Below are 57,671 nucleotides of genomic sequence, written 5' to 3'. Positions count from 1 at the left end.
CGACACCACCAGCACCGGCAGCCCAGCGCTGTGCGCGCAGGCCATCACTCCGCCGCAGGCAAGCACTTCATCGTCCGGATGGGGCGACACCACCACCACGCGGGCAATGCCGGCGAACAGCGTCTGCGGCGTCTGTTCCGGCAGCGATTGCAGCCATGCGCAGGACTGCCACTGCGCCTCGCTGATGCCGTTGCCATCGATCTGGCGGTCTACAAGCTCCATGGCCGCCCCGCGCGATGACAGTCCATGCCCAACTGCTGCCAGTCGCGGTCGGCGTGGCTCTGACGGATGAACACGGTCAGATCGCTCCAACGCCGCGCATGGTCCTGGTCCAAGCACATGGGGCCCGGGCCCAGCCCGCGCGCGACCAGGTCCAAGGTGTGCACGCAGGCCCGCTCGACCACGCTTCGCGCACGCAGCACCTCGGTCATGTGCGGGTGCTCGGGCTGGGCGTCCAGCAGTGCCGCCAATTCGCGCAGCAGCGACGCGCACGGGGAAAGCGCCATATCCACTTCGCCCAGCAGCACCGCAGCGGTGCCGGCTTCAGCGGTCTTTGGCGAGCGGCGGAGCGGTTCGGCCAGTGCCGCCGCCGCGCCGAACCAGCATGCGGCGATACCCGCACCGCCGTGCCAGAAGCCCGGACGCTCCAGATACGCATTGGCCTGCCCGACCTCGACCGCCGGTACCTGCCGGAAGTGCGCGGTACTGCTGGGCACGCGCCCCATGCCGGTGGCCTGCCAGTCCTGTGCCTGGCAGCCGAGGCGGGCATTGCGCAGATCAGCGCGGAACAACCGCGATTGCGTGCCGTCACGCACCGTCACCAGGGCGAAGTCGACCCACTCCGCACCTGAGCACCACGGCTTGTCGCCGCTCAACGTGCCCTGCTGCGCATCGAACGCCAGCGTCGCGGCCGGCCCTTCGGCGGCCCATACCGCACCGAGTTGTCCGCGCTCGGGCGGACCTGCGCCCAGTTCCTGCAGGATCGCCTGCGCGTCGTAGTGCGCCTCCAATACCTTGGCAAGGCACAAATCCTGCGCGGCGATCTGTGCCAGCGACTGCCAGCGCAGCAGCGTATCGCCACCGCCCGGGGGTGGCAGTGCAGGTTGCCGGGCCAGCCAGTCACGCGCCTGGCGCACCAGCAACGGCGTTGCGAGGCGGGAAGCGGCGATGTCCACGACGGTGGCCATGTCAGGGCGTCAGGATCACCTTGCGGCAATCCTCCTGCTTGCGGTCGAAGATCTCATACCCCTTGGCCGCATCTTCCAGCGCCATGCGATGGGTGACGATCACGCCCGGATCGAGGTTGCCCTCGGCGATATGGTCGAGCAGCTCCGGCATCAGCCGCTGCACGTGGGTCTGGCCCATCTTGAAGGTGAGCCCCTTGTCGAACGCGTCGCCGAGCAGGAAACCATGCACGAAACCAGCGTATACGCCGGGAATGCTGACCGTGCCGCCACGGCGCGTGGCGGCGATGCACTGCCGGATCGCCACGCCGCTGCTGCCCTCGACCTTGAGCGTGGTCAACGCCGACTCCAGCGCACTGCCCTCGGCTTCAAAGCCCACGGCCTCGATGGTGGCATCCACGCCACGACCGTTGGTCTGGGTCACGATGTACTCGGCCGGATCCCCCACTTGGGTGAAGTCGATCGGCGTAACGCCGTAGGTCTGCTGGGCGAAGGCCAGCCGGTAGGGCAGATGATCGACCATGAAGATCGTCTCCGCGCCCAGCAGGCGGCAGCACGCCGCGCTCATCAGACCGACCGGACCGGCGCCGAAGATCGCCACGGTGGAGCCTGGCTTGACCCCGGCATTGAGCGCGGCCTGGTAGCCGGTCGGCAGGATATCGGACAAGAACAGCACCTGTTCGTCGGACAGGCCGTCGGGGATGCGCAGCGGTCCGACGTTGGCCTTGGGCACACGCACGAATTCGGCCTGCCCTCCGGATACACCGCCGTACAGATGGCTGTAGCCGAACAGCGCCGCCGGTGGGCGGATGCCTTTCTGATTGACCGCCGCGCCCTTGCCGCTGTTGGTGGTCTCGCATGCCGCGAATTCGGTAAGCCGGCAGTGGAAGCACTCGCCGCAGGCGATCACGAAGGGAATCACCACCCGGTCGCCCGGTCGCAGGTCGCTCACCCCTGCCCCGACTTCTTCGACGATGCCCATGAACTCATGGCCCAGCACGTCGCCGGTGTGCAGGTCGGGAATCTTGCCGCGATACAGATGCAGGTCCGAGCCGCAAATGGCGGTGGCGGTCACGCGCAGGATCAGGTCGTCCGGCGCGGCCAGCACCGGATCGGGGACAGTGTCGACCCGAACGTCTTTGCTGCCGTGGTAGGTCAAGGCGCGCATACAGTGCTCCAGCAGATAGGTACCGCCTTGTTAACGCGTGCGGCGTACCGGGGCCGTGACTTCGACGTGTGGGGCGTGTCCATGCGTGGCGACAGAACGTTCACCCGTACAGGCGGAGCGTCTGCCCACACCACCTGTTGGAGCGCAGCGATGAACACCGACAAGCCGGTATCCGGCAATCCTGAAGATGATCAGCAGAAGGCGTTTACGCCGGACAAGACGCGCAACGATTCAGCGCGCTGGAAGGACAAGGACATGCCCGACCAGGGCAGCGGCAAAGGCGAAGTGAGTCCGGACGACTACGAAAAGCCACCCACCCCGCGCTGAAGCGTTCAGCCGCCGGGCTGAGGCGCGTGGCCCGGTGCCGGCGGTTCTTCCACCGGCGCGTCGGCTGGCGGCGGGTCGCGCTCGGGCGGTACTTCACGGGGTGGATCCTGCGCCGGCGGGTCCGGGGTCACCGGTGCTTCCACCGGCGTTGGCGCCGGAAGTGGCTCCTGCGGTGCGCCGGGCATGGTTTGGCCAGTGGGCTCATTGGGCAGTCCGAGGGCGTTGCTGTGCATGGATGAATCTCCTTGGGCTGGCACCCAGCATCGCCGTACCGATGTAAACGCGTGGCGAGAGTTGCGCGGCACGTGCTGACACGCAATTGACGCGCATCAGCACACCTCCCGGCTCAGCCCTCGTCCGACCAGAACTGCATCAGCAGCGCCAGACCGTCGTTATCGCTACGGTCGGTTGATATCTGCGGCAACATCCTCGACTCCCAGCGGCTGCGCTCGATGCGCTGCAGGATCGAGGCCTCGGTATGGCGGCAGGCCATCGACCACTTCGAAAAATACCGTTGTGCCACCTCACCGCGCATCAACACGCGGATACCCGAATGCCGACGTGAGCGCTGCACGCGGAGAAAAGCCGCCGACACCGCCGCCTCGCTGCCTTCCATGTACTGCAGAAAGCGCTCGCCATCGAAAAGCAGCACGCCGGTAACTTTGGCGACCTGGTTGAGGGCCATGGCGTCGACCATGATGCTGTCAAGGTAGCCGTTGTCGAGCTTACCGGCAGCATGGCTGACGTACACGAGGGCATGGAGGGGTGGGCTGCTCATAGGCCGCATTCTAGACGGGCCCGAATCAAGGGCGCGAGAATGGCGCGACGGCGCGCCGTACCCGAGGGTATGCTGTGCGCCTCTCGACGACAAGGACGGTTTGATGCGCACGTGGATCAGGAAGTCATGCCTTGGGTTGGCCGTTGCCATCGGCCTGGCAATGAGCATGCCCGCAGCGGCGGTGGACCGCGCGGTGGATGAAGGCGTGCGCCAGGTTCCCAGCTTTGCCCTGCCCCTTTCTCCTTATCTCAGCCCGGAGGCGCGGGCCAGCGTGCGCAGCGCCGTCATCCATGGCGACCCCACCGCAAAACTGGACAACGCGGCCGTACTCGCGCAGCTCGACCACATCCGCAAGGGCGCCGATCAGTGGGCGTACGGCGAGATCGCCGCGCTGCGCAAGCGCTACCCGGTGGAGCTGCACAACGAAACCTGGAACGGCGTCCCGGTGGTTCGCGTGCAGCCCCGCAGTGCGCCAACCGATCCGGCCGCGCAACGCCTGCTGATCGAACTCCACGGCGGTGCGTTTGTGTTCGGGCGCGCCGACAGTCTTGGCCTGCTCGAAGCGATCCCGGTGGCCGCGATGACAGGCGCGACGGTCATCGCGGTGGAGTATCGACAGGGCCCGGAGCACAAATTCCCTGCGGCCAGCGAAGATGTCGCCGCTGTCTACCGCGCCGCACTCGAGCGCATGCCGGCCAACCATATAGGCATTTTCGGCTGCTCCGCCGGCGGCGTCCTCACCGGCGAATCGCTGGCGTGGTTCGACAAGGAGAAGCTCCCGATGCCGGGCGCGGCCGGCCTGTTCTGCGCTGGCGGCGATGCACGCTATGGCGGTGATTCCCGCTATGTGATGGCCGCGATCAACGATGCCCTGCTACCGCATTCCGATGGGTCGCTGCCGATCATGGAAGACCTGTACTACGGCGATGTGGATTTCCGCGATCCGCTGGTGTCGCCGGTGTTCTCCGAGGAACTGTTGGCCCGGTTCCCACCTACGCTGTTCATCACCGCCACCCGCGCCGCCGAACTGAGCAACGTCTCCTACATGCACGGACGGTTGGTCGACCTGGGGCGCGAATCCGATCTGCACGTGTGGGACGGGCTGGGGCATGCCTTCCACCTGGATGCCAAACTCCCGGAAAGCCAGCAGGCGTATCGAGTGATGGCCCGGTTCTTCACCCGGCACCTGGACGCGTCGCTGCCGGTTCCGTGACAGGGCGCATGCCGATACCGCCGACGGCAGGGGCGACCCAGCCATTACGGCGCGTATCGCGCGCCTGCACGCGGCTGGAGCCGGGGATGGCCCACAACCCGGCGGCGTTGCGATCGACATTCCAATCCGCCCCTTCCAGAGTGGCGGCTACGGCGTGCGGCCGACGCGCGATGGATGGCGTCAGCCACCGCCTCCATCTCGCCATGGAACCAACGGTAGCCGTTGACACAGATTTCCCGTGGCTGGTCACCCGGGGCGGGAAACCCGGGAAGAAGCTCGCGCAACGCCGCACTTGCATCGTCCAGCGTCTGGGTGCGAAAACCGGGTTCGTCGGCCCAACGCTCTATTCGGGACAGCCATGACGTCTGCATACGAGTACTCCTGGTGAAAATCCACCATGGCCCTCCGCAGGTTACCGGCACGAGAATTCGCACGACGTCAGATGAACGGCTGTGTCGTTGCACATGGACCTCACCGTACGTGCACGCACATACCTTCCGGATACATAAGGCGCGGCGGGCGACGGTAAACAGCGGCAACCCGATGCGTTGCGGGTGTGACCACAGCGACGGATGTCCAGGCCGGCCTCACACGAACCCGCGCTCAAGTAACGAACGCGGGCCTAGGGTGGTGCATCCATCCAGACGAGGCACGCCCCATGGTATTCCACGCCGCTGCAGCGCCGCCGGCCCGCATCCCTGTCCGCCTCAGGTTCCTGCCGCCTCGGCCGCTACTTACTGGTGCCACTGGCACCCACGGATCTCGCGCCCCATGACATGCACCGGCATCTTCGAGTTGATTGAAGTCCACGGGCCAGGGATGGCACCTGCCGCTGGCGGAGCGGCCATTACCGCCGTGGCCGCGGCCTGTGTTGCATGTAAACGTCACTTCACCGCCATCGCCCGCCAGGGCCTGCAGATCATCCCGGGGGGCGTCGCCATTACCTGCCCCGGCTGCAAAGCACGCCAGGCGATCAGCAACGCACGCTTCGACGGACTTCTGCTTCCCATGGCCTAGGGAGCGCCTGCTGCGCCTCACATGCAGTGTGCTAACAAGCGCAGGTCTAGGATCCAACGCACGTGGAAAGACCTTTCGTGTGCGCTGCCGCCGGGCGCGTTTTCGGTCGCGGCAAGGCATGACTTCCGCGCCATTTCGTTGGGGGGGAAGGATCGTGCCGGATACAGGTCTGTTCTACCTGCTGGCTGTCGTCGGCGTGCCGGCCGGCTCCACGCAGACAACGGTCAACGCCATCCTCAGCGTGCGTGCGGAGTGCCTGACCTGTCATCACACGATGGAGGTAACCGCGCCTTGGCTGGTGAACATCGCCGGCGGCGGTGCCGTGCTGGACTGCCCGGCGTGTCGCACCCGGCAGGCGATATCAGGCGCGCGCTTTGCCGCATTCATCGAGCGGTTTCCCGGCGGCGTGACGTCACCGCGTATCCACCCACCCGACCACGCGCCTCAAGCGCGCTGACCCGCACGCGCCAGCTGGCGCGCCCTAAGCCGCTTCAGACAGGCCCCGTTCAGCGCCACCCCCTTTAACATACCGCCCGGTCGGTATCGTGAAGATTGTTTGGCATGACCCCTCTCATCACGGCATATCTGTTCCTGACCGGCGCCATCGTCTCCGAGGTCACCGGCACCCTGCTGCTGCAGAAGACAGCGCAGTTCACCCGGCTGGCCCCTACGGTTGCGATGGCGCTCTGTTACGGGCTGTCGTTCTACCTGCTGAGCCATGCCCTGAAGACCTTGCCGCTCGGCATCGCCTATGCCATCTGGGGCGGGCTAGGCATCGTCCTCACCCTGATCATCAGCGTCACGGTGTTCAAGCAGACCCTGGACTGGCAAGCGATCGTGGGCGTAGCGATGATCGTGGGCGGGGTGGTCGTGATCAACGCGTTCTCCAAAGCGGCGGCGCACTGATGGAAGCACTCAAACGGCGCAAGCAGCCCGCGCGGGTTCGCGCGGCCCTGCTCGACGCAGTGGCGCAGGAAGCGGCGCAGCGTGGCCTGGGCGGGGTGACCGTGCTCGGTGTGGCCGAGCGTGCCGGGGTCAGCAAAGGCGCCCTCTTCCATCACTTCGCCAATCGCCAGCAGTTGCTGGAAGCGGCTTACGCCGACGGTCTGCTGCGCTTCGGCGACGAACTCGATGCGATCCTCGCGCGCGACACGCTGGCCCACGGCAGGTTCACACGCGCCTATGTCACCGCAACGTTCGATGCGATGCAGACGGAAGATCGCAGTTGGGTGAAGTTCTCACTCACCGCGCTGGTGGAACCGGCGTTCGCCGACCTCTGGCGAAACTGGCTTGCGGCGCGCCTGGAGGAATTTCCCGCCGAACGCGCCGATCCCCATCTCCGCGCCGCGCGCCTGGCGGCGGACGGGTTCTGGCTGCAGATGCTGGGCTGTTGGCAGGACGACAACGATGCGGCGAAACGGCACGCGCTGCTGCAGTGCATCCTGGGGCTCACGAGAGGCGAAAGCCCGGCGCGGTAATGCTGGTGACCCCGGCCCGATTCGGACGGGCGACCGTTCCATTAGGAGAGCGAGCCGCCCATATGCGGCAAGGCATTCGGCCCCATCTGTGCCAACGGCGTGCCAAAAGCGCCATTTCCGGAGCCCCACAATTGCGCACGCCAGCAGCGCACGTCCTTTGCTATCAGCAAAGTGGGTGAACTCATGGACAAAAGTGTCCACCTTCAAGGATTCCTAGATGTGATCGGCCGGGGATCCAGAATTTCAGCTACAAGAGCCATTCCAATTGTCTTGTTGGTGACTGGCACAACAATCGTACGAGCAGGGGGATACGCACTTTTCCACTTGCCCACTTGCTGCTGCGGCGACCCTGCGGCCCCACTGGTCTTCTCGCCACTGCGATAGGAGATCGGGGCTCGCAAGCCAACTTTGTAGCTCAACCCCGGCGACAGGCGATAACTCTTCGCAAGCTCAATATCCACGCTAAAAGTGCTTCCCGCAGGAATGGACAAGAAGCTAGGCGCCTCGGGCAGCGCATCCCTCGTTATCCCGAAGAATTCAACTTCGCGCCCATCCTGTTGCTTCACGATGAGAGGATCGTCCAACAGCATTCCCCGACCATTTGCGGTAGGCAGAGAGGACTTGTCGACCACGGCACCTTGGTCTCCGAAATTCACAAGTTTGAGTGCGATTGACGTTTCGCTGAGCCCACCCTTGGCTGGGACAATCTCGGCCTGTAGAGAAGCATCGGCCATCGCGACACTGCTGCTACAAAGCGAGATGGCGATGATTGCCACTTTGATCGGCAAGTTCATTTCGGCACGTGTCTTCCGTGAGCCCAAGTGCCTGAATAACACGAACGACAGTGGTTTCCAACAGGCTTCCAGCCGCTGAGTTACCCGAATTGAAGGGTGGACTTGCCGGAGTGCGAAACCTTGCCGTCAAAGAAGCCCACCGGCCGAACGCAGTTCATCTTGATGGGCTCGGCCGCGGCGATGGCGACGGAAGGCTGGGTGTGTTTGAGCTTAAGTACGTTACCCATAAAGTTTCATTGTTGCTTGCCGATAGGCCTGAAGAAGAAGGGGTTGGCCCCTCATTGTTCAGCGTACGAGCGCAGTAGGGAACGGCATGACGTTGATACAAAGAGTGCGCATAAGCACCGTGCAGAAATCTGCTCACACGCTTCTCGCGATCTTGCTTTGGCTTGCCCTTTACTTCGCGTTTCTCGCGATCGTTTTCGCCTGGGAAGCACTGTCACTGCGAGAAACGCACGCAATCTCCGGGTACTTCATCGGCTTCGCGTTTGGCGCTTTTGCGCATGAAGCAGCCGCCCTGGTGACCGGCCAGACCTCCGAGATTCGGCGATACGCCGTCGATATACGCAGGCTCTATCAGCTCACAGGAGTCAGAGGGGAACCAGTGGCGCGCAAGCGCGCGTTGGTGATGTCTGCCCTGCTATTTTCTATTCTTGTGCTTGTGATCGTTGGCCTCTACCAGACGATAAAATTCCAGTTGCTGGCGACCTATACCCTCCCCCTGACCGTGGCAACACTAATCGGGGCGACCGCCGCCGGTGAGATTGCTATGCAGTACCTGTCGATGTTCCAAGCACGCCGAGAACTAGGAAGAATCGCGACGCTCAAGCAGCAGAACACCGAACGAAATACCTGAAATGCGTACCACCGCTATTGGGGTCGGGTTGTAGGACTCGCTGCCTGCGCGCGGTTCGATCTCTTCTCGAATGGCCATCGCGCCCACGTTGGGCTGGCTTGGGCTCTGGCCCAAATGGTCCGCCAACGCGCAAGCGGCCCGCAGGTGGCACTTCAGACAGGAGCGCTACCGGTGAGCCTCCGAGCACGTCCCACGTTGCGTAGGACATACGCCAGCCGAAGTTCATTCCTCGACGGAGCACAACGGTGCGGCCCGGCCGCCCTCCCACGTACTGCTGCACTGCTACGGCAATGCCCGCCCCGAGTTACAGAGCCCCGCTCAGCACTGCATGCCCAAATCGGCGCCGAGATACGGCAGTCAGCCCGAACCGAACAAGACCTAAACCATTGATTCTGGTGACCCCGGCCCGATTCGAACGGGCGACCTTCCCCTTAGGAGGGGGACGCTCTATCCAGCTGAGCTACGGGGCCATATGCCGCACCCGCGACGCAGGTACAGCCGTGAAGGATACCCACATTCAGCGACGGGACCAAGGCCGCCGCCGCAGCGCGTGGGTGGGCCGGATCAGCGGATATCCAGTTCCGGGAAGCCCTTGACCAGTTCGTCCAGCGCCTTCATCTGCACCAGGAACGGTTCCAGTGCGGCCAGCGGCAGTGCGCTGGGGCCGTCGCAACGGGCGTGGTCCGGGTCGCGGTGGGCTTCCAGGAACAGGCCGGCCAGGCCGAGCGCCATGCCCGAGCGCGCCAATTCGGCCACCTGGCGACGGCGGCCACCGGAGGCGTCGCTGCCGGCGTCACGACGCTGCAGGCTGTGAGTGACATCGAAGATCACCGGCAGGCCGCCGGTGGATTCGGTCATCTCGCGGAAGCCCAGCATGTCCACGACCAGGTTGTCGTAACCGAACTGCGCACCGCGCTCGCACAGGATGATGTTCTCGTTGCCCGCTTCGCGGATCTTGGCCGCGATGTGCTTCATCTGCGTGGGGCTGAGGAACTGCGGCTTCTTGACGTTGACCGTGCGCCCGGTGCGCGCGATCGCCTCGACCAGGTCGGTCTGGCGGGCCAGGAACGCCGGAAGCTGCAGCACGTCGACCACCTCGGCCACCGGGGCGGCCTGCGCCACTTCGTGCACGTCGGTGATCACCGGCACGCCGAAACGACGCTTCACTTCTTCGAAGATGCGCAGGCCTTCGTCCAGGCCGACGCCGCGATAGGAGGCGATCGAGGAACGGTTGGCCTTGTCGAACGAGGCCTTGAACACATACGGGATGCCGAGCTTGGCGGTCACCGTGCTGAAGTGTTCGGCCGCGTGCAGGGTCGAATCGAGGTCTTCGAGCACGTTGAGGCCGCCAAACAGCACGAACGGCAGACGATTGCCGACAACCACACCTTCCGCAACGGTAACGTTCATTCAGATTCCTGGGGGCGAACAATGGTGGACATTCTAGCGGGTTGCACGCCGAGAGCAGCCGGGCATGGCCCGGCTCTACCTGTTTAGGGCGACCGTGTACGCGCCAGGTGCAGCCGGGCATCGCCTGCGGCGACCGGGTAGAATCGGCGTTCTGCATGCCGCCCCCCCACCCTGCCAGCGGCTGCACCCTTTTTTGATACGCAACAGGAGTTTGCATGTCCTCTGAGCTGCTCAAGGCCCTTGGCCTGGACGCGACCAACGCTGGCACCTATCTGGGCAACGGCGAGTGGTCCACCGCCACCAGTGCCGGTGTGATTACCCCGATCAACCCGACCACCGGTGAAGCGATCGCCACCGTGCACGCCACCACCGACGCCGATTACGAAACCATCATCGCGCGCGCCCAGGAAGCCTTCAAAGTGTGGCGCACCACCCCGGCCCCGCGCCGTGGCGAAGCCGTGCGCCTGTGCGGCGAAGCGCTGCGCGCCAACAAGGATGCGCTGGGTTCGCTGGTCGCCCTGGAAATGGGCAAGAGCAAGCCCGAGGGTGACGGCGAAGTGCAGGAGATGATCGACATCGCCGACTTCGCCGTGGGCCAGAGCCGCATGCTGTATGGCTACACCATGCATTCGGAGCGGCCGGGCCACCGCATGTACGAGCAGTACCAGCCGCTGGGCCTGGTCGGCATCATCAGTGCGTTCAACTTCCCGGTCGCGGTGTGGGCGTGGAATTCGTTCCTGGCCACGATCTGCGGCGACATCTGCCTGTGGAAGCCGTCCAACAAGACCCCGCTGACCGCCATCGCCTCGATGCGCATCTGCAATGAAGCGCTGCGCGATGGCGGCTTCCCGGACCTGTTCTTCCTCATCAACGATGCCGGCACCGAGCTGTCGCAGAAGATGGTGGCCGACAAGCGCGTGCCGCTGATCAGTTTCACCGGGTCGACCCAGGTGGGCCGCCAGGTCGCCGAGAAGGTCGCCCATCGCCTGGGCCGTTGCCTGCTGGAACTGGGTGGCAACAACGCCATCATCCTGGACGAAACCGCCGACCTGAAGCTGGCCATCCCGGGCATCGTGTTCGGTGCGGTCGGCACCGCCGGCCAGCGCTGCACCACCACGCGCCGGTTGATCGTGCACGAATCCATCCATGACGACGTGCTGGCCACGCTGATCAAGGCGTACAAGCAGGTGGAAGGCAAGATCGGCGATCCAACCGACCCGGCCAACCTGATGGGCCCGCTCAACAGCGACGGCGCCGTGCAGCAGTTCCTGGCGTCGATCGAGAAGGCCAAGGCCAGCGGCGGCACCGTGGAAACCGGCGGCACCCGCATCGACCGCGCCGGCAACTTCGTGCTGCCGGCCATCGTCACCGGGCTGAAGAACAGCGACGAAGTGGTGCAGCACGAAACCTTCGCGCCGATCCTGTACGTGATGAAGTACAGCACGCTGGATGAAGCCATCGACATGCAGAACGGCGTGCCGCAGGGCCTGTCCTCGTCGATCTTCACCACCAACCTGAAGACCGCCGAGCGCTTCCTGTCGGCGGCCGGTTCGGACTGCGGTATCGCCAACGTCAACATCGGCACGTCCGGTGCGGAAATCGGCGGCGCGTTCGGTGGCGAGAAGGATACCGGCGGTGGCCGCGAGTCCGGTTCGGATGCGTGGAAGGTGTACATGCGCCGCCAGACCAACACCATCAACTACTCCGACTCGCTGCCGCTGGCCCAGGGCATCAAGTTCGACCTGTGATGGCGGGCGCGTCCGAGTCCGCTGCCGGCCCGCGCCTGGATTTTTCCGGGCGCCGGGTACTGATTGCCGGTGGCAGCAAGGGCATCGGGCGTTCCATGGCGCTGGCGTTCGCTGCGGCGGGCGCCCGCGTTTCGGTATGCGCACGCGGTGAGCAGGGGCTTGCCGCGCTGCGCTGTGACGCCCAGGCGCTTGGCCTGGACGTGCATACCGCGACCGCAGATCTGGCGGTAGTGGACGACATCGGCCGCTGGCTGGCCGATGCGGCCGCTGCCCTGGGCGGCATCGATGTTCTGGTCAACAACGCCACCGGCTATGGCATGGCCGACGACGAGGCCGGCTGGGAAGCCAGCCTCAGCGTCGACCTGATGTCGGCGGTGCGCGCCTCGCGACTGGCCCTGCCCTGGCTGCAGCAATCCAGCGATGCGTGCATTCTCAATCTGGCCTCGATCGCGGCCCAGCAGCCGCGTCCGGGTGCCGCGCCGTATGCCGCGGCCAAGGCCGCGCTGATGCACTACACCACCTCGCAGGCGCTGGCACTGGCGCCGCAGCGGATCCGCGTCAATGCCATCGCCCCGGGTTCGATCGAGTTCGAGGATGGGCTCTGGGCACGCCGCCGCGAGCAGGATCCCACGCTCTACCACGGCACCCTGGCGAAGATTCCGTTCGGCCGCTTCGGGCAACCGCAGGAGATCGCCAACGCCGCGCTGTTCCTGTGTTCGCCGCTGGCGGGCTGGATCACCGGCCACACCTTGAACGTGGATGGCGGCCAGGTCCTGATGGGCTGAACCCCCGCTTCGCCACGCATGTCATCGCCATCACGGAGGATGCCGGTGGGTGGGCGGGGTGGTGCTGGACGCCGCGCGCCTTCGCTCGCACTGACCCGCGCAGGCGGTGCCGGCACCCTGCGGTCGATGGGATAAACCGGCCACAGGCACTATCATGGGCGCATTGCCTTGGAGGAACCGGATGAACCAGCCACTTCGACAAACCAGCGCGTTGGCGGTCGTCAGCCTGGTCATGGGCATCGTCGGCTGGACGGTATTGCCGTTCATCGGCAGCGTCGTTGCGATCATCACCGGGCACATGGCGCGCGCGGACATCCGCCGTCAGCCACAGGCGCTGGAAGGCGACGGGCTGGCGCTTACCGGCCTGATCCTGGGCTGGGTGGCGGTGATCGGCAGCCTGCTGGTCGTGGCCGGGTTCCTGTTGTTCTTCGGTGGACTGGCCCTGTTTGCCGCATCCCAATCGTGAGGTCTTCATGAGCGCATCGGACTCGACCGAACGCTTCAGCAGCCGGGTCGCCGACTACGTCCGCTACCGTCCCGATTACCCGCCGGCCCTGCTGGACTGGCTGCATCACGACATCGGCGTGGCCACCGAAACCCTGGTCGCCGACATCGGCGCCGGCACCGGCATCTCCACCCGCCTGTTCCTGGCCAGCGGCCACCCGGTGATCGCGGTGGAGCCCAACGCGGCCATGCGCGCGGCCGCCGAGCAGTGGCTGGCCCCGGATTACCTGCGCCTGAAACTGGTCGACGGCACCGCCGAAGCGACCACGCTGGCCGATGACAGCGTCGGCCTGGTGGCGGCCGCGCAGGCCTTCCACTGGTTCGACACCGACGCGGTGCGTACCGAATGGGCGCGCATCCTGCACCCGGGCGGGATGGCGCTGGTGTTCTGGAACTCGCGCCTGCTCGATGCCTCGCCGTTCCTGATCGGCTACGAGCAGCTGCTGTTGGAGTTCGGCACCGATTACACCCAGGTCGCCGAGCGCTACCAGGACGACGACGCGATGCGCGCCTGGTTCGGCCCCGGCCTGCGCGGCATGGCCAGCTTCCCCAATGTGCAGCGCATGGATCTGGATGGCCTGCGTGGACGGCTGCTGTCCTCTTCCTACGCCCCGCAGGCCGGGCATCCGCGCCATGCGCCGATGCTGGAGGCCCTGCAGCAACTGTTCGACGCGCATGCCGTGGACGGCCAGGTCGCTTTTGAATACCACACCCGCGCCTTCGTCGGCACGCTGGACTGATAGAACGCCATGTACTCGCTTGCCCGTCCCTTTCTCTTCACCTTCGACGCCGAGCGCGCCCACGGTCTGGGCCTGAGCGCCCTGGAGCTGGCCTACCGCACCGGCACCACGCCGCTGCTGGCCGGCCGCATCGCGCCGTTGCCGACCCAGGCCTTCGGCCTGACGTTTCCCAACCCGGTCGGGCTGGCGGCCGGGCTGGACAAGAACGGTGAGCACATCGACGCGCTGCTGGCACTGGGCTTCGGTTTTGTCGAGATCGGCACGATCACCCCGCGCCCGCAGGTGGGCAATCCCAAGCCGCGGCTGTTCCGGCTGCCGGCGCACCAGGCCATCATCAACCGCATGGGGTTCAACAACCTCGGCGTGGATGCACTGGTGCGCAACGTCGAGCGCGCCAAGCGCCGCAGCGGCCTGCTCGGGATCAACATCGGCAAGAACAAGGACACCCCCAACGAGCAGGCGTTCGACGACTACCAGCACTGCCTGCAGAAGGTGTATCCGCTGGCCGACTACATCACCGTCAACATCTCCTCGCCCAACACCGCCGGCCTGCGTGAGTTGCAGGAAGAGAACGCGCTGCGCCAGCTGGTGTCGCAGCTGCGCGAGAGCCAGGAATCCTTGGCCGCCCAACATGGCAAACGCGTGCCGATGCTGGTCAAGGTGGCACCGGACCTGAGCGACCGCGACATCGATGCCGCCGCGCGCGTGCTCAGCGAACTGCAGGTCGACGGGGTGATCGCCACCAACACCACCATCGACCGCAGTGCGGTTGCCGGCGACAGGCTGGCGCAGGAAGCTGGCGGCCTGTCCGGTGCGCCGCTGCTCGGCCAATCCACCCTGGTGCTGCGCCGCCTGCGCGCGCGCCTGCCCGAATCGATGCCGCTGATCGGCGTCGGCGGCATCCAGTCCGGCGCTGACGCGGTGGCCAAGATGTCCGCCGGTGCCGCGCTGGTGCAGTGCTACAGCGGCCTGATTTTCCGTGGCCCGGCCCTGGTACAGGACTGCGTGGAGGCCATCCGCCGCCGCCGCGAAGCCCCCAGCCGCGGCGCGGTCGCCCCTCTATGAGTAACGCAATGCCCGCCTGGATCCTCACCGAAAACGCCTCGCTGAAGGCGCTCAACACCTTCCACGTCGACGCAAGCGCCGCGCAGCTGCTCGAGCTGCACGACGCGGCGCTGCTGCCGGAGGTGCTGGCGCTGCCGCAGGTCGCCAACCGCCCGCTGCTGGTGCTGGGCAGTGGCAGCAACGTGCTGCTGGCCGGCGATGTGGAGGGCACCGTGCTGGTGTTCGCCAACGCCGACATCCAGATCCTGGAGCACCGCGCCGACCACACCGTGGTGCGCGCCGGGGCCGGGGTGAACTGGCACGGGCTGGTGATGTGGTCGCTGCAGAACGGGCTGTCCGGGCTGGAGAACCTGGCGCTGATTCCCGGCACCGCCGGCGCATCGCCGATCCAGAACATCGGCGCCTACGGCGTGCAGGTGGAAGAATTCATCCAGACCGTGGAAGCCTGGGACCGCCAGGCCGGCGAATGGGTACGGCTGGATGCCGAGGCCTGCCAGTTCGGCTACCGCGACAGCGTCTTCAAGCATGCCCCGGACCGCTACCTGATCAGCGCGATCGAACTGCGCCTGCCGCTGCTGCATGAGTTGCGCCTGGGCTACGCCGGGATCAGCGAAGAGATGCAGGCGATGGGCGTGGAACTGCCGGCCGCCACCGATGTGGCCAATGCGGTGATCAACATCCGCCGGCGCAAGCTGCCCGATCCGGATGTGCTCGGCAATGCCGGCAGCTTCTTCAAGAACCCGGTGCTGCCGCTGGAACAGGTCGAGGTACTGCTGCAGCACTTCCCCGAGCTGCCGGTGTATCCGGCCGCCGAGGACAGCCGACGCAAACTGTCGGCGGCATGGATGATCGAGGCCTGCGGCTGGAAGGGCTACCGCGAGGGCGATGCCGGCGTGTCGCCGGACCATGCGCTGGTGCTGGTCAACCATGGCGCGGCCAGCGGTGAGGACCTGCTGGCCCTGGCGCGGCGGATCTCGGCCTCGGTGCTGGAGAAATTCGGCGTGCCGATCGAACCGGAGCCCCGCCTGATCGGCGCGCAGTGGTGACCCCACCGCTCGCCCTGCCCTCTGCCACTCCCTTGCGTGCGGCACTGTTGATGCTGGGCAGCACGCTGGCGTTTGGTTTGATGGCGGTGGCGATCCGCTACGCCACCGCCCACGTACCCACCCAGGAAGTGGCGTTCTTCCGCAACGCGTTCGGCCTGCTGGTGCTGCTGCCGCTGCTGCTGCGCCCGGGCCGCGGGTCGCTGCGAACCCAGCAGTTGCCGCGTTACCTGCTGCGCAGCGCGATCGGCCTGGCGTCGATGCTGTGCGCGTTCTGGGCGATCGGCCATCTGCCGATGTCGCAGGCGATCTCGCTGTCCTATTCCACCCCGCTGTTCGTCACCATCGCTGCGGTGCTGTGGCTGGGCGAGACCGTGCGCGCGCGCCGCTGGGCCGCGGTCATCATCGGCTTCATCGGCGTGCTGATCATCGTGCGGCCGGGCTCGACCAGCTTTACCCCGGGCACCCTGGTGGCGGTGCTGGCCGCCGTGCTCAGTTCGCTGGTGGCCATCCAGATCAAGCAGCTCACCCGCGTGGACAGCGCCGATGCGGTGGTGCTCTACACCTATCTGTTCTGGGTGCCGCTGTCGCTGCTGCCGGCGGTGTTCGTGTGGGTGTGGCCGACCGGCATGGCGTGGCTGTGGCTGGCCGCCACCGGGCTGTTCGGCACCGTCGGCCAGCTGCTGTGGACCCGGGCGCTGCGACTGGGCGAGGTGTCGGCACTGACGCCGATCAGCTTCATGCAGTTGCCGCTGGTCGCCGTGCTGGGCTGGCTGCTGTTTGGCGAGACGCTGGACCGCTGGACCGTGATCGGCGCCGGCATCATCCTCGGCGCCAACGCCTACATCGCCCACCGCGAAGCGGTACTGTCGCGGCGCGCGGCCTCGCAGGCCGCCAGCGCCGGTGCCAAGCCCGGCGAGTAAGTCACGCCGGGGCCGCCGCCCAGCTGCGCGCGGCACTGTCGACCACGTTGCCCGGGGCGAACTGCTCGTCCATGTAGCGCAGCGCCTGGCGACGCTGGGTGGGTGGGCGCGAGGCGGCACCCGGCTCCAGCAGCAGGTCATGGAACTCCTGCACGTCCTGCAGGATCCGCCAGTGCCGGTAATAGGCGATGCGCGCCGCATCCACGGCCACTTCGCCGTAGCCCTCGCGGAAACACGGGGGATCCTCGCGCCCCCAGCGCCCGCCAACCGCAGCCCCGACCAGCATCAGGTCGCGCTCGCGCGGGGCCAGCATCATCTCGTCCCAATCGATCAGGCACAGGCCGCCATCGGTGCGCAGCAGCAGGTTGCCGGCGTGCAGGTCGCCGTGACACAGCACCCGTCGGATCGGATGCCGGACCAGCCGTTCGCGCAGTTCCACGCAGCGCTGCCAGACCTCGGCGATACGCGGCCGGTGCTGGCGCCACGCACGCAGGTACTGTGCAGACAGATCGTCAGCCAGCGGCCAGCGCGCATCACCACGGCGCAACCAGGCCCCCACGCGCTCCACGGCGGTGTCATCGTCGAAGCCCGGCTGCGCCAGTCCAGCGGCCAGGGCCTCCGGCAAACGCACCTCGTGCACCTGGCGCAGCACCTCGCCCAACCGCCGCCATTGCTGCTGCGACAGCGCTGCCTCGAATCCGGACTGGCCCTCGACATAGGCGAACAAGGTCCACTGCAGGCCTTCGGCGCGTATGGCCGGCGCACCGTCCAGCGTCGGTTGCGGTGCCGCTACCTCACTCAGGCCCAGCGACGCGCGCAGATGCTGCAGCACCTGCCACACCGCTTCGTCCACCGCGTAGCGGCGGCACTTCAACCACCAGCGCGTGCCGTCATCGGCGCCAATCTGGTAAACCGTGGCCCCGGCATCGGCACCGGCCGGACGCTGCACCACCGACGTGGCGCGCACGCCCCACGCCTGCGCCAGCACGGCGCCGATCTGTGAAGAAGACAATTCCTGTGGATGCAGCATCAATCCGCCGTGATGCACGAACATGTGTCCACTATCGCAGAATCGAGGCGAACTGGCAGCGTATTGCGTCACGCTGCGACGCGATCTACACGCGTCCAGACAGGGATTCGGACGATTCCCAGGTCAGCGCCGCCGTCAGCCCCTGCGGCTCGCGCTGCTGCAGCGTGCACGCCGCTTCGCGTTGGAACCGGGTCGCGAACAAAGGCACCGCGAACGCGTAACGCAGGCCATCGTCTTCGCGGCGGATGACGTAGGCCAGCGGCAACCGTGCCAGCGCCCGCCGCAGCGACTCCGGATCGACGCCCCCCCCCCTAGCCGCATCGAAGTCGGCCAGCAGAGCCCCCAGCGGTACGCCACGTCCGCCACTGCCGTCCAGCTGCTCGGCCGCGAGCCGCTACCACGATGCGATCAATTCGATTGGCCGCCGGATCAGGCGTCAGACGCGCACATCCGGCCAGCGCATCGAACACCGGCTCGGCCATCCAGCTGCACCGGCACCTGCACGCTGACCGCGTCGGCGAGGATCGCTTCGGCCTGGCGGTGGCCGCTGAGCGCCGAGACGGAAAACACAACGGCCAGGACAGCTTAGCCAAGGATGCACAGCCAGCGCGCGGCCTGGGGAAGGCGTGCATGCGAGGTGGCGGAAACAGGAATGCTGATCATGGTGGTCCCCCGGTAGTGATCGCTTTGGCCAGCAGCGGATGTGCGCTGGCACCGGGGAAGTGTGGAGACTGGCGGCGCGGGCGTGAACCGCCAGCACGTCAAGTTGCGATGTTCCGCGCTTGACGATGCGTCAAGCAGGGACGCTCAGAAGAATTCGTCCAGCAGCCGATAGAACGCCAGCCGCTGTGGGTCGGGCGCGACGCCATAGTGCGCCAAGAACGGCTGCACCCAGGCCTCGCCCAGGTCGTCGGCGATGCTGCGCGCGGCCAGGGCCAGATCCTGGTGACGGTCGGCCACGCCGGCACGCCCGCAATCGATGAACCCGCTGAAACGGCCGTCCTTGGCGATCAGGTTGGGCAGGCACGCATCGCCGTGGGTGACCACCAGATCCGCCTGCGGCTGCGCCGGCGCCGTGGCCAGCAGTTCGACAAACACCTGGTCTGCCGATCGGCCCTGCCGCTCGTCATCGAAATCCTCCGCGTCCACCCGTCCTGCCGCCAGTCTCGCCTTTGCTGCAGCAACGCGCTGGGATACCCGATGGTCGAACGGGCAACCCGATAGCGGAAGGGCGTGCAGTTGCTTCAACGCATCGGCCATGAGCACCACTACCTGCGCCGGCGCCAGCGCGGGCGACGAGGCCAGATCGGCACCGGACAGCGCGGTCATCAACAGCCAACGGCGGCCGTTTTCCTCGACGGCATCGAGCACCTCCGGGACCGGTACGCCCTGGGCATGCAGCCAGCGCAGTCGCGCGATCTCCTCGTGGAGTTCGCTGACCTCATCGACCTGCTCGGTCTTCAGGAACCGGTCCGGGCCGTCGCGGTCCTGCACGCGGAACACGTCCGCGCGCGACATGCCAATGGCAAATGCTTCGATACGGGTATCGGCCAAGAGGCTGCGCCACGCGGCGGGCAGCATCAGTCCGTCGTCATCCAGCAGTGTAAGTGGCGAGGTCGGCATGCACGCATCCTGCCGTCGCGGGACGAAAATGCAAGCGCCTGCACCGGGTGGCTTCCGGCACGCGACTGGCCTACGCTCGACCCACCGCCACACCCGGACCTTCCCTTGGGAAACACCGTCCACTTCAGGCTCGCCCGCGCTGACGACCTGCCCGCGCTGATCGGCATCGACAGCGTGGCCGCAAACGATCCTCGCCGCGCCGAACTGCTTCAACAGTGGGTGGCGGCACGCAGTTGCCACCTGTTGCTGCTCGACGCGCGTGTTGCCGCCTACGGCGTGCTCCACCATCATTTCTTCGACAGCGGGTTCATCGAGATGCTGATGGTCGGCGAAGACTTTCGCCGCCTGGGGCTGGGTGAAGCCCTGCTGCAGCATCTGGTGTCACGCTGCGAGCGACCGCGCCTGTTCACCTCCACCAACCAATCCAACGAGCCGATGCACGCCCTGCTGGCGCGCAATGGCTTCATCGCCAGCGGGCAGATCGACAACCTGGATCCAGGCGACCCGGAGACGGTGTTCTTCCGAGACGTCGCAGGCCCGGGTCAGCCTGCGCGCCACTGACTGCGGTGGCGATCGTGGCGGCACCTGCATGAAGCGTGCGGCCACAAGGAAGGCGAATTCCATCCGCTTCCAGCAGGCGACTGATGGTTCCCATGCCGCATGAGAGGGTCGATGCGCTCCCATCCTGCGCAGTCGCACTCCCGAGAGCGAGCGTTTATGGCCAGGCCTGAGAGCTGCCGCCAGGCCAAGCTACGAAAGCGTGATATTGCGACGCGTCATGTAAACGATTACATCCCCTGCTAGCGTTGGCTTCACCTCATACCGAGGGTTGCCGAGGAGAGTTGGATGGGGTTGCCTGCCAATCGCTGCACGGTCCCGCGCACGTCAGCACACGGACGCGCGCGCGCCCTGCTCCTTCCCGCCTTGCTGCTGGCGGTGACTGCTTCGGCGCAGAACCTGCCCCCACGCAGTCAATGGCAGGCCAGCAGCTCCTCCCAGCAGGTGCCGGCCATGGCGGTCAGCCACCTCATCGACGGCGACCCGAAGACCGTCACCGGCGGCGCCTTCAGCCCCGGCCACTGGTTCCAGGTGGATTTGGGCAAACCGGCCTCGGTCAGCGGTGCACGGATTACCTGGGATGTCTCCAACCCCGAGGGCTACACGCTGCAGACCTCGCTGGACGGCAAGCAGTGGCAGCCCGCCTACACCATGACCGACTCGCTCGGCGGCATCGAAACCCTGTTCTTCGCCCCGCGTCAGGCCCGGTACCTGCGCCTGGCCAGCCCGGACCGCACCTCCGACTGGGGTGTTTCCATCTTCGAGCTGGAGCCCCTGGACAGCACCACCAGCGCGCGCGTGGCCGCGCTCACCCCGCAGCAGGCCGCCGCGCTGTGGCAGGGCGGCGGGGCGGTCTCGGTGCCGCTGCTGAAGAGCAACACCCACGCGTTCGACATCGCCCTGCCCCGCCCGCAAGCCACCACCGGCCTGGTGGTGGAGTGGGCCGGCGCGCACGGTGCGGCGCGGCTGCAGGTGCAGGACACGCACGGTGCCTGGCGCGAATTGGCCACCGATGCGCAGGCCGGTAGCCGCCAGCAGAGCTGGCTGGCCGGCGACGCGCCGGTGACCGCCAAGGCGTTGCGCCTGAGCGTGGCCGGCGACGCACCGCAGGTGACGCGCATCCGCCTGCTCGGCCCGAAGGCGGTGATGACGCCGATGAAGCAGTACCAGATCGCTGCCAGCGGCGCGCAACGCGCCCTGTTCCCGGCCTCGCTGCACATGCAGCAGACCTATTGGACCGCGGTGGGCATACACGGCGGCCGGCAGAAATCGATCTTCGACGAGTACGGCAACATCGAGGCGTTCAAGGGCGCGCCCCTGGTGCAGCCGATCTGGCGCAACGCCGACGGCACCGCCGCCAGTGCAGGGCAACGCCCCGTGCAGCATGCGCTGCGCGATGGCTGGAAGCCGATGCCGTCGGCCACCTGGTCGCCGCAACCCGGGCTTGAGCTGCGCAGCGAAACGTTCGCCATCGAACGCGATGGCCAGCCGGTCACCTACCTGCGCCACCGCCTGCGCAACACCGGCACCGCGCCGGTGGACGGCACCCTGGCCCTGGTGGTGCGACCGATGCAGATGAACCCGCCGTGGCAGAACGGCGGTCTGTCACCGATCCGCGAGATCGCCATCGACGGCCGCAGCGTGCGCGTCAATGGCCGGCGCCTGCTGCAGTCGCTGAGCGCGGTGGACGCGGCCGGTGCGGCGCCGTTTGGACCCGATGGCAGCAGCGAGATCACTGCAGCGATCGCCAGCGGCACAGTGCCCGCGGCGCAGCAGGCCACCGACACCCGCGGCCTGGCCGCAGCCGCGCTGGGCTACCGCGTGCAGCTGGCACCTGGAGAGACCCGTTCTGTCGTGGTGGCCTTCCCGCTGGGTACCGCAGCGCCCGGTCCCGATGGTGCGTTGCCCGAAGCGCAAGCGCTCGACCTGGCCGATGCCCCGCGCGACGCCGATGCCGCCTTCGACGCCCTGGCCACCCGCGCGTCCAACGACTGGCAGGCACGCCTGGGCCAGGTCGGCCTGCGCCTGCCCGATCCCTCACTGGTGGACATGCTGCGCGCACAAGCCGCCTACATGCTGATCAACCAGACCGGCCCGGCCATGCAGCCCGGACCACGCAACTACAACCGCTCCTTCATCCGCGACGGCATGGCCACCTCGGCGGTGCTGCTGCGCATGGGCGAAGCCCAGGTCGCGCGCGACTACCTGGCCTGGTACAGCGAACACGGCGTGCATGCCAACGGGCTGGTCTCGCCGATCCTCAACGACGATGGCAGCGTCAACACCGGCTTCGGGTCGGATATCGAGTACGACAGCCAGGGCCAATACGTGACGCTGGTGGCCGATGTCGCCCGGCTCGACGGCGGTCCCGAATCGGTGCGCGCCTACCTGCCCAAGGTAAAGGCGGCACTGCGTTTCCTGCAGGAACTGCGCGAGCGCACGCTGGTGCCCGGCTACATGGCCAGCCAACCTTCGCCGGAACGCTTCGCCGGCATCCTCGCCCCGTCGATCAGCCATGAGGGCTACCCCTCGCCCACGCACAGTTACTGGGACGACTACTGGGGACTGAAGGGCTGGCACGACGGCGCGTGGCTGGCCGAATCACTGGGTGATCACGACACCGCCGCGTGGGCGCGTGCGCAGTACACGGCGCTGCACGATGCACTCGCCGCCTCGATCCGCGCGACGATGGCGTGGAAGGGCATCGACTTCATCCCGTCCTCGGCCGACCTGGGCGACGGCGATCCCACGGGCGTGTCGATCGCGCTGGACCCGACCGGCGCGCAGGATGTCTTGCCGCCGGACGCGCTGCGCACCACCTTCGCGCGGTATCTGGACGATGTGCGCAAGCGCGGCCAGCCCGGTGCGTTGTACGCCTACACGCCGTACGAAATCCGCAACGTGCTCAGCTATGTGCACCTCGGCCAGCCCGAGGCCGCCGACGAACTGCTGCAGGGCCTGCTGCACGACCGCCGTCCGCTGGAATGGCAGGTATTGGCCGAAGTGGTGCACTCGCGGCTGCGCTTCCCGCGCTACCTCGGCGACATGCCGCACACCTGGATTGGTGCCGAGTACGGTCGCACGCTGTTCGGGATGCTGATGCGCGAAGACGATGATGCGCTGTCGCTGCTGCCCGGTACGCCGCCGTCATGGGTGGCCGGTGATGGCCTGGCCATCGACCGCCTGCCCACCGCCTACGGCACGTTGCAGCTGCAGGCGCGACAACAGGACGCGGCCTTGCGGCTCACGCTCGGCCCGGGCCTGCGCAAGGATGCCGCGGTGCGCGTGTGGTGGCCGTCGCGGACGCGGCCGACCAGCGTGCGCGTGGATGGACGCACGGTGAGCGATTACGACGCCGATGGCGTGCTGTTGAAGCAGCCGTTCCGCACGCTGGAGGCGCGCTGGTAACCCGACAAAGCAGCCGGGCATGGCCCGGCTCTACCAGGGCGCGCTGCGGCCAGATCCGCATCGCCACCGCGTCAACGCACCCGGTAGAGCCGAGCCATGCTCGGCTGCTCCACCCTCTCACAGGTTGGGCAACCCCGGCCGATCGGTCTGCGATTGCGCCACCGCCTCTTCGCTCACGTTCCAGCGCGGGAGTCGATCCGGACTGCCCACATGCGATGCAGGGCACCGCCGGTGTCTACCGCTATCGCGGTCAGACGCTGACCTCATGCTCATGCAGGGTGATCAGCGACTCCATCAGGTCCTCGTCCGCACTCGCGCAGACGGCCAGCAGCACGGCTTCCTCGCAGCCGCCATCGACGATGTAGGCGTGGCCCATCTGGCTGTCGATATAGATACCCTCCCCGGTTTCCAGCACCACCGGATCGTAGAACTCGGTGTGCACCTGGATGCGCCCCTCGATCACGTGCACATACTCCTCGCCAGGATGGCGGACCAGCTCGCCGAACTCGGCCGTGGTCTTGGCGCGCACCTTGGTGATGATCGGGATCATCCGCTTGCGCCGCAGTTCGGTGCACAGATAGAAGTAGTCGTAGTTGTCGGTCTTGATCCGCAGCGCCTTGTCCAGCGTACCGAGGCTGCGCCGGGCGGTCACCGGCTTGGGCGCGGTGTCGGTCTCCGGCTCGCAGAACAGCTCGGACATGCGCAGGTTCAGCCGCTGCGACAGGTGCTGGAGCTTGTCGTAGGTCAAGGTCAGGCGATCGTGCTCGATCTTGGACAACGTGGACAGGGGAATGTCGGTGTGTTCGCTCATTTCCTTGAGCGTCCAACCCTGACGGGTGCGCAGGCCGCGCAGCAGGGTTCCGAGCGTGGGGCTCTTCGGACTCATCAACAGGACCTTTGGGCTATTGCCAGTGAAGTTGCCGATACGATACTACGCGCAGATGAATGTCATCCTGATCAGGATGGTTTATGGCACTTGAGAGCCCGATTGCCGCGTCCACACTCCGGCACTGCGTGCGTATCGCCTGGCGGAATGACACCATTTCGGCCCTCTAAACGTCACATTCAGATCCCGTACGCAGCGCCGGGCACGATCACGCGCATTTGACATTTCTCTGATCAGGAATATTGTTGTCTGATCGAGACGTTTTTGACCCAGCCGTGGTTTGCGTGGGACAGCCGCGTCGTCCAGTTCCAACGGGAGCGTCAGATGCGTGCGTTGTCAGGGCTAGTTGCGGTGTGTTGTGGGCTGCTGGTGCTCTTCCAGGCCGGTGCGCAGCCGGCGCCTTCCGCGCCGCAGGTGGCGGCCCGCCCCAGCGATGCGGGCTCCACGCCCCGGCTGACCGCCGACGATGTGACCCTCTGGCTGGATGGCTTCATGCCGTATGCGATCGGGCGTGGCGATATCGCCGGTGCGGTGGTCACCGTGGTCAAGGACGGCCAGATTCTTGCCCGCCGCGGTTACGGCGTCTCCGATGTGCAGAAGCAGACGCCGGTGGACCCGGACGGCACGCTGTTCCGGATGGCGTCGGTTTCCAAGCTGATGACGTGGACCGCAGTGATGCAGCTGGTGGAAGCCGGCAAGCTGGATCTGGATACGGACATCAACCAGTACCTGGATTTCAAGGTGCCCGAACGCGGCCTGCCGATCACGTTGCGGCAGCTGATGACGCATACCGGCGGCTTCGAGGCCAACATCAAGTACATGTGGACGAGCGAAGCGGTGGCGGCGGCCGGCGGCACCGAACTGGGCCCGTACCTCAAACGCCGGATACCGGCGCAGATCTTTGCCCCGGGCACTGTGCCGGCGTATTCGAACTACGGCACCAGCCTTGCCGGCTACATCGTCGAGCGCGTATCGGGGCAGCCATTCGTCGACTACGTCGAGCAGCACATCTTCGTGCCGCTGCAGATGCAGCACGCCAGCTTTCGTCAGCCGCTGCCGCCTGCGTTGCGTGGCCGGGTCTCCCAGGGCTATGCACTGGGATCGGGCCAGCCGCGCGACTTCGAAGTCACCCCGTCCGCGCCGGCCGGGGCGATGTCGGCCACGGGCAGCGACATGGCGCGTTTCATGATCGCGCACCTGAGCGCGACGGGCGGTCACGACACGGCCATTCTGAAGGCAGCGACCAGTCAACAGATGCTGACGCCGCAGACCCGCTTCGCGCCACCACTGAACACCATGGCACTCGGGTTCTACGAGATCGACGTCAATGGTCAGCGGGTGGTGTCCCACGCCGGTGACACCTACTCGTTCCACTCGCAGCTGTTCCTGTTCCGCGACCACGACGTCGGCCTGTTCGTCGCGCTCAACAGCGCCGGCGCCAACGGCGTCACCGGCCCGATCCGCCGTGAGCTGCTGGAGAACTTCGCCGACCGCTACTTCCCGGCAGACGCCCCCGCCGCGGCACCGCAGGTAGACGCCGCGCTGGCCAGGGAACAGGCGCGCCAGCTGGCCGCACCGAGCTATCTCGATTCACGTCGCGCCGAAACCGGCATCGGCCGCACCGGCATCCTCACTCAGACGCGGCTGGAGGCGCTGGACGATGGCAGTCTGCGCCTGCCGCGCCTGAAACAGCCCAACGGACAGCCGTCCACCTTCAGGCCGATCGCACCGTGGTTATGGCAGGCGAACAACAGCGAGCTGCGCCTGGCCGCCATCCTCAAGGACGGAACGCCGGTCGGCTTCGCGGTCGACGCGTCCTCACCGTTCAACGTGTTCGTGCGCGCGGAAGGTTACCGCTCGGCGGTATGGCTCAAGCCACTGCTGACCGCTGCCATGGCGGTACTGGCGCTTTCCGCGCTGGCTTGGCCCGTCGCCGCGTTCGTCCGCCGTCGTCACGGCCGCGTGCTGGCCTGGCCACGCAGGACGCTGTTGGTCTATCGCCTGAGCCGCCTCGCGTGCTGGTTCATGCTGCTGGTACCTGCAGCAGCCATGGCGTTGATGGCGTGGGCGGCCGCGGATTTCGCCCGCCTGGACGACCGTCTCGATCCGGCGGTGATCGGGCTGGGCATCGCCTCCGTGATCGCCATCGTCGGCGGGATCGCGGCGATGGCCTGGAACCTGCTGCAGACGCTGCGCGGCGGACGTGGCTGGCTGGCACGCCTTTGGGCCGTGCTGCTGCTGATGGCCGCCTGCGTGCTTGCCTACGCGCTGGCTCTGATGGGCCTGGCCGACTTCGCTCTCAACTACTGACCCGTCGCCCCGCTTCGGGGCTGGAGACATCCTGTGAAACTCACCCTGCAGATCGACACGCTTTCGTTGCTGGCTCCGTTCCGGATCAGCGGTTACGTTTTCGAACACGCCCAGGTGCTGCGCGTGGAACTGGAAGACGGCGGCCATCGCGGCCGTGGCGAAGCCAGTGGCGTGTACTACCTTGATGATGCGCCCGAGCAGATGCTGGCCACGCTGGAACAGCTGCGTGCGCGGATCGAAACCGGCATCAGCCGCGCCGACCTGCAGCAACTGCTGCCCCGCGGCGGCGCGCGCAACGCGCTGGACTGCGCATTGTGGGATCTGGAGGCGAGCCGGACCGGCAAACCGGCCTGGGCGCTGGCCGGGTTGTCGCAGACCCGGCCGCTGCTGACCACCTGGACCCTCGGCGCTGATGATCCGGCGACGATGCAGTCGATCGCCACCGGGCGTTATGCGGCCGCCAAGGCACTCAAGCTCAAGCTCAGTGGCGAACTGGATATCGATAGCGAACGCGTGCGCGCCGTGCGCAAGGCGCGCCCGGAGGTATGGATGGGCGTGGACGCCAACCAGGGCTACACCGTGGACGTGCTGGACGCGTTGATGCCGGTGCTGCTGGACAACGACATCAAGTTGCTGGAACAGCCGCTGCAGCGCGGTCGCGAAGCCGAACTCAAGGGTTTCGCACGACCGCTGCCGTTCGCTGCCGACGAAAGCGTGCAGGACGCGGCGGACATCGAAGCGCTGGCCGGTCTGTTCGACGTGATCAACATCAAGCTCGACAAGGCCGGCGGACTCACCGAAGGCCTGGCCATGGTCGGCAAGGCCCGCGCACTGGGCATGCAGGTGATGGTCGGCAACATGATCGGCAGCAGCTGGGCGATGGGCCCGGCCTTCATCGTGGGCCAGCATTGCGACGTGGTCGATCTCGATGGCCCGCTGTTCCTGCGCGAGGATCGCGTCCCGGGCCTGCGCTATGACGAGGGACGGGTGCATTGCGAGGACGCGGTGTGGGGCAAGGGGGTGCAGGCATGAGCATGACATCGCGGCATCCGCGCACCCCCTGCTGGCGCGCGCTGGTGGCCGGCCTGCTGCTGACCTCCAGCGCCGTGTTCTCGCCGCTGCACGCACAGGCCCCGCCGCCCGCCGCCGCGCCGCAGCCTGCAGCCACCCATGCGCCTGACAGCGTCGCTCCCCCGCCGGCCGCCACCGGCACACTGGATGCAGCCCGCGTCGACACCTTCCTGGACGGCCTGGTGCCCTACCTCATGGCGCAGGGCGATCTCGCCGGTGCCGTGGTCACGGTGGTCGAGAATGGCAAGGTCGTCACAGAGCGCGGCTTTGGTTTCTCCGATGTCGAGAAGCGCACGCCGGTCGATCCCAAAACCACCCTGTTCCGCCCCGGGTCCATCTCCAAACTGTTTGTCTGGACCGCGGTGATGCAGCTGGTCGAACAGGGCAAGCTGGATCTGGACGCCGACATCAACATCTACCTGGACATCAAGGTCCCGGCCAACGGTGCGCCGATCACGCTGCGCCAGATCATGACCCACACCAGCGGTCTGGAAGAGCGCATGCGCTACCTGATCGTGCTGGGCCCGGACCATCCGGCCAACCGCGACAACTTCCTCAAGGAATGGGTGCCCAACCAGATCTCCGCACCGGGCACCACGCCGGCGTATTCCAACTACGCCACCGGCATCGCCTCGTACATCGTCGAGCGGGTCAGCGGCCAGCGCTTCGAGGACTACGCCAGGCAGCACATCCTGCAGCCGCTGGGCATGCAGTACGCCAGCTTCGAACAGAAGCTGCCGGCCGAGCTGCTGCCGCACGCCGCCAAGGGCTATCTGCTGGGCTCGGGCAAAAGCTACCCGGCCGAGAAGAACACCGCGCCGGGCGTGGGCGGTCTGTATGCCTCCGGCTCGGCGATGGCACGTTTCATGATGGCCACGCTCAATCATGGTGAGCTCGACGGCCAGCGCATCATGCGCGCCGAGACCAACGCACAGATGCTGACCCCGCAGCCGGCGATCCTGCCGCACCTGCCGCGCATGGCACTGGGCTGGATGGCCTCGGACACCGGGGGCTACGACACGCGCTCGCACGGCGGCACGATGCTGTTCTTCTACTCGTGGCTGTGGATGATCCCGGAACGCAACATCGGCGTCTTCGTTTCCACCAACAGCGTGGGGCGTGATGCGGCCGGTTCTGCCCTGCGCGCCCAGGTGTGGGAGCGCTTCGTCGAGAATTTCCTGCCGACCCTGCCGATCGAACGCGCCGGCCCGGGCGTGGATGCTGCCACGGCCCGCGAGCACGCCGCTGCGCTGGCCGGGACGAGCTGGCAGAGCACGCGCCGTTCGGACAGTTCCTATCTGCGCATGCTGACGCTGTTCGCACCGATCCGTGTGCACCCGCAGGATGACGGCACCATCACCGTGGATGGCCAGAAGGGCCTCAACGGCCAGCTGCTGCGCTGGCGCGAGGTGTCGCCGTGGTTGTGGCAGCAGGAAAACGGCCGCGGCCTGTTGGAAGTGAAGGTCAAGGACGGCCGACCGGTGTACTTCTCCGGCGGTCCGTTCGCCTCGGTGTTCGGCTTTGAACCGATCCCCGGCTGGCGTTCGCCGGCGTGGCTGCGCCCTGCGCTGTTCGCCGCGCTGGGGCTGCTGACGCTGTCGGCCATGCTGCGCGTCGGTGGCGTGTTCGTGCGCCGCTACTACCGTGTCAGCGCGCCGGCAGAAAACCGCGGCCTGCGCTGGCTGCAGACGCTGTCGATCACCACGCAGCTGGGCACCGTGGTCGCCTGGGCGCTGTACGTGAAATCGATCGCTGGCCCGGGCGCGATCTCGTCGTACACCAACGGGCCGTTGATCCTGGTGCAGGCGCTGTCCTGGCTGAGCGTGTTCGCGGCAGCGGCATTGGTCTGGGTGGCGATCCGCACCCCGGCCAGCTGGCCGCGCGTGCGCCGCTACGGCGCCTGGGTGGTCGCACTGGCGGGGCTGGTGGTGGCGTTCGTCGCCATTACCCAGCGCCTGATCAGTACCGGCCTGCAGCTCTGACCCACGGATGCCCCGCCCGATGAGCATCGCTGCACCGCCCAGGGCCTGGTTCGGGCAACCGCCAGGCCTGACCATCCTGTTCCTCACCGAGATGTGGGAGAAATTCTCCTACTACGGCATGCGGGCGCTGCTGGTCTATTACATGACCAAGCAGCTGCTTTTCTCGCAGGAGCAGGCCTCGATGGTCTATGGCCTGTACACCGCGCTAGCCTACCTGAGCCCGGTGTTCGGCGGCCTGCTCGCCGACCGTTGGCTGGGCAAGCGGCGTGCGGTGGTCCTGGGCGGGGTGGTCATGGCGTTCGGCCACTTCCTGATGGCCTTCGATGCCCTGCTGTATCCGGCACTGCTGGCGATCGTGCTTGGCAACGGGCTGTTCCTGCCGACCCTGCCGGGCCAGGTCGGCGACCTGTACCGGCGCGATGATCCGCGTCGTGGCTCGGCGTTCAACGTGTACTACGTGGGCATCAACCTCGGCGCGTTTCTCGCGCCGCTGGTCTGCGGCACGCTGGGAGAGGTGTATGGCTGGCACGTCGGTTTCTCGGCCGCCGGCATCGGCATGCTGCTGGGCCTGGTGGTCTACATCAGCGGCCGACGGCACCTGCCACCGGATCCGCCGCGCAGCGAGCGCGCCACGCTGCCCTTCTCCGCGCTGTGGCAGCCGACCTACCGACCACTGCTGCAGCTGATGACGATGATTGCCGGATTGATCGTGGTATTCCGACTGGCCTACGAGCAGATCGGCAACACCATCGCGATCTGGCTCGATACCGGCGTGGACCGCGTGATCACCGCCGATTTCACCGTCCCGATGACCTGGTTCTTCTCGCTCAATCCGCTGCTGGTGTTCCTGATCACGCCGCTGCTGGTGCGGCGCTGGACGCGGCAGGCGCGCGAGGGCCGCGAGCCGGCCGCACTGACCAAGATGGCGATCGGCGCTGCCGTGGTCGGCCTGTCATTTGCGCTGGTGGCGATGCTCGGCGGCGAACCGTCGGCCAAGGTCGGCTGGCTGTGGGCCGCGCTGTTCTTTGCGATCTTCACCCTTGGCGAGCTCTTCATTCTGCCGGTGGGGCTGGGTCTGTTCGCGCGCCTGGCGCCGGCAGGCTTCGGCGCGACGATCATCGCGTTCTGGTTCCTGGCCTCGTTCGGCGGCAATCTGCTGGCCGGCGCCGTCGGCACGCTGTGGTCAACGCTGTCCAGTGCGGTGTTTTTCTCGCTGATGGGCGGCACCTGCATGCTCGTTGCCATCCTGCTGCTGCGGCTGGAACGCCGCGCGCGACCGCTGTTGGCTGGCAACGCCTCACCTGCCCCGCAGGACGCTGCCCCGGCTGCCCGTGCGGTGCGCGCGGGTTGAGGTGTCGGTGCCGCACCGTGCTTATCGGTGTGGTGACGATGGCGCTTGATCGCGGCCCGTGGTCCGGCGCAGTGCGCCCACCAGGCGCCAATCGGTCTGGGAAGCGGCCTTGGGAGCGCTCGAATTGCTGCAGCGCAATACTCCTTATTGAGACACTATTTTCTAATTGAGCTTGACATATCTCTGATCAGGATAAATATTCCTGACACAGGATTTGTAGGGATATCGAAATGCCCGATCAGTTTCCGCACGTCTCCGACCGCCGCGCGTGTCGTTCGCTCCCCATGTCCTCTCCTCTGACCGATGTGCCGGCACGCCGCTGCCGCGGCACCGCGCGCGTCCACCGCACTCCCCGATGCAACGCCACGCGGCTGTCGCAGTCCCGGATCGCCGTCGTTTTCTCTGCCTGACCCCGTTCCTGATGCCTGAGAGCCCGCACATGCGCAAGCCGATGAAACGTTCGATCCTCGCCTCCACCGTCACGCTGTGCTGCATGGGCCTTGCCACCTCGGCGATGGCCCAGGACGCCGACGCCGATGGCAGCCGCAGCACGCCCGATGTCGTCGAGCTTGATCGCGTAGTGGCCACCGCGCAGAAGCGCAGCGAGAACGTCATGGAGGTGGCTGCCGGCGTCAGCGTGATCAGCGAAGAACGCCTCGAAGCATTCGGCGCCACCCGCTTGAACGACTTCGCCGCCTACGTCCCCGGCTTCCAGGTCGACAGTGGCGGCGCGCCGGGCCAGACCACGATGGCGTTGCGCGGCGTGGCGCCGCTCGGCGGTGGCTCGATCATCGGCACCTACATCGATGACACACCGATCGGCACGAGCAGCAACAAGCAGCGCGCAACCACCTACGCGCTGGATCTGCTGCCCTACGACATCCAGAGCGTGGAAGTGCTGCGCGGCCCGCAGGGCACGCTCTACGGCGCCAGCTCGATGGGCGGCCTGTTCAAGTACATCACCAAGGCCGCCGATCCGGATGGCCTCGAGTTCCGCGCCGGCATGGACGTCAATGCCACCCGGGAGGCCGGCGACGTCGGCACGGGCGTGCGCACCTCGTTCAACGTGCCGCTGATCGAAGGCAAGCTGGGCCTGCGCGCCAGCATGTCGCGCCAGGGCACGCCCGGCTATGTCGACCAGCCGGATCTGGCCGGCGATGACGCCAAAGACAGCAACGGCTACTACCAGCTGGCCTCGCGCCTGGCCTTGACCTGGCGCATCAGCGACACCGCCAACCTGCGCGTGCAGGCGCTGTCGCAGATCGTGGATGCCGACAACTCCAGCGCGGTGGGCCTGACCTATCCCACGCTGGAGCCAATCCGCGGCCCGCTCGAAGGCATCCTCCAGCGCGCGACGCCGTACCGGATGGAGACCGACTACTACTCGGCGATCCTCGACTGGGATCTGGGCAACGTCGATTTCGTCTCCGCGTCCAGTTTCTCCGAAACCCGCATGGACGAAGTGCAGGATTCCACCCTCGTCTATGGCGCGGCGTGGCCGCTGCTGACCCGGTATCCGGCCGGACAGGCGCAGTTCGATGTCTTCCTCGGCACCCGCAAATGGACCCAGGAATTCCGCCTGAATTCCAAGGAAAACGCGCGCTTTGAATGGTTGCTCGGCACCTTCTTCACCGGTGAGAAGAACGCCAACCGCCAGCAGGTCAGCGCCTACGATGCCAACGGGATACCGCTGCCGTTCAATCCCGGCACCGCCAGCCTGCCCGGCACCTACGACGAGCAGGCGATCTTCGCCGATGTCACCTACAAATTCAGCCCGCGTTTCGATGTGTCCGCCGGCGTGCGGCATGCGCGCAACCAGCAGGATTTCGAACAGCACAGCGTCGGGCTGCTGTACGGTCCCCGACCGATCGACCTGGCCGACGACGCCGATGACAGCGTGACCACCTGGAAACTCGCCTCGCGCTGGCACTTCAACGAAAACGCGATGCTCTACGCCCGCTACGCCACCGGCTACCGCCCGGGTGGACCGAACGTGTCGACCTCCGGCGTGGTGCCCATGACCAAGGCCGACACGCTGGACAACCTCGAGCTCGGCTTCAAGTCGCACTTCTGGGACCGTCGCGCGATGATCGATCTGGCCCTGTTCCGGATCGACTGGGACGACATACAGGTGCGCGTTTCCGAGAACGGCCTGAGCTGGATGGGCAATGCTGGCAGCGCGCGCAGCCAGGGCGCGGAGCTGAGCTTCATGGTGCGTCCGGCCGAGCGCCTGACGGTCGGGCTCAACGCGGCCTACATCGATTCGAAGATCGGCGATGTGCCGGCCTCCAGCGGCCTGGTCGCCGGCAGCCGCATGCCGATGACGCCGCGGCTGAGCTGGTCGACCACCGTCGACTACGACTTCGATGTGACCGCGCAGTGGCAGGGCCGGGTCGGTGCCGGCTATCGCGTCACCGGCGCGCGCGTGGCCGGCGCGTACGAGATCGACAGCTACAACGCCCTGGACCTGCATGCCGAACTGACCAACATGACCTGGACCGTGCGTCTGTACGCGCGCAATGCCGCCGACGAGCGTGCCTATGTGTCGACCGGCGCGGTGCGCGATGCACTCAACCGCTACGTCGCGGTGACCGGCGTGCCGTTGCAGCCGCGCACCATCGGCATGTCGATCGACTATCGCTACTGAGTGCCACCTGCGCGCCCGGCGACGCCTTATCCCGTCCCGTGACCGCCTCCCTCCCCCACTACCCCGGATCCCCATGAGCTCGACGCACACCGCAGCCGTTCAGGCACTTGCCGCCCTCCCCCAACCGTACCTGCTGTTCCTGGGCGATATCACTGAGGCGGGCTTCGCCAAGACCGCGATCGGCCTGCACGACTGGGCGCCGGAAGTGTGTGTTGCCGAATGGAGCCTGCCGGGCTGCCCGATCACCACCGGCCTGCCGAGCATGACGCCGGCGCAGGCGCGCGCCGCCGGTGCGCGTGCGATGGTGATCGGCGTCGCCAACGGCGGTGGGGTAATTCCGCCGCAGTGGCTGCCCGCGCTGGTCGACGCGCTTGAACAGGGCCTGGACCTGGTGAGCGGCATGCACCAGAAGCTCGGTGACATTCCGGAGCTGGCCGCCGCCGCCGACCGCCACGGACGTGCGCTGATCAACGTGCGCATCCCGCCACGCGGCATTCCGGTCGGCAACGGGCGCAAGCGCACCGGCAAGCGCGTGCTCACCGTCGGCACGGACTGCGCGCTGGGCAAGAAGTACACCGCACTGGCCCTGGCGCGCGGCCTGCGCGGGCTCGGCGTAGCGGCCGACTTCCGCGCCAGCGGCCAGACCGGCATCCTGATCGCCGGCAGCGGCATTCCGATGGACGCGGTGGTCGCCGACTTCTCCGCCGGCGCCGCCGAACTGCTCAGCCCGGATGCGGCCGACGACCACTGGGATGTGATCGAAGGCCAGGGCTCGCTGTTCCACCCCGCCTACGCCGGTGTCAGCCTCGGCCTGCTGCACGGCAGCCAACCGGATGTGTTCGTGGTCTGCCACCAGCCGGGGCGCAAGCACGTGCTCGGTTATCCGGACTATCCACTGCCCTCCATCGAAGAGGTTATCGCATTGACCGTGCAATTGGGGCGCCGTACCAACCCTGACATCCGCTGCGTCGGTGTCAGTCTCAACACCCATGGCATGACCGAAGCCGCGGCGTCGGCCGCCTGTGCTGAGGTCAGCGCGCGCCTGGGTCTGCCGGTGGCCGACCCGATGCGGCAAGATGGGGAATTCAACCGTTTGCTGGAGGCCTGCATCGCATGAAGATGACATCCCGTACCTTGAGCCTGTGCGTGGCGGCCATGCTGGGCCTGAGCCCGCTCGCCGCCTTCAGCGCCAGCCGGACCAGTCCGGTGGAAACCGAAGTCGCACGCCTGGCCACGTTGATCGACGGCAAGGTCGGTGTCTCGGCATGGCGCCTGGATGGCAAGGGCGAGCAGGTGCATCTGAATCCCGATGAAGGCTTCCCGATGGCCAGCACGTTCAAGGTCGCCGTCGCCGCCGTGATCCTGAGCAAGGTGGATGCCGGCGAATTGGCGCTGACCACGATGGTGCCGGTGCCGAAATCCTTCTATGTCGATTCGGAAGTGATCGCCGACCGTTTCATCCACGACGGCGTGAGCCTGTCGGTGCACAACCTGCTCGAAGTGATGTTGACCCAGAGCGACAACACCGCCACCGACGTGCTGGTGGCCCAGGCCGGTGGACCGGCCGCGGTCACCGCCTGGCTGCGCGCACACGGCATCGAAGGCCAGCGCCTGGACCGCAACACCCGGCAGTTGCTGAGCGACATCTTCGGCCTCGGCGATGCCCCGCTGACCAAGGAGCGCGTCGCGGAACTGACCCTCGACCCGGAGGTCGTCAAGCGCACCAAGTCCGGCAGCGAGGCCTTCGACAAGGATCCGCGCGACACCTCCACGCCGCGTGCGATGTCGACCCTGCTGACCCAGCTGTTCACCGGCAAGGCACTCAGCCCGGCCAGCACCGAGGTGCTGGTGCAGATCATGGAGCGTTGCCGGACCTGCAGCGCACGCCTGCGCGGCAGCCTGCCGCCGGGCACCAAGGTGGCCGACAAGAGCGGCACGGTCGCCGGCACCGTCAACGACGTCGGCGTGGTCACCCTGCCCGACGGCAGCCGGTTCGCCATCTCGGTGTTCGTCAAGGCCAGCAACGCACCGCGCAGCGAACGTGAGCGGGTGATCGCCGAGATCGCCCGCACCGTGCGCGATTTCTACCTGCTGCAGCCCACGGCCGCCGGCAAGTGACTGCCGCCGCCAGCCGGTTCCAGCGTTATCTGTTGCCCGGCCTGGCGTTCAAATCCGCCGTGATCGGCGGCGGGTACGCCACCGGCCGTGAGCTGGCGGAGTTCTTCCTGCCGTCGGGCCCGTGGGGCGGCCTGGCCGCGATGGTGTTGTCGATGCTGATCTGGAGCGTGATCTGCATCCTGACGTTCCTGCTGGCACGGGCGATCGGTGCCAACGACTACCGCACCTTCTTCCGGCATCTGCTGGGGCGTGGTTGGTGGACCTTCGAAATCGCCTATCTGGCGCTCATCGTGGTGGTACTGGCCGTGTTCGGCGCGGCCGCCGGCGAACTGGCCACGACCATGTTCGGTTGGCCACGGATCGTCGGCACGCTGCTGCTGGTGGCGATCATCACCGGCGTGGTGCAGGCCGGCACCAACGCCGTCGAACGCATGTTCAAGCTGATGTCGGCCTTCATGTACGTGGTGTATGCCATCGCCGCGTGCCTGATCCTGTCCCGCTTCGGCCACGGCACCCTGGCGCAGTTGTCCAACACCCCAGACCTCGGCCCGGGCTGGGTGCTCAACGGGGTGACCTACGCCGGCTACAACGTGTTCGCGGCAGTCTCGATCCTGCTGGTCGTGCGCCACCTGCTGTGCCGTCGCGACGCGGTGATTGCCGGCGCCCTGGCCGGCCCGTTGGCGATCCTGCCGGCGATCGTGTTCTACGTTTGCATGATCGCGTTCCTGCCGGACATCGCCGACGCGCCGCTGCCTTCCGACCTCATGCTCGGCCAGCTCGGCCTGCCGTGGTTCCAGTGGCTGTTCCGCCTGATGATCATGGTCGCCCTGGTGGAAACCGGGGTCACGCTGATGGCCTCGCTGGACGGCCGCATCGGCGTCAACTGGAAAGAACGCACCGGCGCCGCGCCCGGACGCGGCGTGCGCGTGGCGATCATCGCCGCGATCCTGCTGGCAGCCGTTTTCCTTGCCGACGGCATCGGCCTGGTGGCACTGATCGCCAAGGGCTACCGGCTGCTGGCCTACGCCATCCTGGCCACCTATGTGGTGCCGTTGCTGGCGTACTCGGCGTGGCAGCTCTGGTCACGTCGCGGGCGGGCCTTCACGCCGCCGGGGGCGGAACCGCCCGCTCCGCGCCCTGCCCTGACCGATGCCCTCGACGCTTACCCGCCACAGGCAAAGACCAGAAACTGATGCAGCGCGCGTGCGGGCGCGGACAGGTCCTCGTCCGGGCGCCAGACCAGGCCGACGTCCATCGGCGGCACTGCATCGGTCAGGGTGCGCACGTCGATCCGGCGCCCCTCCAGCGACCACGGCCGATAGACCATGTCCGACAGGATGCTCACCCCGAACCCGTAGGCGACCATGCCGCGCAGCGCTTCCAGCGACGAGGTGCGGAAAGCCACGTTGGGCGCGCGCCCGACCGAACGCCAGTAGCGCATCGCCGACTCCTGCCCCTCGTCGACCGTCAGCATGATGTAGGGGTACGGCGCGACGTCAGCCGGACTGATCACCGGCAGCTGCAGCAGCGGGTGCGACTCGGCCAGCCACAGCTGGCGGCGCGACCGGATCAGCACCTGCCGACGCAGTACGTACGGCTCGGCCATGTTGGAGATGATGCACAAGCCGAAATCGAGCTCGCCGCTGCTGACGCCCTGCTCGATCGTCGCCCGGTCCATGTCCACCAGCTCGACCTCCACCTGCGGATAGGAGCGTTTGAAGCGCGCCAGCAGGCTCGGCAGGAAATAGCCGAGCACGGTGTAGGACGCGCCAATCCTGACCCGGCCCGGCAGCGTGTTGGCCAGGAACATCGGCTCGCTCAGGGCGTCCTGCAGGGTGTCCAGGATGTGTCGGACGTGCTGGTGGAAACGGTGGCCCTCGGCGGTCAGGCCGACCCCGTGCGGCAGGCGATCGAACAGTTTCAGCCCCAGCGCGGCCTCCAGCTGGGCAACGGCGGTGGTGATCACCGACTGGGAGACGTGCAGCTTGCGCGCGGCCTGCGAGAACTGTCCCAGCTCCGCCGCCTCGGCGAAATAGCGCATCTGGCGCAGGGTCAGGTTGGCTGGGATTTGCATGCACCGCTCCCGTAGCATGGAGATATCTGAATAAACAATACCTCATACGCTATTAAACAAATTTACGATATGCCGCCGTGCCTCTAGACTTCACACCGGGTGCAATGCGCCATGGCCCCAGCCGCCTTGAAAGCGCTGGTCCTTACCCGCTTCGCGACGGGATCCCCCGGGATGCCGGCGCGTCAACATCGCCATTACCGTTGCCCCCCGCCTGCGGTAAGCCTGTAGCTCCATGACCCAAGCCCAGCGAGGCCCCTGACATGTCATCACCCCAGATTCCCGCCACCAGCGCGCCGTTGCGTCTGCACGTGCCCGAGCCCAGCGCCCGCCCCGGCCAGGCCACCGACTTTTCCTATCTGAAGCTGAGCCCCGCCGGCGCGGTCGACAAGCCGCCCGTGGACGTGAGCGCCAGCCAGACCGCACCGCTCACCGGCCAGCTGATCCGCGTGCTGGACGACAACGGCGACGCCGTGGGTCCGTGGGCCGCCGACATCGACGACGCGGTGCTGCTGCGTGCGATGCACGCCATGCTCAAGACCCGCGCCTACGACGCGCGCATGCTGATCGCCCAGCGCCAGAAGAAGACCTCGTTCTACATCCAGTGCCTGGGTGAAGAAGCGATCGCGGTCGGCCAGACCCTGGCGCTGCGCGATGACGACATGCAGTTCCCGACCTATCGCCAGCAGGGCATCCTGGTCACCAAGGACGTCTCGCTGGTCGACATGATCTGCCAGGTGCTGTCCAACGCGGCCGACCCGCTGAAAGGCCGCCAGCTGCCGATCATGTACTCGTACAAGGATTACGGCTTCTTCTCGATCTCCGGCAACCTGACCACCCAGTACATCCAGGCGGTGGGCTGGGCGATGGCCTCGGCGATCAAGGGCGACACCCGCATCGCCACCGCATGGGTGGGCGATGGGGCGACCGCCGAAGGCGATTTCCACGCCGCGCTGACCTTCGCGCACGTGTACCGCGCCCCGGTCGTGCTGAACGTGGTCAACAACCAGTGGGCGATCTCCACCTTCCAGGCCATCGCCGGCGGTGAAAACACCACCTTCGCCGCGCGCGGCGTGGGTTACGGCATTCCGTCGCTGCGTGTGGACGGCAACGATCTGCTGGCCGTGTACGCCGCCTCGCGCTGGGCCGCCGAACGCGCCCGCAGCAACCTGGGCCCGACCCTGATCGAGTGGGTCACCTACCGCGCCGGCCCGCATTCGACCTCGGATGATCCGTCCAAGTACCGCCCGGCCGACGATGCCCAGCACTTCCCGCTCGGCGATCCGATCGACCGCCTGAAGCAGCATCTGATCAAGCGCGGCCTGTGGAGCGAGCAGCAGCACGACGAGGTCCGCACCGAGCTCGATGCCGAGGTCCTGCGTGCCCTCAAGGAAGCCGAGACCCACGGGTTGCTCGGCAGCGACAACCGTCCCGGCGCGGCCCTCATGTTCGAAGACGTCTACAAGGACATGCCCGAACACCTCCGTCGCCAGCGTCAGCAGTTGGGAGTCTGAACACATGAGCGGAATTGAACAGAACAACACCGGCGGCACGCCGATGACCATGATCCAGGCGCTGCGCTCGGCGATGGACGTGATGCTGGAACGCGACGACAACGTGGTGGTCTTCGGCCAGGACGTGGGCTACTTCGGCGGCGTGTTCCGCTGCACCGATGGCCTGCAGACCAAGTACGGCAAGCAGCGCGTGTTCGATGCGCCGATTTCCGAAAACGGCATCGCCGGCGCGGCGATCGGCATGGCCGCTTACGGCCTGCGCCCGGTCGCCGAAATCCAGTTCGCCGATTACATCTACCCGGCCTACGACCAGATCGTCTCCGAGGCGGCGCGCATGCGCTATCGCTCCGGCGGCAGCTTCACCTCCTCGCTGGTGTTCCGCACCCCGTGCGGCGGTGGCATCTACGGCGGCCAGACCCACAGCCAGAGCCCGGAGGCGATCTTCGCCCACGCCACCGGCCTGCGCACGGTCATGCCGTCCAACCCGTACGACGCCAAGGGCCTGCTGATCGCCTCGATCGAGAACGACGATCCGGTGATCTTCCTGGAGCCCAAGCGCCTGTACAACGGCCCGTTCGACGGTCACCACGACCGCCCGGTCACCGCGTGGTCCAAGTACCCGGACAACCTGGTGCCGGAGGGCTACTACAACGTGCCGCTGGACAAGGCCGCCATCGCCCGCGAGGGCAAGGCGCTCACGATCATCACCTACGGCACCACCGTGTGGGTGGCCAAGGCCGCCGCCGAAGATGCCGGGATCGATGCCGAAGTGATCGACCTGCGCAGCCTGTGGCCGCTGGATCTGGAGGCCATCGTCAACTCGGTCAGGAAGACCGGCCGCTGCATCGTGCTGCACGAAGCCACGCGCACCTGCGGCTTCGGCGCCGAGCTGGTCGCCCTGGTGCAGGAGCATTGCTTCTACCACCTGCAGGCGCCGGTGGAACGCGTTACCGGTTGGGACACCCCGTATCCGCACGCGCAGGAATGGGACTACTTCCCGGGTCCGTCCCGGGTCATCGATGCAATGCAGCGCGTGCTGGAGGACTGAACCATGGGACATCACGTCATCAAGATGCCGGACATCGGTGAAGGTATCGCCGAAGTCGAACTGATCACCTGGAAGGTCGAGGTCGGTGGCCCGGTCGCCGAAGACCAGGTCGTGGCCGAGGTCATGACCGACAAGGCCATGGTCGAGATCCCCTCGCCCGTGTCAGGCACCGTCGTCTCGCTGGGTGGCAAGCCCGGCCAGATGATGGCCGTCGGCAGCGAGCTGATCCGCCTGGAAGTGGACGGTGCCGGCAATGCCAGCGCCGCCAGTGCACCGGCCGCTGTCGCGGCGGCCGAACCGGTGGCTGCGCCCAAGGCGGCTGCGCCGGCCGCTGCACCTGCGGCCGCCGCCGAGGCTGCACCGGCAGCGGCGCCCGCCAAGGCCGCCGCCGCATCCGCACCCACCCCTGCCGCCAAGCAGGACGCGCGTGGTGCGGTCACCAATGGCGTACTCAACGCCGGTGAAGCCCCGCTGGCCTCGCCGGCCGTGCGCCGGCGCGCGTGGGACTTGGGGATCGAGCTGCGCTACGTGCCGGCCACCGGCCCGGGCGGTCGCATCCTGCAGGCCGATCTGGACGCCTACGCCGCCGCCGGTGGCAAGGCGCAGCTGGTCGGCGGCAGTGCCGGTGGCAGCAGCTACGCGCGCCGTACCGGCGAGCAGCAGGTGCCGATCATGGGCCTGCGCCGCAAGATCGCGCAGAAGATGCAGCAGTCCTGGACGACCATTCCGCATATCACCTATGTGGAAGAAATCGACGTCACGGAAGTGGAAGCGCTGCGCGCCAAGCTCAACGAGCGCTGGGCCAAGGAGCGCGGCAAGCTGACCCTGCTGCCGCTGCTGGCACGCGCCGTGGTGCTGGCCGCACGCGACTTCCCGCAGATGAACGCCCGCTATGACGATCAGGCCAACATCGTGACCCGCTATGAGGGCGTGCAGCTGGGCATCGCGACCCAGAGCGAGGTCGGCCTGTCGGTGCCGGTGGTCGCGCATGCCGAGTCGCTGGACCTGTGGCAGACCGCCACCGAAATCGCGCGCCTGGCCAACGCCGTGCGCGTGGGCAAGGCCACCCGTGAGGAGCTGTCCGGCTCGACCATCACCATCAGCAGCCTCGGTGCGGTGGGCGGTGTGGTCTCCACCCCGATCATCAACCATCCGGAAGTGGCGATCGTCGGCGTGAACCGCATCATCGAACGCCCGATGTTCCGCGAGGGCCAGGTGGTGGCGCGCAAGCTGATGAATCTGTCGTCCTCGTTCGACCATCGCATCGTCGATGGCATGGATGCGGCCGAGTTCGTGCAGGCGATCCGTACCCGCCTGGAAACCCCGGCCCTGCTGTTCGTGGAGTAAGCGATGTCCAATACCCTTCAAACCCAGTTGCTGATCATCGGCGGCGGTCCCGGCGGTTACATCGCCGGCATCCGCGCCGGGCAGCTCGGCGTCAAGACCGTCGTGGTCGAGGGCGTCAATCCGGGTGGCACCTGCCTCAACATCGGCTGCATTCCCTCCAAGGCGCTGATCCATGCCGCCGAGGAATTCGCCAAGGTCACCGCCTATGCGGCGGGCACCTCGCCGCTGGGCATCAGCGTCCAGGCCCCGTCGCTGGACCTGGCCAAGACCGTGGCGTGGAAGGCCGGCATCGTCAAGAAACTCACCGGTGGCGTCAGTGCACTGCTGAAGAAGAACGGCGCGCAGCTGATCAAGGGCTGGGCCACGATCGTCGACGGCAAGACCGTCGAGATCGCCGGCGCCGCCGAAGACGGCGGCACGCTGCGCATCACCTGCGAGCACCTGCTGCTGGCCACCGGTTCGGTGCCGGTGGAACTGCCGTTCCTGCCGTTCGGTGGCAAGGTCATCTCCTCCACCGAGGCCCTCTCGCCGACCTCGCTGCCCAAGCAGCTGATCGTCGTCGGAGGCGGTTATATCGGCCTGGAACTGGGCACGGTGTACCGCAAGCTGGGCTGCGAAGTGACGGTGGTCGAGGCCCAGGAGCGCATCCTGCCGGCCTACGACGCCGAGCTGACCAAGCCGGTGGCCACGCACCTGGAGAAGTCCGGCGTGAAGCTGCTGACCGGCCACAGCGTGCTCGGCCTGGCCGACAACGGCCAGCTGCGCGTGCGTGACAAGGACAGTAACGAAATCGCGCTGGACGCCGACCAGATCCTGGTCGCGGTCGGCCGTCGCCCGAAGACCGACGGCTTCAATCTCGAATCGCTGCAGCTGGATCTGGCCGGCAAGGCGATCAAGATCGACGACCAGTGCAAGACCTCGATGCGCAACGTGTGGGCGATCGGCGATGTCGCCGGTGAGCCGATGCTCGCGCACCGGGCGATGGCACAGGGCGAACTGGTGGCCGAGATCGTCAGCGGCAAGAAGCGCCACTTCGTGCCAGCCGCGATTCCGGCGGTGTGCTTCACCGATCCGGAAATCGTGGTGGTCGGGCTGTCGCCGGACGAAGCCAAGGCGCAGGGCATCGAGACCAAGGTCGCGCTGTTCCCGTTCGCGGCCAATGGCCGTGCGATGTCGCTGGAATCCACCGATGGCTTCGTGCGCGTTGTCGCGCGTAGCAGCGACCACCGCATCCTCGGCTGGCAGGCCGTGGGCGTGCAGGTCTCGGAACTGTCCATCGCTTTCGTGCAGTCCATCGAGATGGGCGCCACGCTGGAGGATATCGCCGGGACGATCCACCCGCACCCGACGCTGGGTGAGGCGGTGCAGGAAGCGGCGCTGCGTGCGCTGGGGCATGCGTTGCATATCTAGGCAGGTCCGGTAGGTCCGGAAGGTCCGGTAGGTCCGAGCCATGCTCGGACGCTTTGGCCCGGACGCTTTGGCTCCGATGCCTTGGCTCCGATGCCTTGGCTCCGATGCCTTGGCTCCGATGCCTTGGCCCGGATGCCTTGGCTCCGATGCCTTGGCAGGCACCCAAACAAACGGCCCGCACTGCGGGCCGTTTGTTTATCGCCAAAAGCAGCTCCAAGCCACGGTAGGTCAGCGCCACGCTCGGACGCATCCTGCTGGATCTATTCCACCACCCGCGTCGTCCCCAACACCCAGGTCATATCCGACGTGCCCCACGGCACGACATGCGCCGGCCGCGCCGGCAATGGCGCCGCATCACCCGGCCAGCCATCGATCCCGGCCGCCACCTGGACCTCGACCGGGCCGCTGTTTACCGGCCAGCGCAGCTCGATTCCCTGCGGCCCCGGCGCCTGCCAACGCAACCGCGACCAACGCTCGGCCTCATCCAGTAGCGGCGCATCCTCGCCCTGCAACTGCACCTTGGGCACCACCACACTGCTCTTCAGCCGTACCCGCAGATCGCGGGTGCCCACCGGTGCCAGGATGCGCAGCACCGCGTGGCCGGTCTCGGCATCGTGCGACGTCTCAAAGCGCACCGGCTCGGCCATCGCAATTGCCTCCGCTGGCGTCCCCATGGCGTCGGTCAGGTCCAGCGCCGGGACCGAAACATGCACCGTTTCACCCTGCCCTGCACCCAAGGCGTTCCGGCTCCAGTCCGACACCCCCGGCAGCACGCTGACCCGGTGGTACTGCTTGTTTTCCGGATCGGCCACGAAGATCACCTGCGACAATTCCGGATAGCGCTCTGGGTCGGAGCGGGTAAACGACGCAGCAGTGAGTACACCAGCGGCCACCAGCAGCGTGGCGATCGCAGCACCGGCAAGCAGGCGGCCGCTTCCGTGAGCCAAACGCACCCACGGCAGCAACAGCGCCGCCAGCCACGCGAACGGCAACGCAAGTACCTCCGGCGTGCCGAACCCGATCGCCTCGAACAGCTGCAGCGCAAAGTGGAAGACATGCGCCAATGCGAACGCGGTGATCACCGCCGCCACGATCACACGGGCGATCTGCAGCGGCACCTGCGCGGGCAGCAGCCAAGCGACTGCAGCCAGTGCCAGCAACGGCCACAGCAGCAGCGGCGCCAGCTCGGGCGCCAGCACCTGCACGATGGCGCCGATGAGCCAGGCAAGGCCCAGTGCACCCAGCCGCACGCTTTCGCCGCGTACCGCGCTACCGGCGCTGGTCCACGCCAGCAGCGCGACCAGCACACCCAGCACCAGGCCAATGACATCCACGCCGCCGCGCAGCGAGGCACAGGCCCCCACCAGCAGGGCCAGCACGGCAAACGGTTTACGCCCGGCCTTGCACAGCGTCAGTGCACCCAACGCCAGCACCACGCCGATGGCCAACAGTCCCTCGCCCGCCGCCAGCGTCGAGAATGCCGCCAGCAGGTCGCGGTTGTTCACCAGGCTGGCATCGCCACCGCCCAGCAACCGGTACGACACCCGCACCGCCAGGGCAACCGACAGCAATGCCAGCGGCCACCACGCCACACCACCGACCACGCCCCGCCAACCGCCCTGCTTGAACGTGGTACGGCGCGCGACCAGGACAAGGACGAGCAGTCCAAACGCCAGCACGCACCAGCCCGACCACATCGGCACGCCGATCATCCAGCCGCCCGGCAGATCGCTGTAGATCGCATCCCGCCTGGACGTCGGCAGGGTCGCGGAGGTTGCCAGTTGCCGTACCAGCGGCAGCACCTGCGCGCCCATGTGCTGCACGCTGCCCGGGTCCAGGTTGGCCACGCTCGCGGTGGCGGCGTGATAGTCGAACTGGCTCCCGATGATCGCGAAGTTCACGCCAGGAATGCCCAGCTTTGCCGGCACCGTGAAGTCGGTCCCATTGGGCATGTAGCGGTAAACGAAACCGGTCAACGAATTGCCCAGCGGCTGCGGCGCCAGCGATGCGAACGTCTTCAACAGCGCCGCATTGCCAGGTCCGGTTTCAAACAGCACCGCACGGCCACTGCTGCCGCGCGCCTCCAGGTTGATCGCCGTCCCGATCCGCGCGGCCAGCGGATGCGATGCAAAGAACGCGCGCGCACCCAACAGGCCAGCCTCCTCGGCATCGGTGAACAGGAACACCACGTCACGCTGCCGTGCATCTTTCTGCAGCGCACGGGCTATTTCCAGCATCACCGCAACGCCGAGGCCATCGTCGGCCGCACCGGGCGACTGGGCCACGCTGTCGTAGTGCGCCATCAGCAGCACCGCAGGCAAGCTGCGATCACGGCCCGGCAGTACGGCGACCACGTTCTCCACATTGGCCGCGCGCACACCGCGCCCGTCGCCCTTGCCGTACTCCGCAGCCGCATGCGCGCGCTGCACCGATGCCTGCAATCCCGCCTGCTGCAGATGCGTGACCAGGCCATCGCGCACCCGCGCCGCAGCGGCCGAGCCGGTGGGATGCGGTTCGGCGGCGATCCAGCGCAGGTGCTGCATGGCGCGCGCCGCCGAGAATTCGGCAGCGGCGATGCTGGCCGGCTGTGGCGGCGGCGTCTTCTGCGCGCTCCACGCAGACCATGCGGCAATGAAGATGCCGAGGAACAGAACGGGCAGCGTGTAGCGAGCGATATCACGGGCGGGCCGCCGCGCGCTCATGGGCGCACCTTGCGATCGAGCACGTTTGCCAAGCTGCAGGGAAGCGCAATCACGAGCACGGCGGGAATCCGGGAAAGATGACCTTCGCAGAATTACAAAGATATTTCCGATATGTCAAATTTTTTTCTGATCAGCCAATTCCGGATACTTCCCGACCCTCGTACGCCTGCGCCATCAACCGCTTGAGATCCGCTGAACCCCAGTGACCAACGGTCCTCGCATCACGCATGTTGGGTGCGAGCGGGTGCGAGCGGCAGGCGCAGATCGGCGTCGACATGAGAACAGCAGCAGACGGCTTTTTCTGCGGCACGACGGTGGCAACGCGGTGCGTAACGTACGACAGCCGGGCCGTCGCGCGCCCCTACCTGTCAGTACCGGTCGCACAATTGACGAGGGCGCCTCTCGGCGCCCTCGTCATTCAACTCATTCCCACTCGATCGTCGCCGGCGGCTTCCCCGAGATGTCATACACAACCCGCGACACCCCCCGCAACTCATTGATGATCCGGTTGCTCACCGTGCCCAGGAAGTCATACGGCAGGTGCGCCCAATGCGCCGTCATGAAATCGATGGTTTCCACGGCGCGCAGCGCAATCACCCACTCATACGCACGCGCGTCACCCACCACGCCCACCGACTTCACCGGCAGGAACACGGCGAACGCCTGGCTGGTCTTGTCGTACAGATCGGCCTTGCGCAGCTCGTCGATGAAGATCGCATCGGCCTTGGCCAGCAGCTCGGCGTACTCACGCTTCACTTCGCCAAGGATGCGCACGCCCAGGCCCGGGCCCGGGAACGGATGGCGGTACACCATGCTGCGCGGCAGGCCGAGCTCGACGCCGAGGCGACGCACTTCGTCCTTGAACAGCTCACGCAGCGGCTCAACCAGGCCCAGCTTCATGTGTTCCGGCAGGCCACCCACGTTGTGGTGGCTCTTGATCACATGGGCCTTGCCGGTCTTGCTGCCGGCCGACTCGATCACGTCGGGATAGATGGTGCCCTGCGCCAGCCACTTGGCGTTCTTCAGCTTGGTGGATTCTTCGTCGAAGATGTCCACGAACAGATTGCCGATGATCTTGCGCTTGGCTTCCGGGTCGCTCACGCCTTCGAGTTTGGTGAAGTAACGGTCCGCCGCGTTGACGCGGATCACCTTGACGCCCATGTGCTCGGCGAACATCGCCATCACCTGGTCGCCTTCCTGCCAGCGCAGCAGACCGGTATCGACGAACACGCAGGTCAGCTTGTCGCCGATCGCCTTGTGCAGCAGCGCCGCCACGACGGACGAATCGACGCCGCCGGACAGCCCCAGGATCACTTCGTCATCGCCGACCAGTTCGCGCACGCGGGCGATCTGGTCGTCGATGATATTGGCCGCGGTCCACAGCGTTTCGCAGCCGCACACGTCCACCACGAAGCGGCGCAGCAGCGCCTGGCCCTGCAGGGTGTGGGTCACTTCCGGGTGGAACTGCACGCCGTACCAGCGCTTTTCTTCGTTGGCCATCGCGGCCACCGGGATGCGATCGGTCACCGCGGTCACGGTGAAGCCTGGCGGCGCGACGGAGACGTGGTCGCCGTGGCTCATCCAGACGTTCAACTTCGGCTCGCCGCCGTGGTCGCTCAGGCCCTTGAACAGCGCATCCGGGTGCACGACGTTGACTTCGGCATGGCCGAACTCACGCTGGTCGGCCGCTTCGGTGGCGCCACCGAGCTGGGCGGCCAGGGTCTGCATGCCGTAGCAGATGCCGAAGATCGGCAGGCCGCTGTCGAACACTTCCTGCGGTGCGGCCGGCGCACCCGGCAGCGTGGTCGATTCCGGGCCACCGGACAGGATGATGCCCTTGGCGCCGAACGCGGCGATGTCGGCCGGGTTGTGGTCCCACGCCCAGATCTCGCAGTACACGCCGAGCTCGCGGATGCGGCGCGCGATCAGCTGGGTGTACTGGGCGCCGAAATCGAGGATGAGGATCTTGTCGTTATGGATGTTGGTCATGGTGCCCGGGCAATGCAGGAGTAAATACGGGAAACACAGCGTCGTTACCGGCGGCCGATAGAGAAAGAGGAACGGGAATCAGCTTCCTCGTTCCTCGTTCCTCTTTGCTCATGCCGCATCAGGCGCGGTAGTTCGGCGGCTCTTTGGTGATCTGCACGTCGTGGACGTGGCTCTCACGTTGGCCGGCGCCGCTGATCTTGACGAACTTGGGCTTGGTGCGCATGTCTTCGACGGTGCCGCAGCCCACGTAGCCCATGGTGGCGCGCAGGCCGCCCATCAGCTGGTGGATGATGCCGCCGACCGGGCCGCGATACGGCACGCGGCCTTCGATGCCCTCGGGCACCAGCTTGTCGGCGCTGGAGGCGTCCTGGAAGTAGCGGTCCTTGGACCCCTTCTCCATCGCGGCCAGCGAGCCCATGCCGCGGTAGCTCTTGTACGAACGTCCCTGGAACAGCTCGGTCTCGCCGGGCGATTCCTCGGTACCGGCCAGCAGGCCACCGATCATGATGGTGGAGGCACCGGCGGCCAGCGCCTTGCCGATGTCGCCGGAGTAACGGATGCCACCGTCGGCGATCAGCGGGATGCGGTCCTGCAGCGCCTCGGCGACCAGGTCGATCGCGGTGATCTGCGGCACGCCGACACCGGCGACCACGCGGGTGGTGCAGATCGAGCCCGGGCCGATGCCGACCTTGACCGCGTCCGCGCCGCTGTCCAGCAGCGCCAGTGCGGCTTCACCGGTGCAGATATTGCCACCGACGACCTGCACGTTCGGGAAGTGCTTCTTGACCCAGCTGACACGGTCCAGCACGCCCTGCGAGTGGCCGTGCGCGGTGTCCACCACCAGCACGTCCACCCCGGCAGCGACCAGCGCCTCGACCCGGCGGTCGGTGTCACCACCAACGCCGACGGCCGCGCCGACCAGCAGGCGGGTGGCGGTGTCCTTGGCGGCGTTGGGGTAATCGGTGTTCTTCTGGATGTCCTTGACGGTGATCAGGCCGCGCAGGGCGAACTCATCGTTGACGACCAGGATCTTCTCGATGCGGTTGCGGTGCAGCAGCTGCAGCACTTCATCGGAGGCGGCGCCTTCCTTGACCGTGATCAGGCGATCCTTCTTGGTCATGATGTGGCGGACCGGATCGTCCAGCTCGGTCTCGAAGCGCATGTCGCGATGGGTGACGATGCCGACCAGCTGGCCGCCGCCGTCCACCACCGGCACGCCGGAGATGTTGCGCGCCTGGGTCAGGGCCAGCACGTCACGGATGGTGGTTTCCGGGCCGACCGTGATCGGGTCGCGGATGACGCCGGCCTCGAACTTCTTGACCTTGGCCACTTCAGCGGCCTGCTGCTCCACGCTCAGATTCTTGTGGATGATGCCCATGCCACCGAGCTGGGCCATGGCGATCGCCAGGCGGGCTTCGGTGACCGTATCCATGGCCGCGGAAAGGATCGGAAGCTTCAGCCGCAGGTCGCGGGTCAGCCGGGTTTCCAGGCTGACATCCTTGGGCAGGATCAGGGAGTGTGCGGGGACGAGCGAGACGTCGTCGTAGGTGAGAGCTTCAGCCTGGATGCGCAGCATCGGCATACCCGAGATGTGGGGAAGCGCGACATTTTACCCTGATTCGGCCGCCTTGGGCAGGGGGCGGATGCGACGCTGTGTCGCGCCGCCGGACCCGGTAGAGCCGACCGTTGGTCGGCTGCTCTTGGCGCGGTGGCACACCGATCCACGCGCAGCCGACCAACGGTCGGCTCTACCCGAGATCACGGCCGCGCCAGATGCAGGTCGGCCCGGGATCACGGCCACAGCAGGTGCGGGTCGGCCCGGGATCACGGCCGCAGCAGGTGCCGACCGCGAGTCAGGACCAAGCGGTCAGAAGGCTTCCGCCGCCTCGATGGTGTTCTGCATCAACGTCGCCACGGTCATCGGCCCGACCCCGCCCGGGACCGGGGTGATCCAGCTTGCGCGCTCGGCCGCGGCCTCGAAGCCCACGTCGCCGACCAGGCGACCGTCGTCGAGGCGGTTGATGCCCACATCGATCACCACCGCGCCCGGCTTGACCCATTCGCCCGGGACGATGCCCGGACGGCCCACCGCCACCACCAGGATGTCGGCGTCACGCACGCTGCGTTCGAGCACATCGCGCGGGGTGAACTTGTGGCAGCTGGTCACGGTGCAGCCGGCGATCAGCAGCTCCAGCCCCATCGGGCGGCCGACATGGTTGCTCACGCCCACGATGGTGGCGTTGCGGCCACGCACCGGCTGGTCGGTGTGGCCCAGCAGCGTCACGATGCCGCGCGGCGTGCAGGGGCGCAGGCCGAACTCGCGCAGGGCCAGGTGGCCGACATTTTCCGGATGGAAACCGTCCACGTCCTTGCGCGGGTCGATGCGGTGGATGAGGCGGCTGGCGTCGGGGATGCCCGGCAGCGGCAACTGCACCAGGATGCCGTGGATCTTCGGATCGTGGTTGAGCTGGTCGATCAGCGCCAGCAGTTCGGCCTCGGTGGTGCCGGCCGGCAGGTCGTAATCGAAGGCTTCGATGCCGACCTTCTCGGCCGCGCGGCGCTTGTTGCGCACGTATACGGTCGAGGCCGGGTCACCGCCAACCAGCACCACGGCCAGGCCCGGGCGGCTGCCACCGGCGGCCAGACGGGCATCGACCCGGACCTTGAGGCTGTCCAGCAGGTCTTCGGCGATGCGGCGTCCGTCCAGGATGCGGGCGGGGGCGGCGGGGGCGGGGGTCGGTGAGCTCATCGAGGGCGGCAGGCGTGGGGGCGACGGTCGTCCATTGTCCCTGATTCAGGCCCCCTCGCCCACCGGTCGTGGTGGCCGCTGGCTCACGCCCCCATCCGCCCGGATGGCGCTGCATGGTTGCCGGCCAGCGGCCGGCACTACCTGATCGTCATTCCTCTTCCGGCAACGCGTCCGCGTTGAGGGTGCGCGCCTTGCGCTTGGGCGCGGTGAACGGCGTCGGCGTGGGTACGCCGGGCAGCGAGTTGCCATAGGTCATGTGCGCACCGGCGATGAGTCCGCCGCCAGCGATTTCCAGCTCGAAGCGCTCGGCATCGCGGCGACGGATCTCGCGGGCGATGGTCGCTGCATCCTCTTCGCCCAGGCCGAGTTCGACCAGCGCGGCCTCGCCGAAGGCGACCGCCGATTCGAACGTCTCGCGGATCTGGAAATCGACGCCGGCATGGATCAGGCGCAAGGAGTGTTCGCGGTCGAACGAGCGCACCAGCAGCTTGGCCTGTGGGAATTGGTGGGCGACCAGTTCGACGATGCGGTCGGCCTGCGCGCTGTCGTTGACGCACACCGCGATGGCACGCGCCACGCCGGCACCGGAGGCGTGCAGCACGTCCAACCGGGTGCCGTCGCCGTAGTAGATCTTGAAGCCGAACTTCTCCGCGCTCTGGATCATCTCGATGTCGTTGTCGATGATGGTCACGTCCACATCGCGCGCCAGCAGCGACTGGCTGGCGACCTGGCCGAAGCGGCCAAAACCGATCATCAACACGCTGCCGGACATGCCATCGGCCGCTTCCACGCCCTCCAGCGAGATCACCCGGTCGGGCATCAGCTTGTCGTGCAGCAGCACGAACAGCGGGGTCAGCGCCATCGACAGCACCACGATCGCGGTCAGGTTGGCGTTGACCTCTACCCCGATCACACCCGCCGCGGCAGCCGCGGAAAACAGCACGAAGGCGAACTCGCCGCCCTGCGCCATCACCACGCCCCGGTCCAGCGCCTGGCGGTGGTCGCTGCCCATGATCCGCGCCACCGCGTAGATGCACGCCGCCTTGGCCAGCATCAGCGCGAGCACGCCGGACACGATCAGCGGCCAGTTGTTGGCTACAACGGTCAGGTCCAGCGCCATGCCTACGCTGAGGAAGAACAGGCCGAGCAGGATGCCGCGGAATGGCTCGATGTCCGCCTCGATCTGGTGGCGGAAGGTGGATTCGCTGAGCAGCACGCCGGCCAGGAACGCGCCCATCGCCATCGACAGCCCACCCAGTTGCATCAGCAACGCCGCGCCGAGCACCACCAGCAACGCAGCGGCCGTCATCACCTCGCGCGCCTTGGCCGCGGCCAGGATGCGGAACAGCGGGTTGAGCAGGAACCGCCCCACCAGCACCAGCCCGACGATCGCGCCGGCACCGATGCCCACGCTGACCCAGCGCGAACTTTCACCGGCATCGGCCTGCACCGGTGCGATGAACGCGACCACCGCCAGCAACGGCACGATCAGCAGGTCTTCGAACAGCAGGATCGAGACGATCTTCTGGCCCGAGGGCAAGGCGATGTCGCCGCGCTCGGCCAGCAGCTGCATCACCACGGCGGTGGAGGTCAGCACGAAGCCGAACGCACCGATGAAGGCGACTTTGACCGGCAGGCCCAGCAACATGCACACCCCGGTGAGCACCGCGCCGCAGACCACGATCTGCAGCGTGCCCAATCCGAAGATTTCGTTGCGCAGCCCCCACAGGTGCGAGGGGCGCATCTCCAGTCCGATCACGAACAGGAACATCACCACGCCGAGTTCGGCGGTATGCAGGATGGCCTGGGGGTCGGCGAACCAGCCAAAACCGAACGGACCGATCGCCAGGCCCGCGGCGAAATAGCCCAGCACCGAGCCCAGCCCAAGCCGACGGAACAGCGGCACCATGACCACTGCCGCACCCAGCAGGGCGACCACTTTCACCAGTTCACTGGCACCTGCTTCCACCGCCATGCGGTTGTTTCCCCGGACTACATTGATGGAGACAACGATAGGGCAAAGCTTCGGATGGAAGTAGCGTGCGTGCTACGTTTTATCGTGCCGAAAACAGAACGATGACAGGACTCACTTGGCAGATCGTCCTGCAAACAGCGCGATGACACCACGCAGACCCGGTAGAGCCGACCCATGGTCGGCTGCTCGGCCTGCCTGAGACCGCGCCAAGGACAGCCGACCATGGGTCGGCTCTACCCTTCCACCCCGCATCAGATGCTGTTGCAGAACGCGGCGTAGTCGATATAGCCGGGGAAGGCCCTGCCGGGCGCACACAGGGGGCAGTCCGGATCGGGGCGCAAGCGCGTCTCACGAAAATGCATGCCCAACGCATCGAAGGTCAGCAGCCGCCCGACCAGCGGCTCGCCCATCCCCAGCAGCAGCTTGAGCACTTCGGTGGCCTGCAGCAGCCCGACCATCCCCGGCAGCACGCCGAGCACGCCGGCTTCGGCGCAGTTGGGCGCGAATTCGGGCGGCGGCGGCTCCGGGAACAGGCAGCGGTAGCACGGCGCCTGGCCACGATGGCGGCCAGCATCGAACACGCTGACCTGCCCGGTGAAGCGCTCCACCGCGCCGTACACCAGCGGGATGCCGTGCTGGATGCAGGCATCGTTGAGCAGGTAGCGCAGCGGAAAATTGTCCGAGCCGTCCAGCACCACGTCGACCCCGTCGAGCAGGGCATCCACATTCGCCGAGGTGACGCGCGCCTGCACCGCGTCGATGTCCAACTGCGGGTTCAGCGCCAGCAGCCGTTCGCGCGCCGACAGCACCTTGGGCGTGCCGATGCTGGCGTCGGTGTGCAGGATCTGCCGGTGCAGGTTGCTGCGCTCCACCACGTCATCGTCGGCGATGCGCAGGTGCCCTACCCCGGCGGCGGCGAGATAGAAACCGGCCGGCGCGCCGAGGCCACCGGCCCCGACCACCAGCACGCGCGCAGCCAGCAATGCCTGCTGACCGGCCACGCCCACCTGCGGCAGCAGCAGGTGACGCGCATAACGTTCGTTGAAATCCGCGTCGGCCTCGCTCTGCAGCGGTTGCACCAGCGGCAGGCCGTCAGCACGCCAGGCGGTGGTGCCGCCGTGGACCGACGCCACGTGGGTATAACCGTGATCCAGCAAGGCAAGCGCGGCGTCCATCGAACGCTTGCCGCTCTGGCAGATGAGGACGATCTCGCGGTCGGTGGCCGGCAGATGCGTCGCCGACGCGGCCAGCAGGTCGCTCTTGGCGATGCCCAGCGCGCCTTCGGCCATGCCGCTGGCCCGCTCGTGCGCCTCGCGGACGTCGATCAGCAGGGCGCCATGGGCGATGCGTGCGCGGGCCTGACCGGGGGTGAGTTCGGGAACGGTGCTCATGCGGGGATTATCGCGCAGACGCGCGGGGGAATTGGGGGGGGGCGGTAGAGCCGAGCCATGCTCGGCTGCTCCAGGCGTCGGTAATTGCCAGGTGCAAGAGCCTTGCCGAGCATGGCTCGGCACTACCGGGGTCGATCATTACCGCGCTGTGCGTGGCCTGCCGAGCATGGCTCGGCACTACCGGGGTCGATCATTGCCACGCTGTGCGTGGCCTGCCGAGCGTGGCTCGGCACTACCGGGTTCGATCATTGCCACGCTGTGCGTGGCCTGCCGAGCTTGGCTCGGCACTACCGGGTTCGATCGTTGCCACGCTGCGCGTGGGTTGCCGAGCATGGCTCGGCACTACCCGGTTCGATCATTGACGCGCTTTGCGTGGGCTGCCGAGCGTGGCTCGGCACTACCGGTTCGATCATTGCCGCGCTGCGTGTGGGCTGCCGAGCGTGGCTCGGCACTACCGGCTTCGATCATTGCCACGCTGCGCGTGGCCTGCCGAGCATGGCTCGGCACTACCCGGTTCGATCATTGCCACGCTGCGCGTGGTCTGCCGAGCATGGCTCGGCACTACCGGATGCGGAAGAGCCGGCTTTCGCCGGCTCTTCTTTGCATCATCGGCCCTTGACGTGCTTGATCAGGCGGCGCTTGCGCTTGACCTGGCGTTCGGTGAGGACGTTCTTCTTGCCTTCGTACGGGTTCACACCCTCGCGGAAGATGAACTGCACCGGCGTGCCGACCAGCTTGAAGCGCTTGCGGAAGAAGTTTTCCAGATAGCGCTTGTACGACTCCGGCAGATCCTTCAGGCGCGTACCGTGCACGATGAAGGTCGGCGGATTGGAGCCACCGGGATGCACGTAACGCAGTTTGGACACGTGACCACGGATCGCCGGCGGCGGGTTGGTCTCGTAGGCCACTTCCAGCGCCTTGTTGACTTCGCTGGTGCTGAACTCGTGCGTCGCCGAGGCATGCGCGGCGTGGATGCAGCGGAACAGCTCGCGCAGGCCCGAGCCATGCTTGGCCGAGATGCGCACCACTTCCGCCCACGGCACGAAACCGAGCTTGCGCGACACCAGGGCTTCAGCCTGCTCGCGCTGGTAATCGGTCAGGCCGTCCCACTTGTTGATGGCCACCACCAGCGCACGACCGGCATCGAGCACCGCGCCCAGAACGCTGGCGTCCTGGTCGGTGACGCCTTCGGACGCGTCCAGCATCAGTACGGCCACCTGGCACTGCTCGATGGCCTGCAGCGTCTTGATCACGCTGAACTTCTCGACCACTTCCTCCACGCGCGCCTTGCGACGCAGGCCGGCCGTGTCGATCAGGCGGTATTCGCGACCGTCGCGCTCCATGTCCACCGAGATCGAATCACGGGTGGTACCGGGCACTTCGGAGGCGATCATGCGCTCTTCGCCGAGCAGCAGATTGACCAGCGTCGACTTGCCCACGTTGGGGCGGCCGACGAAGGCAATACGCACGCGGCCGGGATCGTTGTCGAGGGTTTCGGTGGTGCCTTCTTCCGGCAACCGTTCCACCACTTCGTCCAGCAGATCGTCCAGGCCCTGGCGATGGGCGGCCGACACGGTCAGCATTTCGCCGAAGCCGTAGCGGGCGAACTCCGAACGCACGGTATCTTCGTTCATGCCGTCGATCTTGTTGATCAGCAGCACGGTCGGGCGCGCCAGCTTGCGCAGCCAGGACAGGATCTCGTCGTCCATCGGGCCCTCACGGGCGTCGACCACGAACAGGATCAGATCCGCCTCGGCGGCGGCGGCGCGGGCCTGGCGGGCGGTAGCACCGGCCAGACCTTCTTCTTCACCGGCGATACCGCCGGTATCGACCACCAGGAACGGGTGGTCTTCGTTAAGACGACAAACACCGTAATTACGGTCCCGGGTCACGCCGGGCTGGTCATGGACCAGCGCGTCGCGCGTACGGGTAAACGCATTGAACAGCGTGGACTTGCCGACATTCGGCCGTCCAACCAGGGCGACCAAGGGCAGCATCGCGGTAACTCCTTATTGTGCCAACCGGAATGCGGTCAGCTTTCCATCAACGTTCTGCACCAGCAGAATCCCATCGGCGGCTACCGGTTGCGCCAGCAGGGCGTCGCCGCCACTTTTGGCGCGAGCTGCGAACTCGCCATTGTCGGTCCGCAACCAGTGCAGATACCCCTTGTAGTCGCCGACCACGACATAGTCGCCCTGCAGCGCCGGACCGGTCAGCGAGCGCCGGGCCAGACCGGTCTGCGACCACATCGCGGTGCCACTGTTCTTGTCCAGGCCGAACACGCCGCCCTTGTTGTCGGTGACGAACACATTGCCCGAGGTCAGGGCCACGCCACCGGCGCCACCATGGTCACGGGTCCACAGCGGACGCCCGGTCGGGCCTTCGATCGCCATGGTCTGGCTCTTGAAGCTGCTCACGAACAGCGTATTGCCTTCCAGCACCGGGGCGCCGTCCACGTCGGACATGCGCTCCAGCTCGGTGCGGCCTTCCCCGTTGGCGACCATCTGGTCCCACACGGTGCGGCCGTCGGTCATCGCCAGCGCAGACACGCTGCCGTCGTCGTTGCCGATGAACAGCACGCCCGGGCCGGCCACCACCGCCGCATTGCCGCGCACGGTCAGTGCCGGCAGCTCGCGCGGGTTGAACCAACGCTGGGTGCCGTTGCCGGCGTCCAGCGCGGTCACGCGACCGTCGTTGCTGCGCACGAACACCATGCCCTGGCCAACGGCCGGGGCGGAAATCACTTCGCCGGTCACCTTGCCACGCCACTTTTCGGTGCCGTCGTTGGCATCGAGGGCGATCACCTGGCCGTCGAGCGTACCGATCACCACCAGGCCTTCGCCGACACCGGGGCCACCAGACAGGCGCAGCTTGGGCTTCTTCTTTTCCTTGGCCGGCTCCCAGGTCCAGACCTTCTTGCCGGTCTGCAGGTCGATGGCGTGCACGCCACCGTAGATCGCCGCCGCATACACGCGGCCATCGGCCACGGCCGGGCCCTGGCGCACGCCGATGCGCTTCTCGCCCTTGCCGACGTTGACGCTCCAGAGCTTGTCGACCTTGACGGTCGGCTCGAACTTCACCAGTTCCGCCGGCTCGAGGGCCTTCTTGGCGGCCGCGTCCTTACCGGCGAACCAACCCTTGACGGTGGTGCAGCCGGACAACGCCACGCCCAACAGGACCAGGGTGGCAACGCGCTTGATCATGACCATCTGCTTCATTACACCGACTCCGCAGCATCGGTGACGTTGCCACCGGCATCCGTCACTTTGGTTTCAAGCAGACGCCGCTGCGGCGCTGCCACGTCCAGCGTCTTGAGCGCCTTCTCATACTGTTGCCGGGCAGCATCACGCTTGCCCTGCGCCATCAACACGTCGCCATGGATTTCCAGGCTGGCGCTGTCGGTGGCGTCGCCGAGCGCCTTGAGCGCCTCGTCATGCTTGCCGGTGGCCAGCAGCAGG

General features: G+C 66.9%; 49 protein-coding genes and 1 tRNA gene (2 of these 50 cut by a window edge). 28 read left to right on the top strand and 22 right to left on the bottom strand.

The features are described 5' to 3' along the window. The 3 genes in view from NR101_RS03065 to NR101_RS03055 are tightly spaced (at most 1 nt apart) and all read right to left on the bottom strand, a layout consistent with a single transcriptional unit that may run on beyond the window. Positions 1–222: the start of a PIG-L family deacetylase gene (locus NR101_RS03065; protein ID WP_256773914.1), read on the bottom strand. It extends 537 nt beyond the left edge of the window; the window shows 222 of its 759 coding nt (coding positions 1–222); the start codon lies at positions 220–222; its stop codon lies off the left edge, out of view. Further along, positions 210–1,187 carry an acyl-CoA dehydrogenase gene (locus NR101_RS03060; protein ID WP_256773915.1) on the bottom strand — a complete coding sequence of 326 codons (978 nt, stop codon included), beginning with the start codon at positions 1,185–1,187 and terminating at the stop codon, positions 210–212. Before NR101_RS03060 ends, NR101_RS03065 begins: the two co-directional genes overlap by 13 nt. Position 1,188: 1 nt before the next feature. Further along, positions 1,189–2,352 carry a zinc-dependent alcohol dehydrogenase gene (locus NR101_RS03055; RefSeq protein ID WP_256773916.1) on the bottom strand — a complete coding sequence of 388 codons (1,164 nt, stop codon included), beginning with the start codon at positions 2,350–2,352 and terminating at the stop codon, positions 1,189–1,191. A 150-nt stretch (positions 2,353–2,502) separates the two neighbouring features. On the opposite strand from NR101_RS03055, the gene NR101_RS03050 reads away from it, so the two are divergent. Then, positions 2,503–2,679, top strand: a complete 177-nt coding sequence (locus NR101_RS03050) for a hypothetical protein (RefSeq protein ID WP_256773917.1) — start codon at positions 2,503–2,505, stop codon at positions 2,677–2,679. 5 nt (positions 2,680–2,684) lie between these two features. Here NR101_RS03050 and NR101_RS03045 read toward each other — a convergent pair whose 3' ends face one another. Then, on the bottom strand, positions 2,685–2,912 hold the full coding sequence (locus tag NR101_RS03045; protein WP_256773918.1) for a hypothetical protein: 228 nt from the start codon (positions 2,910–2,912) through the stop codon (positions 2,685–2,687). Between the two features lie 113 nt (positions 2,913–3,025). Continuing rightward, positions 3,026–3,457, bottom strand: a complete 432-nt coding sequence (locus tag NR101_RS03040; RefSeq protein ID WP_256773919.1) for a BLUF domain-containing protein — start codon at positions 3,455–3,457, stop codon at positions 3,026–3,028. A 160-nt stretch (positions 3,458–3,617) separates the two neighbouring features. On the opposite strand from NR101_RS03040, the gene NR101_RS03035 reads away from it, so the two are divergent. From NR101_RS03035 to NR101_RS03015, 5 genes are all read left to right on the top strand, one after another. Further along, on the top strand, positions 3,618–4,670 hold the full coding sequence (locus tag NR101_RS03035) for an alpha/beta hydrolase fold domain-containing protein (RefSeq protein WP_256774140.1): 1,053 nt from the start codon (positions 3,618–3,620) through the stop codon (positions 4,668–4,670). 771 nt (positions 4,671–5,441) lie between these two features. Next, entirely contained in the window at positions 5,442–5,687 is a 246-nt protein-coding gene (locus tag NR101_RS03030) for a hypothetical protein (protein ID WP_256773921.1), read from the top strand. Between the two features lie 118 nt (positions 5,688–5,805). Further along, complete coding sequence (locus NR101_RS03025) at positions 5,806–6,144, top strand: hypothetical protein (protein ID WP_256773922.1); 339 nt, start codon at positions 5,806–5,808, stop codon at positions 6,142–6,144. Positions 6,145–6,248: 104 nt separating this feature from the next. Further along, a complete protein-coding gene (locus NR101_RS03020; protein ID WP_306175361.1) occupies positions 6,249–6,593 on the top strand; it encodes a multidrug efflux SMR transporter in 345 nt (114 codons plus the stop codon). Continuing rightward, positions 6,593–7,165, top strand: a complete 573-nt coding sequence (locus NR101_RS03015; RefSeq protein WP_256773923.1) for a TetR family transcriptional regulator — start codon at positions 6,593–6,595, stop codon at positions 7,163–7,165. Before NR101_RS03020 ends, NR101_RS03015 begins: the two co-directional genes overlap by 1 nt. Before the next feature lie 203 nt (positions 7,166–7,368). Here NR101_RS03015 and NR101_RS03010 read toward each other — a convergent pair whose 3' ends face one another. After that, a complete protein-coding gene (locus tag NR101_RS03010) occupies positions 7,369–7,959 on the bottom strand; it encodes a hypothetical protein (RefSeq protein ID WP_256773924.1) in 591 nt (196 codons plus the stop codon). 313 nt (positions 7,960–8,272) lie between these two features. Here NR101_RS03010 and NR101_RS03005 point away from each other — a divergent pair, with 313 nt between their 5' ends. Further along, entirely contained in the window at positions 8,273–8,815 is a 543-nt protein-coding gene (locus NR101_RS03005; RefSeq protein ID WP_256773925.1) for a hypothetical protein, read from the top strand. A 393-nt stretch (positions 8,816–9,208) separates the two neighbouring features. Here the strand turns inward: NR101_RS03005 and NR101_RS03000 are convergent. After that, positions 9,209–9,285 (bottom strand) — tRNA-Arg (locus NR101_RS03000). A 94-nt stretch (positions 9,286–9,379) separates the two neighbouring features. Further along, entirely contained in the window at positions 9,380–10,225 is an 846-nt protein-coding gene (kdsA, locus tag NR101_RS02995; RefSeq protein ID WP_256773926.1) for a 3-deoxy-8-phosphooctulonate synthase, read from the bottom strand. A 215-nt stretch (positions 10,226–10,440) separates the two neighbouring features. Here kdsA and NR101_RS02990 point away from each other — a divergent pair, with 215 nt between their 5' ends. From NR101_RS02990 to NR101_RS02960, 7 genes are all read left to right on the top strand, one after another. Continuing rightward, entirely contained in the window at positions 10,441–11,973 is a 1,533-nt protein-coding gene (locus NR101_RS02990; protein ID WP_256773927.1) for an aldehyde dehydrogenase family protein, read from the top strand. Then, on the top strand, positions 11,973–12,758 hold the full coding sequence (locus NR101_RS02985) for an SDR family oxidoreductase (protein ID WP_256773928.1): 786 nt from the start codon (positions 11,973–11,975) through the stop codon (positions 12,756–12,758). The genes NR101_RS02990 and NR101_RS02985 overlap by 1 nt, the downstream gene beginning before the upstream one ends. A gap of 181 nt (positions 12,759–12,939) precedes the next feature. Then, the gene (locus NR101_RS02980) at positions 12,940–13,224 is read left to right on the top strand and encodes a DUF4190 domain-containing protein (protein WP_256773929.1); all 285 of its coding nucleotides are present in this window, start codon (positions 12,940–12,942) and stop codon (positions 13,222–13,224) included. A 7-nt stretch (positions 13,225–13,231) separates the two neighbouring features. Next, complete coding sequence (locus NR101_RS02975) at positions 13,232–14,002, top strand: class I SAM-dependent methyltransferase (protein ID WP_256773930.1); 771 nt, start codon at positions 13,232–13,234, stop codon at positions 14,000–14,002. A 9-nt stretch (positions 14,003–14,011) separates the two neighbouring features. Then, positions 14,012–15,067, top strand: a complete 1,056-nt coding sequence (locus tag NR101_RS02970; protein WP_256773931.1) for a quinone-dependent dihydroorotate dehydrogenase — start codon at positions 14,012–14,014, stop codon at positions 15,065–15,067. Beyond that, complete coding sequence (gene murB, locus NR101_RS02965) at positions 15,064–16,113, top strand: UDP-N-acetylmuramate dehydrogenase (protein ID WP_256773932.1); 1,050 nt, start codon at positions 15,064–15,066, stop codon at positions 16,111–16,113. Before NR101_RS02970 ends, murB begins: the two co-directional genes overlap by 4 nt. Positions 16,114–16,145: 32 nt before the next feature. Next, positions 16,146–17,033, top strand: a complete 888-nt coding sequence (locus tag NR101_RS02960) for a DMT family transporter (protein ID WP_256774142.1) — start codon at positions 16,146–16,148, stop codon at positions 17,031–17,033. Position 17,034: 1 nt separating this feature from the next. On the opposite strand, the gene NR101_RS02955 is transcribed toward NR101_RS02960, so the two are convergent. The 3 genes from NR101_RS02955 to NR101_RS02945 all read right to left on the bottom strand — a co-directional run bounded on the left by NR101_RS02955 (position 17,035) and on the right by NR101_RS02945 (position 19,665). Beyond that, complete coding sequence (locus tag NR101_RS02955) at positions 17,035–18,087, bottom strand: aminoglycoside phosphotransferase family protein (protein ID WP_256773933.1); 1,053 nt, start codon at positions 18,085–18,087, stop codon at positions 17,035–17,037. 61 nt (positions 18,088–18,148) lie between these two features. Then, entirely contained in the window at positions 18,149–18,328 is a 180-nt protein-coding gene (locus NR101_RS02950) for a hypothetical protein (protein WP_256773934.1), read from the bottom strand. A 542-nt stretch (positions 18,329–18,870) separates the two neighbouring features. Beyond that, positions 18,871–19,665 carry an APH(3')-II family aminoglycoside O-phosphotransferase gene (locus tag NR101_RS02945; RefSeq protein WP_256774143.1) on the bottom strand — a complete coding sequence of 265 codons (795 nt, stop codon included), beginning with the start codon at positions 19,663–19,665 and terminating at the stop codon, positions 18,871–18,873. Between the two features lie 126 nt (positions 19,666–19,791). On the opposite strand from NR101_RS02945, the gene NR101_RS02940 reads away from it, so the two are divergent. Together NR101_RS02940 and NR101_RS02935 are read left to right on the top strand one after the other, a co-directional pair. Beyond that, positions 19,792–20,247: a GNAT family N-acetyltransferase gene (locus NR101_RS02940; RefSeq protein WP_256773935.1), complete on the top strand. Its 456-nt coding sequence runs from the start codon at positions 19,792–19,794 to the stop codon at positions 20,245–20,247. Between the two features lie 285 nt (positions 20,248–20,532). Next, positions 20,533–23,652, top strand: a complete 3,120-nt coding sequence (locus NR101_RS02935; protein WP_256773936.1) for a discoidin domain-containing protein — start codon at positions 20,533–20,535, stop codon at positions 23,650–23,652. Between the two features lie 250 nt (positions 23,653–23,902). Here the strand turns inward: NR101_RS02935 and NR101_RS02930 are convergent, their stop codons facing one another. Next, a complete protein-coding gene (locus tag NR101_RS02930; RefSeq protein WP_256773937.1) occupies positions 23,903–24,538 on the bottom strand; it encodes an XRE family transcriptional regulator in 636 nt (211 codons plus the stop codon). Positions 24,539–24,862: 324 nt separating this feature from the next. On the opposite strand from NR101_RS02930, the gene NR101_RS02925 reads away from it, so the two are divergent. The 8 genes from NR101_RS02925 to NR101_RS02890 all read left to right on the top strand — a co-directional run bounded on the left by NR101_RS02925 (position 24,863) and on the right by NR101_RS02890 (position 37,210). Beyond that, the gene (locus NR101_RS02925; protein WP_256773938.1) at positions 24,863–26,848 is read left to right on the top strand and encodes a serine hydrolase domain-containing protein; all 1,986 of its coding nucleotides are present in this window, start codon (positions 24,863–24,865) and stop codon (positions 26,846–26,848) included. Positions 26,849–26,881: 33 nt separating this feature from the next. Continuing rightward, positions 26,882–27,880 (top strand): dipeptide epimerase, encoded by a 999-nt coding sequence (locus NR101_RS02920; RefSeq protein ID WP_256773939.1) that lies wholly within the window; start codon positions 26,882–26,884, stop codon positions 27,878–27,880. Continuing rightward, positions 27,877–29,901, top strand: coding sequence for a serine hydrolase domain-containing protein (locus NR101_RS02915; protein WP_256773940.1), 2,025 nt, complete (start codon positions 27,877–27,879; stop codon positions 29,899–29,901). The genes NR101_RS02920 and NR101_RS02915 overlap by 4 nt, the downstream gene beginning before the upstream one ends. A 19-nt stretch (positions 29,902–29,920) precedes the next feature. Continuing rightward, on the top strand, positions 29,921–31,252 hold the full coding sequence (locus tag NR101_RS02910) for a peptide MFS transporter (RefSeq protein ID WP_256773941.1): 1,332 nt from the start codon (positions 29,921–29,923) through the stop codon (positions 31,250–31,252). Positions 31,253–31,703: 451 nt separating this feature from the next. Further along, positions 31,704–33,899 (top strand): TonB-dependent receptor, encoded by a 2,196-nt coding sequence (locus NR101_RS02905; RefSeq protein WP_256773942.1) that lies wholly within the window; start codon positions 31,704–31,706, stop codon positions 33,897–33,899. Between the two features lie 73 nt (positions 33,900–33,972). Next, positions 33,973–35,016, top strand: a complete 1,044-nt coding sequence (locus NR101_RS02900) for a DUF1611 domain-containing protein (protein WP_256773943.1) — start codon at positions 33,973–33,975, stop codon at positions 35,014–35,016. Then, a complete protein-coding gene (gene bla / locus NR101_RS02895) occupies positions 35,013–36,017 on the top strand; it encodes a class A beta-lactamase (protein WP_256773944.1) in 1,005 nt (334 codons plus the stop codon). Before NR101_RS02900 ends, bla begins: the two co-directional genes overlap by 4 nt. Then, positions 36,014–37,210 (top strand): hypothetical protein, encoded by a 1,197-nt coding sequence (locus tag NR101_RS02890; RefSeq protein WP_256773945.1) that lies wholly within the window; start codon positions 36,014–36,016, stop codon positions 37,208–37,210. Before bla ends, NR101_RS02890 begins: the two co-directional genes overlap by 4 nt. Here NR101_RS02890 and NR101_RS02885 read toward each other — a convergent pair. Further along, a complete protein-coding gene (locus NR101_RS02885) occupies positions 37,180–38,091 on the bottom strand; it encodes a LysR family transcriptional regulator (protein WP_256773946.1) in 912 nt (303 codons plus the stop codon). The two genes, NR101_RS02890 and NR101_RS02885, sit on opposite strands and share 31 nt — an antisense overlap. A gap of 260 nt (positions 38,092–38,351) precedes the next feature. Here NR101_RS02885 and NR101_RS02880 point away from each other — a divergent pair, with 260 nt between their 5' ends. From NR101_RS02880 to lpdA, 4 genes are read left to right on the top strand one after another with little or no spacing between them, the layout of a single operon-like run. Next, positions 38,352–39,602 carry a 3-methyl-2-oxobutanoate dehydrogenase (2-methylpropanoyl-transferring) subunit alpha gene (locus tag NR101_RS02880; protein ID WP_256773947.1) on the top strand — a complete coding sequence of 417 codons (1,251 nt, stop codon included), beginning with the start codon at positions 38,352–38,354 and terminating at the stop codon, positions 39,600–39,602. A gap of 4 nt (positions 39,603–39,606) precedes the next feature. Beyond that, entirely contained in the window at positions 39,607–40,650 is a 1,044-nt protein-coding gene (locus NR101_RS02875) for an alpha-ketoacid dehydrogenase subunit beta (protein WP_256773948.1), read from the top strand. Positions 40,651–40,653: 3 nt separating this feature from the next. Further along, complete coding sequence (locus NR101_RS02870) at positions 40,654–41,997, top strand: dihydrolipoamide acetyltransferase family protein (protein WP_256773949.1); 1,344 nt, start codon at positions 40,654–40,656, stop codon at positions 41,995–41,997. A 3-nt stretch (positions 41,998–42,000) separates the two neighbouring features. Continuing rightward, complete coding sequence (lpdA, locus tag NR101_RS02865; protein ID WP_256773950.1) at positions 42,001–43,407, top strand: dihydrolipoyl dehydrogenase; 1,407 nt, start codon at positions 42,001–42,003, stop codon at positions 43,405–43,407. Positions 43,408–43,667: 260 nt separating this feature from the next. Here the strand turns inward: lpdA and NR101_RS02860 are convergent, their stop codons facing one another. From NR101_RS02860 to NR101_RS02820, 9 genes are all read right to left on the bottom strand, one after another. Continuing rightward, positions 43,668–46,109: a M20/M25/M40 family metallo-hydrolase gene (locus NR101_RS02860; protein ID WP_256773951.1), complete on the bottom strand. Its 2,442-nt coding sequence runs from the start codon at positions 46,107–46,109 to the stop codon at positions 43,668–43,670. Positions 46,110–46,532: 423 nt separating this feature from the next. Further along, the gene (gene guaA / locus NR101_RS02855; protein WP_256773952.1) at positions 46,533–48,098 is read right to left on the bottom strand and encodes a glutamine-hydrolyzing GMP synthase; all 1,566 of its coding nucleotides are present in this window, start codon (positions 48,096–48,098) and stop codon (positions 46,533–46,535) included. A gap of 118 nt (positions 48,099–48,216) precedes the next feature. Then, entirely contained in the window at positions 48,217–49,674 is a 1,458-nt protein-coding gene (gene guaB / locus NR101_RS02850) for an IMP dehydrogenase (RefSeq protein WP_256773953.1), read from the bottom strand. 291 nt (positions 49,675–49,965) lie between these two features. After that, positions 49,966–50,847 (bottom strand): bifunctional methylenetetrahydrofolate dehydrogenase/methenyltetrahydrofolate cyclohydrolase FolD, encoded by an 882-nt coding sequence (gene folD, locus NR101_RS02845; RefSeq protein WP_256773954.1) that lies wholly within the window; start codon positions 50,845–50,847, stop codon positions 49,966–49,968. A 148-nt stretch (positions 50,848–50,995) separates the two neighbouring features. Then, positions 50,996–52,822 carry a monovalent cation:proton antiporter-2 (CPA2) family protein gene (locus tag NR101_RS02840; protein WP_256773955.1) on the bottom strand — a complete coding sequence of 609 codons (1,827 nt, stop codon included), beginning with the start codon at positions 52,820–52,822 and terminating at the stop codon, positions 50,996–50,998. A gap of 251 nt (positions 52,823–53,073) precedes the next feature. Next, the gene (gene moeB, locus NR101_RS02835; RefSeq protein WP_256773956.1) at positions 53,074–54,213 is read right to left on the bottom strand and encodes a molybdopterin-synthase adenylyltransferase MoeB; all 1,140 of its coding nucleotides are present in this window, start codon (positions 54,211–54,213) and stop codon (positions 53,074–53,076) included. A 605-nt stretch (positions 54,214–54,818) separates the two neighbouring features. Further along, positions 54,819–56,210: a ribosome biogenesis GTPase Der gene (gene der / locus NR101_RS02830; protein ID WP_256773957.1), complete on the bottom strand. Its 1,392-nt coding sequence runs from the start codon at positions 56,208–56,210 to the stop codon at positions 54,819–54,821. A gap of 12 nt (positions 56,211–56,222) precedes the next feature. Beyond that, the gene (bamB, locus tag NR101_RS02825; protein ID WP_256773958.1) at positions 56,223–57,431 is read right to left on the bottom strand and encodes an outer membrane protein assembly factor BamB; all 1,209 of its coding nucleotides are present in this window, start codon (positions 57,429–57,431) and stop codon (positions 56,223–56,225) included. Then, positions 57,431–57,671, bottom strand: partial view of a tetratricopeptide repeat protein gene (locus tag NR101_RS02820; protein ID WP_256773959.1) — the final stretch only. The gene runs 398 nt beyond the window's last position; the window shows 241 of its 639 coding nt (coding positions 399–639); its start codon lies beyond the right edge, outside the window; the stop codon is at positions 57,431–57,433. The genes bamB and NR101_RS02820 overlap by 1 nt, the downstream gene beginning before the upstream one ends.

The sequence above is a fragment of the Stenotrophomonas sp. Ste86 genome, assembly GCF_024519465.1.
Lineage (GTDB): Bacteria > Pseudomonadota > Gammaproteobacteria > Xanthomonadales > Xanthomonadaceae > Stenotrophomonas.
Note: the sequence above shows the minus strand (reverse complement) of the source record. Positions and strands in the feature narration are given on the sequence as shown.

Excerpts from the sequence above, each read along its gene's own strand:
- murB (WP_256773932.1), top strand. The coding sequence starts at position 15,064 with ATGAGTAACGCAATGCCCGCCTGGATCCTCACCGAAAACGCCTCGCTG.
- NR101_RS03010 (WP_256773924.1), bottom strand. The coding sequence starts at position 7,959 with ATGAACTTGCCGATCAAAGTGGCAATCATCGCCATCTCGCTTTGTAGC.
- folD (WP_256773954.1), bottom strand. The coding sequence starts at position 50,847 with ATGAGCTCACCGACCCCCGCCCCCGCCGCCCCCGCCCGCATCCTGGAC.
- NR101_RS03025 (WP_256773922.1), top strand. The coding sequence starts at position 5,806 with ATGACTTCCGCGCCATTTCGTTGGGGGGGAAGGATCGTGCCGGATACA.
- NR101_RS03005 (WP_256773925.1), top strand. The coding sequence starts at position 8,273 with ATGACGTTGATACAAAGAGTGCGCATAAGCACCGTGCAGAAATCTGCT.
- NR101_RS03030 (WP_256773921.1), top strand. The coding sequence starts at position 5,442 with ATGACATGCACCGGCATCTTCGAGTTGATTGAAGTCCACGGGCCAGGG.
- NR101_RS02930 (WP_256773937.1), bottom strand. The coding sequence starts at position 24,538 with ATGAGTCCGAAGAGCCCCACGCTCGGAACCCTGCTGCGCGGCCTGCGC.
- NR101_RS02975 (WP_256773930.1), top strand. The coding sequence starts at position 13,232 with ATGAGCGCATCGGACTCGACCGAACGCTTCAGCAGCCGGGTCGCCGAC.
- guaA (WP_256773952.1), bottom strand. The coding sequence starts at position 48,098 with ATGACCAACATCCATAACGACAAGATCCTCATCCTCGATTTCGGCGCC.
- NR101_RS03040 (WP_256773919.1), bottom strand. The coding sequence starts at position 3,457 with ATGAGCAGCCCACCCCTCCATGCCCTCGTGTACGTCAGCCATGCTGCC.
- NR101_RS02925 (WP_256773938.1), top strand. The coding sequence starts at position 24,863 with ATGCGTGCGTTGTCAGGGCTAGTTGCGGTGTGTTGTGGGCTGCTGGTG.
- guaB (WP_256773953.1), bottom strand. The coding sequence starts at position 49,674 with ATGCTGCGCATCCAGGCTGAAGCTCTCACCTACGACGACGTCTCGCTC.
- NR101_RS03060 (WP_256773915.1), bottom strand. The coding sequence starts at position 1,187 with ATGGCCACCGTCGTGGACATCGCCGCTTCCCGCCTCGCAACGCCGTTG.
- NR101_RS02985 (WP_256773928.1), top strand. The coding sequence starts at position 11,973 with ATGGCGGGCGCGTCCGAGTCCGCTGCCGGCCCGCGCCTGGATTTTTCC.
- NR101_RS02915 (WP_256773940.1), top strand. The coding sequence starts at position 27,877 with ATGAGCATGACATCGCGGCATCCGCGCACCCCCTGCTGGCGCGCGCTG.
- NR101_RS02990 (WP_256773927.1), top strand. The coding sequence starts at position 10,441 with ATGTCCTCTGAGCTGCTCAAGGCCCTTGGCCTGGACGCGACCAACGCT.
- NR101_RS02955 (WP_256773933.1), bottom strand. The coding sequence starts at position 18,087 with ATGTTCGTGCATCACGGCGGATTGATGCTGCATCCACAGGAATTGTCT.
- NR101_RS02870 (WP_256773949.1), top strand. The coding sequence starts at position 40,654 with ATGGGACATCACGTCATCAAGATGCCGGACATCGGTGAAGGTATCGCC.
- NR101_RS02885 (WP_256773946.1), bottom strand. The coding sequence starts at position 38,091 with ATGCAAATCCCAGCCAACCTGACCCTGCGCCAGATGCGCTATTTCGCC.
- NR101_RS03020 (WP_306175361.1), top strand. The coding sequence starts at position 6,249 with ATGACCCCTCTCATCACGGCATATCTGTTCCTGACCGGCGCCATCGTC.
- NR101_RS02935 (WP_256773936.1), top strand. The coding sequence starts at position 20,533 with ATGGGGTTGCCTGCCAATCGCTGCACGGTCCCGCGCACGTCAGCACAC.
- NR101_RS02980 (WP_256773929.1), top strand. The coding sequence starts at position 12,940 with ATGAACCAGCCACTTCGACAAACCAGCGCGTTGGCGGTCGTCAGCCTG.
- NR101_RS03050 (WP_256773917.1), top strand. The coding sequence starts at position 2,503 with ATGAACACCGACAAGCCGGTATCCGGCAATCCTGAAGATGATCAGCAG.
- NR101_RS02860 (WP_256773951.1), bottom strand. The coding sequence starts at position 46,109 with ATGAGCGCGCGGCGGCCCGCCCGTGATATCGCTCGCTACACGCTGCCC.
- kdsA (WP_256773926.1), bottom strand. The coding sequence starts at position 10,225 with ATGAACGTTACCGTTGCGGAAGGTGTGGTTGTCGGCAATCGTCTGCCG.
- der (WP_256773957.1), bottom strand. The coding sequence starts at position 56,210 with ATGCTGCCCTTGGTCGCCCTGGTTGGACGGCCGAATGTCGGCAAGTCC.
- moeB (WP_256773956.1), bottom strand. The coding sequence starts at position 54,213 with ATGAGCACCGTTCCCGAACTCACCCCCGGTCAGGCCCGCGCACGCATC.
- NR101_RS03045 (WP_256773918.1), bottom strand. The coding sequence starts at position 2,912 with ATGCACAGCAACGCCCTCGGACTGCCCAATGAGCCCACTGGCCAAACC.
- NR101_RS02970 (WP_256773931.1), top strand. The coding sequence starts at position 14,012 with ATGTACTCGCTTGCCCGTCCCTTTCTCTTCACCTTCGACGCCGAGCGC.
- NR101_RS03035 (WP_256774140.1), top strand. The coding sequence starts at position 3,618 with ATGAGCATGCCCGCAGCGGCGGTGGACCGCGCGGTGGATGAAGGCGTG.
- bla (WP_256773944.1), top strand. The coding sequence starts at position 35,013 with ATGAAGATGACATCCCGTACCTTGAGCCTGTGCGTGGCGGCCATGCTG.
- NR101_RS02840 (WP_256773955.1), bottom strand. The coding sequence starts at position 52,822 with ATGGCGGTGGAAGCAGGTGCCAGTGAACTGGTGAAAGTGGTCGCCCTG.
- NR101_RS02900 (WP_256773943.1), top strand. The coding sequence starts at position 33,973 with ATGAGCTCGACGCACACCGCAGCCGTTCAGGCACTTGCCGCCCTCCCC.
- NR101_RS02905 (WP_256773942.1), top strand. The coding sequence starts at position 31,704 with ATGAAACGTTCGATCCTCGCCTCCACCGTCACGCTGTGCTGCATGGGC.
- NR101_RS02880 (WP_256773947.1), top strand. The coding sequence starts at position 38,352 with ATGTCATCACCCCAGATTCCCGCCACCAGCGCGCCGTTGCGTCTGCAC.
- NR101_RS03055 (WP_256773916.1), bottom strand. The coding sequence starts at position 2,352 with ATGCGCGCCTTGACCTACCACGGCAGCAAAGACGTTCGGGTCGACACT.
- NR101_RS03015 (WP_256773923.1), top strand. The coding sequence starts at position 6,593 with ATGGAAGCACTCAAACGGCGCAAGCAGCCCGCGCGGGTTCGCGCGGCC.
- bamB (WP_256773958.1), bottom strand. The coding sequence starts at position 57,431 with ATGAAGCAGATGGTCATGATCAAGCGCGTTGCCACCCTGGTCCTGTTG.
- NR101_RS02910 (WP_256773941.1), top strand. The coding sequence starts at position 29,921 with ATGAGCATCGCTGCACCGCCCAGGGCCTGGTTCGGGCAACCGCCAGGC.
- NR101_RS02875 (WP_256773948.1), top strand. The coding sequence starts at position 39,607 with ATGAGCGGAATTGAACAGAACAACACCGGCGGCACGCCGATGACCATG.
- lpdA (WP_256773950.1), top strand. The coding sequence starts at position 42,001 with ATGTCCAATACCCTTCAAACCCAGTTGCTGATCATCGGCGGCGGTCCC.